Origin of the sequence: Pseudomonas sp. ef1, from assembly GCF_007293365.2 — a bacterium.
Lineage (GTDB): Bacteria > Pseudomonadota > Gammaproteobacteria > Pseudomonadales > Pseudomonadaceae > Aquipseudomonas > Aquipseudomonas siliginis.
In genome coordinates, this window is sequence record NZ_CM129815.1 from 399,662 (window position 1) to 454,863 (window position 55,202).

Consider the following 55,202-nt stretch of genomic DNA (forward strand, 5'->3'; position numbering starts at 1 on the left):
ATGAACATCCCAACGAGTTCGATCAGGCATGTGCAGCGGTCTGGTGGGACAAGGCGCTGGAAAACCAGCAGCAACGCATTGGCAAGCCGGTTTGCAGGCACTTGCTCAGGGACTGGTTCAGTCGCGGCCTGGTCAAACGGATCCTTGGTGCGCGTCACTCGAAGGTCCACCAACACCTGCTGAAAACCGCAAGCAAATAAGGCCATCGCGGCCATTGCGCCCGGGGTCTGCGCGAAACATGCATGCCAGAGCTTCTCATCAGGCGTTTCGCGTACTAACCTCAGGCCATGCCCCTTATTGCCCAACTGCTGAGCGTTATTCTTCTGACTTGCCTGAGCGTCGCCGCTCGGGGGGAGAAGTTGCGTATTGTCACCGAGCCGTGGGCGCCTTACGTCTACGAACAGGGTGGTAAAAACCTCGGTCTTGACTACGAAACCACCGCCATCGTGTTCCAGCGCCTGGGCATTGAAGTGGAATGGCAGTTCCTGCCGTGGAAGCGCTGCCTGTCGATGCTCGAGACCGGTCAAGCCGACGGTGCGCTGGACATCTTTCACAGCGCCGAACGCGACGCCACTCTGCTCTACCCCAGCGAACCGCTGTCCGACGTCGAATTCGTGATGTTCTACGCCAACGAGCGGCCGCATCCATTCAACACCCTCGAACAACTCAAAGGCCTGACCATCGGCACCTCGCCGGGTTATCTGTACAGCCCTGACTTCAGCCAGTCGGACCTGTTTACCCGTGAGCCGGCGCCAACTCATGAAGCCAATTTCGGCAAACTGGTGCGCGGACGCATCGACCTGTTGATTACCGATCGCCGCGTCGGTCAGCATTTGCTCGATGAACTGGATATTCGCGATCTGATCACGGAAAACCCGACGGTTATCAGCCGCCAGAGCCAGTTTCTAGCAGTTCGGCGCAATGCCGGCATGGATTTGCTGGTCCAGCGTTTCGGTGCCGAGCTCAAGCGTTTCAAGCGCGAACCGGCCTACGCCGAGCTCAGCGCGCGCTACGGTGCCGCGCCTGTTGATAGCGCATCACTGCGCTCGGCCACGGCCAGCGGCGAAACCGTTGAGCAGCAGGAAAGCAGCGCGCAGTGATTGCTCTGTTATACTCCGGCGTTCCCGCCAGGCTCACGCCCGGACGCCCGGAACCGTAACAGGCCTCTCGACCCGCTACAGCGCAGCTTCCAGCCCGCGCGAGCGCTCCTGACGTGCCTTCGGAACCGCCGCTGGACCGGACGGGATTGCGTCCTCTTAAACGTGATTCGCGCCAGGCAAGACTCCCATTGGGCCAAGCCCTAACTAAAACAGGATTACTCATGTCCTTTGCTTCCCTCGGTCTCTCCGAGGCTTTAGTCCGTGCCATCGAAGATGCGGGCTATACCGAGCCTACTCCGGTGCAACAGCGGGCCATTCCCGCCGTGTTGCAAGGTCGCGACCTGATGGTGGCGGCTCAGACAGGTACCGGTAAAACCGGCGGCTTCGCCCTCCCGATTCTGGAGCGGTTGTTCCCCAACGGTCACCCGGACAAATCCCAGCGTCACGGCCCGCGCCAACCTCGCGTGCTGGTCCTGACCCCGACCCGCGAACTCGCGGCCCAGGTGCACGAGAGCTTCAAGATCTACGCCCGTGACCTGAAATTCGTCAGCGCCTGCATCTTCGGCGGCGTCGGCATGAACCCGCAGGTCCAGGCCATGTCCCGTGGCGTCGACGTTCTCGTCGCCTGCCCGGGTCGCTTGCTCGACCTCGCCGGCCAGGGCAGCGTCGATCTGTCCCACGTGGAAATTCTCGTTCTCGACGAAGCCGACCGCATGCTCGACATGGGTTTTGTCCACGACGTGAAGAAAGTCCTCGCGCGTCTGCCGGCCAAGCGTCAGAACCTGCTGTTCTCGGCGACCTTCTCCAAAGACATCACCGACCTCGCCGGCAAGCTGCTGCACAACCCGGAACGCATCGAAGTGACGCCGCCGAACACCACGGTCGAGCGCATCGAACAACGCGTGTTCCGCCTGCCGGCCAGCCACAAACGTGCGCTGCTGGCGCACCTGATCACCGCCGGCGCGTGGGAACAGGTACTGGTTTTTACCCGCACCAAGCACGGCGCCAACCGTCTCGCTGAATACCTGGACAAACACGGCCTGCCGGCTGTGGCGATCCACGGTAACAAGAGCCAGAACGCGCGCACCAAAGCCCTGGCCGACTTCAAGGCCGGCGAGGTACGCATTCTGGTTGCCACCGACATCGCCGCCCGTGGCCTGGACATCGATCAGTTGCCCCATGTGGTCAACTTCGAGCTGCCGAACGTCGATGAAGACTATGTGCACCGTATCGGCCGTACCGGCCGCGCCGGCCGTTCGGGCGAGGCGATCTCGCTGGTCGCGCCGGACGAAGAAAAACTGCTGAAAAGCATCGAGCGCATGACCAAGCAGAAGATTGCCGACGGCGATCTGATGGGCTTCGACTCCAGCACCATCGAAGCCGAGAAGCCGGAAGCCCGCGAGCGTCCGGACATCCGCAACCCGCGCAATTCCCGTGGCCCGCGTGGCGACGGCCCGAATGGCGGCGGCGGTGGTGGTGGTCGCAAGGACAAAGGCAAAGACAAGGGCAAGGAAAAACCGGCCGGTGAACGTGGCGAGCGCCCTGCCCGTCAGCAGAAACCGCGCGAAGGCACCCCGAGCCGCGAACAGCGCCCGAGCCAGCCACCGCGTGCAGCGGCTGACCGTGCCCCGGACGAATTCCTCGACGACGATATCGATAACTTCGGTAACCGCGTCGACTACGTGCCGAAAGCCGCTCCTGCCGGTGGCCGTGGCCGTCGTCCGGGCGCACCGGCGCAAGGCGCGGGCGCACCCCGTGGCGGTCAGCCACAGGGTCGCCAGAACGGTCCGCGCAACAGCAACGGCTCGAGCACCGGCACTCCACCGGCCAAACGCAGCGGCCCGCGCAATGGCGCCCCGCGTGACGGTCAGGGTCGTCGCGACGAATCCGCGCCGCGCAACCGCCGCCCGGCCCGTGACGATCAGCCTCGCAGCGAACCGGCCGTGCAGAACCCGCGCAGCAACGGGCCGAAGATCATGCACAAGGAATCGAAAGCCGACCGCTTCCCGACGCCTGAGCAGCTCGATCAACTGCCAAGCCGCCCGCGTGGCGAGAAACCAGCACTGCTGACCCGCAATCGCTGAGTTTCATACCGTCATGAAAAATGCCCCGACTCGAAAGAGCCGGGGCATTTTTTTGAGCACTGCAAATCTCTTTATGTAGGGGATTGATGCTGTGGCAAAAAAAACGCCCCCGGCCTTTCGACCGGGGGCGTTTTCATGTGGCGGCGAAGTTTATTTCGCTTTCACACCTTCGAACGAAACATACAGCTCGACCGCGTCGGACTTCGGACCGAGGTCTTTCTGCTTGCCGAAATCGGAACGCTTGATGGTGGTGGTGCCTTCGAAGCCGGCACGGTAGCCGCCCCATGGATCCTTGCCTTCGCCCAGGAAGGTCGCCTTGACGACAACCGGCTTGGTTACGCCCAGCAGGGTCAGGTCGCCGGTCACGTCAGCGGTATTGGCACCGGTAGACTTGACGCTGGTGGACACGAAGGTGGCCTTGCCGAATTTGCTGGCGTTGAGGAAGTCAGCGCTGGCGATGTGCTTGTCGCGCTCGGCGTGGTTGGTGAACACGCTGGCAGTGTTGACGTTGAACTCGATCTTGCTGTCTTCAGGCTTGGCAGCGTCGAAGCTGAACTTGCCGTCGATGTCCTTGAAGGTACCGGTGATGTAGCTGTAGCCCAGGTGGCTGATCTTGAAGTCGACGAAGGCGTGCTGGCCTTCCTTGTCTACTACATAGTCAGCAGCCATTACGTTGGCGGACAGCACGGCCGAACCGATTGCCAGAGCGGCCAGAGTCTTTTTCAACATGCTTTCTTTTCCTTTGAGTCGAGGTTGAATTTCAGGCTTTGCGACCGAGCATTCGGGTGAGGGTCGCATCACGATCGATAAAGTGGTGCTTCAATGCTGCCAACGCATGGAGACCGGAAAAAATTACCAGTGCCCACGCCAGCCACAGATGAATCACCCCAGCGGTATCTGCCTGATCCGGTAGTCCGGAGAGCAGAGCAGGTACTTCAAACAGGCCAAACACCGGGATCCCGACACCGTCTGCGGTGGAAATCAGGTAACCGGCAATCATCACAGCGAACAGCGCCAGATACAGAAACCCGTGGCCGAATTTAGCGCCGATACGGGTCATGCGGCTGTAGCTTTGCAGCGTTGGCGGCGGCGGGCTGATGAAACGCCACAGCACCCGCAGCACCATCACACCAAGCAGCACCAGACCGATGCTCTTGTGCAGATCCGGCGCGTCTTTGCGCCAGGTACTGTAGTAATCCAGCCCGACCATCCACAGGCCCAGCGCAAACAGCCCGAAGACCGCCAACGCCACGCCCCAGTGCATGAAGATGCTGACCCAACCATAGCGCGAAGAAGAGTTACGTAGCTGCATTGCCCAAATCCTGTGAGAACTGCGAACCAAGACTAGCGAGTTATCTATCGAATTAAAGCGGAAAATTTTGCTTTGAAATATCGATAAATACGATCAAGAGTCTGCGAGCGAGGTGTTAAGGAAGGATTAAAGGCGATTCCTGCGTGGAGCGCTTGTACAGATGACGGGGGCTGCATTGACCATCGTCATCTATGCACACGCAGACGGCGAAACTCGACCCTGATAACTATGTACCGCTGATGCGCAATTCAAACCTGCTCGAATGATGCTTCTTTTCATTATTCAAACAGGCACGAAAACATGGCTCTGCGATATACGCCCTTTCAAGCAAGTGGTTCTTCTGTACTGCCGCCCAATCAAACGATGTCTGCGGGCCAATTCCTGCAATCCGAGAACGGTCGATTTCGTCTGATGCTGCAAAGCGACGGGAACCTCGTGCTCAAGGACGGTGAGGCGATCATCTGGATCGCCGACGCCAATCAACCTTACAGCGCAACTTTGCACCCGAAGAAGATGCGCGAGCCGCTGCAGTTTGTGATCAGCAACAGCGGCTTTCTTTATGACCCTCCAGGCGACGATTATGGATCGCGGAAAGCACGCACAGCGCCGACAAGTCGCTTTGGTACAACACATACATGACTGTGCAGGACGATGGAAACCTGGTGATTTACGACCAGCGCACGGGCAGTCTGCGCTGGGCGCGTTTCGGTTTCATTCCCGGGCGCCTGCGCAAACCCAAGCAAAAGTGGCTGAGGAAACTGCCGAACGGGACAGAATTCTTCAAGTGGGAGTTTTGACTGACCAGCCATTCATGGCCGATCAGTTATGAAGTACTGCCGGCGGTTGCAGGCATTCGGCACTGTAGGGGTCTATGTGGCACTTGTGCGCGAGTTCAGAACCATAGCCGCCGGGGAAAAATTGCCCGCTGCTACATCCGGAAAGTGCAATCAAAACCAGTATTGCGATAAGCGTTTTCATAGCATGCCTCCAATTTTTTCCAGCATAAAATTGGCGCGCTGGCAGCCGCTATCACCTGGTTCCGAGTGTTTTGTGGGAAGGCTCCGGTACGCCGGTAAGTCCCGTAACCGGATGACGAAGGACTGAAATGCGGGGCAAAAAAAACGCGACCCGAGGGTCGCGTTTTCATGTGAACAAAGCCTTACTGCGCCTTGGTCTCGGTCGTTGCAGCAGGCTTGGCCGCTGGCTTCTTCGCCGGTTCAGCCTTTTTCGCCGCCGGTTTGGCCGCCGGCTTTTTCGTTTCGGTTTTGGCCGCAGGCTTCTTCGCTGCTGGCTTGGCCGCTGCTTTCTTCGCTGGCTCGGCTTTTACCGGGGCCGCTGGCTTCGGTGCTTCCACCGGCGCAGGTGCAGGTGCCGGGGTCGGCGCAGGCGCTGGAGCAACCGGAGCAGGTGCTGGCTCTGGCGCTTTCACAGGCTCTGGCTTCTTCTCGTCATCCGAACCGCCGAACAGGTTGCTGAAGAAGTTGCCCTTCTTCGCCGCTACCGCACCCGCCGCGCCTGCAGCTGCTGCAGCCGGAACCACTTTGACCGGTTCAAACGACTTGCCTGCCGCCAGATCTTCAACCTGGCTGGCCGCGCGCTGGCCGGTGCGCAGTGCGCCTTCCAGAGTGCCCGGGTACAAGGTGTCGGTGTGTTCGCCGGCAAACGCTACGCGTTGCAGCGGACGTTCCCACAGGCGCCAGAACTTGCTGATCTGCCCCGGGCCGTAAGCCAGATAGGCGCCGCCCATCGACGGGTCGGTGCTGTAGCGACGGATTTCATAACCGGTGAACGAGCCACGGGCCTGTGGGTAAAACGCGTGCAGACGGATCAGCACCTGATCGACCATCTGCTTGTCGCCGAACGCCTGCATCACACGGGCGTTATCGCCGGACAGGTTGATCACCACGTTGGCGCCGCCCTTCAGTGCCGGTTCGATCCAGAGCATGCCCAGACCGGTATTGCTGTAGATCTCGCCGGACATGCGCGATTTGCTTTCCCACACTGGCGTCTTGAACTTCAGCATGATCTGGTCGCGCCAGCCGTAGTTGGTGCCTTTGATCGCGGCGAGGTGCTGGGCATCCAGCGCCGGGGTCAGGGCGATCTTGTTCAGCGCGCGCAGCGGTACCGCCAGCACAACGTAGTCGGCCTGATAGCCGACGCTGCCGACTTTGACGGTCACGCCGTCCTTGTCCTGGATGATGGCCGAGACCGGCGAGCTGGTCTTGATGGTCTTGATCTGTTTGACGAAGGCCTGGGCCAGGACCTGGCTGCCACCGACCAGACGCGAGGCGCGCAGGTCACGGTCAGAGACGCCACGATAAACGCGGTTCTGCTGAGCGAAATACAGCAGCGACAGACGCGAAGGTTCGTCGTAGTGGGTGCGAATGTCCTGGTTGATCAACTGACGCGCGGTGGCCGGCAGGTTCTGCTTGTCGAGCCAGCTCGATACGGTGATCTGGTCCAGTGCATGCAGGGTGGCGGTCGCCGCCGGGTTCTGCGGGTCGTCGATTGAGCGCGCCAGATCGTCGAGGGTTTTCTGGTAGCGCTTGAGCGCATCGGCGGTGGCTGGCTGTTTGGTGGCCAGATCAGCGGCGGAGAAATAATCGCCGTCGATCAGATAACCCGGCGTACGCACAAATTCCGGCGCCGGCGTGGTGCCGAGCTTGAAGGTCGAAACGTACTTGTTCAGCACCGGCTGAGTCTTGTCGTTGCCGATCCACTCGCTGGTGGCCATGCCCGAGCGCCCGCCCAGGCTCGGTTTGGCTTCCAGCAGGGTGACCTGCCAGCCTTTGTTCTGCAGTTCGTAAGCAGCGGTCAGACCCGAGAGGCCGCCGCCGATCACGATTGCGGTTTTATCCTTGGCCAGCGCCGTAACGCTGAACAGCCCCAACATCACCAGCGCACAGGCGCGCAGCCAACCGACAGACATTCAGCGAACTCCGGAAAAACATGTGGGAAAAAGCAGTTTTGCGAGTCAGACGACTCAAAGAACCGCGAAGAATACGTTAGCCATCAAAACGCCGCCAGCGACGTCTATCGGCTCAGACAAAGTAGTTCAATCGACACAATGGGTTGTTCCCGCGCGATGCATTGCATAGGCTTGCGCGATTGTTCGCCCGCGCCTGACGCGAGCCGCCTCGAGGAGACTGTAAATGGGCCTGAATAACCAGTGGATGCAACGCGATCTCGCGGTGTTGTGGCATCCCTGCACCCAGATGAAAGACCACGAACAGCTGCCGCTGATCCCGATCAAGCGCGGCGAAGGCGTCTGGCTCGAAGACTTCGAAGGCAAGCGCTACCTCGACGCAGTCAGTTCCTGGTGGGTCAACGTGTTCGGCCACGCCAACCCGCGGATCAACCAGCGCATCAAGGATCAGGTCGATCAACTCGAACACGTGATCCTTGCCGGTTTCAGCCATCAGCCGGTGATCGAGCTGTCCGAGCGCCTGGTGAAAATGACCCCGCAAGGCCTGAACCGGGTGTTCTACGCCGATAACGGCTCGTCCTGCATCGAAGTCGCGCTGAAGATGAGCTTTCACTACTGGCTCAATCGCGGCCAGCCGAACAAGAAGCGCTTCGTCACCCTGACCAACAGCTACCACGGCGAGACCATGGCGGCGATGGCGGTCGGCGATGTGCCGCTGTTCACCGAGACCTACAAAGCGCTGCTGATGGACACCATCAAAGTGCCGAGCCCGGATTGCTACGGCCGGCCCGACGGCATGAGCTGGGAAGAACACTCACGCAATATGTTCGCGGCCATGGAACAGACGCTGGCAGAGAATCATGACAGCGTCGCGGCAGTTATCGTCGAGCCGTTGATTCAGGGCGCGGGCGGCATGCGCATGTATCACCCGGTCTACCTCAAGCTGTTGCGCGAGGCCTGCGACCGTTACGGCGTGCACCTGATCCACGACGAAATCGCCGTCGGCTTCGGCCGCACCGGGACGATGTTCGCCTGCGAACAGGCCGGCATCCGCCCGGACTTCCTCTGCCTGTCCAAAGCCCTGACCGGCGGCTATCTGCCGCTGGCGGCGTGCCTGACCACCGACGAGGTCTACAGCGCCTTCTACGACGACTACCCGACCCTGCGCGCCTTCCTCCACTCGCACAGCTACACCGGCAACCCGCTGGCCTGCGCTGCGGCACTGGCGACCCTGGACATCTTCGAACAGGACAACGTCATCGAGAGCAACAAAGCCTTGGCCCAGCGCATGGCTTCGGCGACCGCGCATCTGGTCGATCACCCCAACGTCTCCGAAGTGCGCCAGACCGGCATGGTCCTGGCGATCGAGATGGTCAAGGATAAAGCCACGAAAGAGGCCTACCCTTGGCAGGAACGTCGCGGTTTGAAGGTGTTCCAGCATGCGCTGGAACGTGGCGCGTTGTTGCGCCCGCTGGGCAGCGTGGTGTATTTCCTGCCGCCGTATGTGATCACCCCGGAGCAGATCGACTTCCTGGCCGAAGTGGCCAGTGAAGGTATTGATATAGCTACGCGTGACAGCGTCAGTGTTGCGGTGCCGAAAGACTTCCATCCGGGATTCCGCGACCCGGGCTGATCTATACCAAAGGTTCGAGAAGGACCCTGTGGCGAGGGGATTTATCCCCGTTGGGTGGCGAAGCCGCCCTGAAATCTGCAATCGCGGTGAGTCAGGATTATTGCGTGTGCTGATTTCACGACTGCTGCGCAGCCGAACGGGGATAAATCCCCTCGCCACCAAAGCTCTTCACCACAGTGACTACGCGCCATTTTTTTAGAGACCCGAAATGAGACTGTCCCGCTTCTTTATCGACGCCCCGCTGAGCACTGGCGAACACGAACTGCCGGAGGCCCAGGCGCATTACATCAGCCGCGTGCTGCGCATGGCCGAGGGCGATGCGGTGCAGTTGTTCGACGGTTCCGGCCATGAATTTCGCGGGTCCTTGGTGGACGTCGGCAAGAAGCGCGTGGTCGTGCAGATCGACGAGCAGTTCGCCGGACAAATCGAATCGCCGCTGCAGATCCACCTCGGCCAGGGCCTGTCCCGAGGCGAGCGGATGGACTGGGCGATTCAGAAAGCCACTGAACTCGGCGTGACACAAATCACCCCGATCTTCAGCGAACGCTGCGAAGTGCGGCTCAAGGACGAACGCGCCGACAAGCGCTTGCTGCACTGGCGCCAAGTGGCGATCAGTGCCTGCGAACAGTGCGGGCGTTCACGGGTGCCGGTGATTCATCCACCAGTATTGCTGGCGGACTGGCTCAAGCAGACCGAAGCCGAATTGAAACTGGTGCTGCATCCGGTCGCAGAACCGCTGGTCAGCCATGCCAAACCAGCGACGCTGGCGTTTCTGATCGGACCGGAAGGTGGGTTGACGGATGGCGAAGTCGAGCAGGCCAAAGGCAACGGTTTCCACGCTGCCCGCCTCGGCCCGCGCGTGTTGCGCACCGAGACCGCGCCGGTGGTGGCGTTGGCGGTGGCCCAGCAACTGTGGGGGGACTTCTAAGGCCCCAAAAGATCGCAGCCTTCGGCAGCTCCTACAGTTGAAATGCATTCCAATGTAGGAGCTGCCGAAGGCTGCGATCTTTTGATTTTGCTTCAAAGGACGTAAAACAGAATCGCCACAAAGTGCAGCAGACTTCCGGCAATCACGAACAAATGCCAGATGCCATGGGCATGCCGCAGGCGGTGATCGAGGGCAAAGAAGATAATCCCCACCGTATACAGAACCCCGCCCGACGCCAGCCAGGCAAACCCGGCCGTGCCCAGTGCGGCAATCAGCGGTTTGACTGCGACCAGCACGATCCAGCCCATCACCGCGTAAATCACGATCGACAGAATCCGCGCTTCGGAACGCGGTTTGATCTCTTGCAGGATGCCGATCAGCGCCAGCCCCCAGACAATCCCGAACAGCGTCCAGCCCCAAGGCCCGCGTAACGTCACCAGGCAGAACGGCGTGTAGCTGCCGGCGATCAGCAGGTAGATCGAGAAATGATCGACCTTCTTCATGATCGCTTTCTTGCGCCCGCGCACGCTGTGATACACGGTCGAGGCGCTGTAGAGCACCAGCAAAGTGAAGGCGTAGATCGCCACGCTGACAATCTTCCACGGACTGCCGTCGAGGCTGGCAATCACCAGCATCCACACGCCGCCGATAAACGCGGCGATGGCCCCGACCAGATGGGTCCAGGCGTTGAGTTTTTCCCCGTGATACATGTATTGCTCACCTCACATTCGTTACCGCAGCGCGCAAGGCTCGGGCCTTGAGCGTAAAAGCGCAATGTTTCTGTTCAACCTCGCCTGCGCGGCCCGCGGGAATTGGGCACAATCGGCGCATTAAAAAAAAGAGTCCGCGCCATGCTGATCGACGAAGAATTGACCCTGAAAAAACTCGAGGTGTTCCTCGCCTTCATGCGCACCGGCAACCTCGCCCGCGCTGCCGCCGAACTGCAGACCAGCAACGTCAGCGTGCACCGCGCCATTCACTCTTTGGAAAACGCCCTGCGCTGCCCGCTGTTCAAACACGAAGGGCGCAACCTGACGCCGCTGGAAAGCGCTTATGTGCTGGAAGAACGTGCGCAGAAGCTGATCAACGACGTCGTCGACAGCGTGCGCCTGACCCGCGAAGCCGCCGGGTTCTCCGCCGAGCGTTTCAAGCTCGGCTCGCTGTATTCGCTGACGGTGAAGACCGTGCCGCAGCTGATCATGGGCCTGAAGATCCGCCGCAGCGAACTCAACATCGACCTGATCCTCGGCTCGAACATCGACCTGCTCTACAAGCTGAAAAACATGGAAGTCGACGCGATTCTGGTGTCGCTGGACGACAGCATCAACGATCCGGACTGCGAACAGATTGCGCTGTTCTCCGACGACATCTTCCTCGCCACCCCGGCCGATTCAAAATTCGCTCAGCGCAGTGAAGTCGATCTGGCGGAAGTGCGTGATGAAACCTTCATCACCCTGACCCAGGGCTTCGCCACGCATCAGGACGGTGTGCGGGTATTCAAGCAAGCGGGGTTCGAGCCGAAGGTGGCGATGCAGGTCAATGACATCTTCACCCTGCTGAGCATGGTCAGCTCAGGGGTGGGGTACGCCTTGTTGCCGGGGCGGATTGCGGCGGTGTACGAGAACCGGGTGAAGCTGATTCCGTTGCAGGAGAAGTACCGGTTGCAGCAGCACATTGGCGTGGTGTTTCTCAAGGCCAAGGAGCGCGATCCGAATTTGTTGGCGTTGCTGGCGGAGTGTCGGATGTATGCCAATCGCCAGGCCAGCTCATGATCGTTCCCACGCTCTGCGTGGGAATGCCTCAATGGACGCTCTGCGTCCGCTTTGGGACGCGGAGCGTCCCGGGCTGCATTCCCACGCAGAGCGTGGGAACGATCAATATCAGCTCGATCAGCCCATCAACCCGCGCATCGCCAGAAACAACAGCGAAGGCCCAAGCAGACACCCGAGCGCGGTGTAGAACGCCGCCGTCAGGCAACCGTACGGCACCAGCTTCGGATCGGTGGCCGCCAAGCCTCCGGCAACACCGCTGGAGGTGCCCATCAAACCGCCGAAAATTACCGCACTGCGCGGGTTGTTCAGGCCGATCATCGGTGCCACGAACGGTGTCATCACCATCACCAGAATCGCCTTGATCAGCCCCGCCGCAATCGACAGCGCCATCACCTCGGAGCTGGCACCAATCGCTGCCCCCGTTACCGGGCCGACGATGTAGGTCACGGCACCGGCGCCAATGGTGGTCAGGCTTACCGCATCGGTGTAGCCGAACGCCATCGCCACGCCGACCCCGGCGACGAACGAGGTGCCAACGCCGACAAACAGCGCCAGCACACCGACGAATCCGGCGCGTTTGAGCTCATCGACACTCACGCCAAACGCCGTCGCCACAATCGCGAAATCCCGCAGCATCGCACCGCCGAGCAGGCCGATGCCGGACAGCAGGGGAATATCCACCACGCCTTTTTGCCCACCGGTCAGTGCGCCGCCGATATACGACAGCACCAGCCCGAGCAGAATGGCGATCGCCGAACCGTGCAGACGGCCCTTGGTGAAGGTGTTGGACATCCAGTAGGACACCCACATGGTCAGGCCGACAATCAAAAAGCCGCTGATCAAACCGTAGCCGGTGATCACTTTCATCATTGATTCGTACATGGCGATTACCCCGCAGTCTTGGCTGGAGCAATCGGCGTCTCTTGCTTGTTGCCCATGCGCGTCAGCACCGGCACCAGAGCAAAGGCGATCACTACGGCGAGGGTGCCGGCGAGAATCGCCATCGGCCCGCCCTTCAGCGCACCGTAGACATTCTGCTGCGCGGCCATGGCGACCACGATGGGGATGTAGATCGCGCTCCAGAACTCCACGCCCTGCTCGGTCTTGCCCTTGAGCCAGCCACTCTTGTAGAGATAGCTGCCCAGGCCGATCAACAGCAGCATCGCAATACCGACACCGCCGACGTTGGCCGGCACGCCGATCAGCTTGCCGAGCAATTCACCGACCCAGATACCGACCAGCGTGCAAAAGGCGAGAAACGCCACACCGTAAATAATCATTGTTGTAGTCCTCAAAGTGCATCGTCGAATGTTGTTTTTGTTGTTCGAAGCTTGAGTCGCGGCGGTTTTAGAGTTGGCGGCCACCCTCCTCGCGCAACAGCGCTTGCAGGGTGTCTAGGCGGGCACTGTCGAAGGCAGTGACGGTGCCCTGCTCGAACACCCGGCGCGCCAGCCCGGTCAGCACCGCACCGGGCGGCAGTTCGATCTGTAGACGTACGCCGCGCTCGTAGGCGCTTTGCACGGTGCCGCGCCAGTCCACCACGCGGCACATGTTGAAAGCGAGGTCGTCACGCAGCGCTTCGACTTTGCTCACAGGGCGGGCGCGGCTGCCGCTGAGATAGCCGATCCGTGGCGTTTTAAGTTCGACCCTGGCGAAGGCTTCGGCAAGCGCCTGCGCCGGTTTTTCCAGCAATGGGCAATGCGACGGCACGCTCACCGCCAGCCGTTTCGCCACTCCGGCGCCGCGACTGCGCGCCAGTTCGGCCACCGCTTGCATGGCCTTGTCGCTGCCGGCAATCACCACTTGGTTATCGGCGTTGATGTTGGCCAGATACACCGGCGCATCTTCGCTGTGCACCTGGGCCAGCAGGGTTTCGACTGTGGACAACTGCAAGCCGATGATCGCGGTCATGCCGTAGCCCTGTGGATAAGCCTGCTGCATCAGCTCACCGCGCAGACTGACCAGATGCAGCGCATCGCTGAAACTCAAGGCCCCCGCCACCACCGCCGCCGGGTAGGCGCCGATGGACAGGCCGGCGACGTAATCCGCGCTCAGTTCATCCTGCAATAACTGCCGCGAAGCAGCGACACCGGCGATCAGCAGGCACAGCTGAACCGCTCGTGTCGTGCGCAATGCCTCGGCACAATCCAGCAGCAAGACATCCTCGCCGAGCACATCACTGGCCTCGACCAGCGTTTCCCTTGGCAAACGCTGGAGCATGCCCGCTTGCTGCGCGCCTTGGCCGGGAAACACCAACAGGCTGCTCACGCTGCCTGCTCCTGCGGGTTCCACGGATCCGTCACCAGACAGGCCTGATAAGCATTTTTCAGCAGCACTCGGGACGAACCGTTGGCCCATTCACGCAGCGCCACCGCGCCGAATGGCGTCTGCAATTGCATGTCGACCCGGCACACAGCCTGATCGAAAAGCTCCACGAGTTTGCATGCCTGATTGCGCGTGATCATCTGCGGCGCACGCAGAATCAGATCGAGATCACTGGCCGCATGCATCGCTGCAAAACCACTGGCCAATTCAAACCCGACACTGCCGCTGACACCCCAGACCCAACGGCAGTCATCGAGCAGCGGCCGCAGCTGTTTGAGCGCCTGCATCACCGGCAGATCTCGCTCACACTCAACATGACAAAGGGCTTCGGGACTGACCCGACAGGCAATCGAATCCAGCGCCATAAATGCCGCCAGCCGTTGTTGACGCAACACACCGCGCACGCCGACCGCGACAAAACCGTCAGCACTCACCGCCCGGCGCACCACCACCGGTTGCCCGGCCGCCAGCGCCGCGACCGCCCACTGCGGCGCATCCGCCGGCAACTGCGCCGGGGTCATGCCCCAGAGCAGATCGTGGGCCAGGGGCAGGTTCACCACTGCGCCCTCAGCAACTCGCGGACTTTGCTGGAGGCGGCACGATTGCTCGCACCAAGTCGCCCTTTCAAATCTGTGCTTGTCACATCGTTGATCGCTTGCTTGAGGCACTCAGTCACGCGCGTCAGATCTTCCGCCGTCGGTTGCTCGATCTGCTGCACCGAGAGGGTTTCCCAGAGCAGGCCGAGGCTGGCGTAGCTGTCGATGTCGTAGGCCATCGGCGGCACGCTCGAGGCCAGCGCTTCCAGTTCCTCGACACTGCGCAAGGTCACCCGCGCCGCCGAGGCTTTGCCCATCGCGTGGACCATCACGCCGGGATCGCGCAAAGCAATCAGGCGATTGGCCTGATAACCGTGGGCGAGAAACGCACCCGACATGGCCTTGCCCACCAGCAGCGCAATCACCGGATGCCCGGCCAATCGCGCACGAGCATAACTGTCCGCCGCGCCGGCCAGCGCCTGATGAATGCCGAGGGCTTCTTCGCGCCGGCCATACGCCTGGCTCGGCACATCGACGATGGCGATGATCGGGCGCTTCTGTGCGCTGTCGCGGTCGGCGCTGATCGCGTCATCCACAGCCTTGGCCAGCCCCCAGCCTTCGAGCAAACCGACTTCGCCGTTTCGGGCGCGGGGGAAACGATTGTCCGGGTCGGCGACCACGGCGATAAAACGCCCGAGCTCAGCGTCGGCCACTTTCAATGACGGCGGCAAACCTTCGATGCTTTCAGCGCCCGTGCTCAAGGCGTTGAACCAGTGCAAACCGCGCAGTGAATAACTGCTCATGAGCGCTCTCCTTGATACAGATCGCGAACCACCGAGGGATCGATTTGCTTGTCCGTGTCCAGGCTCGCCAGGCGTTGCAGAAACCACGCCGCGCGCTGACTGCGCGGCTGTGCCGGCAAGCCTTGCTGGAGCAATTCACCAACCTGCTGACGAATCTGCGCCACGTCATCGGCGACATAACGATCCACCAGACCACTGTGGAAACGCTGTTCGCCGCCGGTCAGGCTCCAGATGAAGGGCCGGTCGCGGGAGTCGTATTCCTCGATCCCGGCTTCCTGCTCGATTACCTGCGGGCCGTTCAGACCGAGGCGTGCTTCCTGAGTCACCAGCAAATAACTGCACAGCGCTGCGGCGATCGACATGCCGCCGAAGCAACCGACACTGCCGGCGACCACGCCGACCACCGGTTGGTATTGCTGCAGATCGACAATCGCCGCGTGAATATCGGCAATCGCCGCCAGCCCTAGATTGGCTTCCTGCAAGCGCACGCCACCGGTTTCCAGCAGCAATACCGCGCGGGTGGGGATGCCGTTGCGGTTGTCTTCGGCAGCCAGTTCCAGCGCACCGGCAATCTTCGCCCCGCCGACTTCGCCAAGGCTGCCGCCCTGAAACGCACCTTCAATCGCCGCGATGACCACCGGCAAACCGTCGAGGCGGCCCTTGGCGATAATCACGCCGTCGTCGGCTTGCGGCACCACACCCTGGCGCTCAAGCCACGGCGACATGACCCGTTGAAACGGATCGAGCAGTTCGCGAAAGGTCCCGGCGTCGAGCAAGGCTTGCGCCCGCTGCCGCGCGCCGAGTTCGACGAAACTGTGTTTATTCAGCAGCGCTGCGCTGTCAGTCATGGCCGATCTCCTCGAAACCCTGTTCCAGACGCAAGCGCACCACCCCCGGCGTCGCGCCGAAATCGTGGATATCGATGGCCATCGCTGGCGGCGTGGTGCCGTCGAACATCCGCGCAAACAGGTGCTGCCAGCGCAGCTGCGCGCCGTTGACCGAGGTCTGCACGTTGATCGTCAGTTTGCCGGCCAGACCCGGTTCGATCAGCACTTCCAGATCCCCCGAGCCGACACAGCCGACCAGCGCACGCCCGCGTGGCGGCTGCCCGGCGGGGAATTCAAACGATAGGTTTTCCATCAAAACGCTCCCTGAGAGATGCCGGCGCGCTCGATACGATCGAGCAGCAGCGTGGCGGCGAGCAGGTCGGCGGCGCCACCGGGCGAGGCATTCAATGCGATGAGTTGTTGATCCAGTTCGTGCAGGCGCCGGCGACCGCTGAGGCTGGCGCTGCCACCGGCATCGAGCACCGCTTGCGCGCCGGCCTGCATGGCGTGCAGGCCCGTTTCCCCGGCGCGGTAGAGCACGCAGGTGTCGGCCAGCTCGGTCATGATCGCCAGCAACGCATCGAGCCGGGCGTTCTGCTCGCCGTGGCCGTTGGCGCGGCTTTTCTGCAGTTGCGGCAGGCCGCGTTGCAGCACGGACGGGAAGCCGAGTTGCGCTTCCTCGCGAGCACCGCGTGCGCCGTAACGCTGGGCGACTTGTGCGCCGTGGCTGAGCGGCGTCGGTGCGTAGCGGTCGTCGAGCAGTGCCAGGCGGGCGGCGCACAGGGCGACGGATTTCGGTTGCAGCGCGGCGGCCGTCACCAACAGTCCCAACGCCCAGATCGCACCGCGATGGGTGTTGACGCGGTTGGTGGTCACGAGCATCGCTTGTTCGCCCTCGCGGCCGATGCGGCCGATCGCTTCGCGCAACGGCACACCGACTTCACCGATCTCCAGCGCGGCCTCGGCCATTTCCTTGAATGCTGGCCACAAGGCCAACGCCGACGCGTGCATCAGGCCCAGGTGCAGATCGGTGTGTGCGCCATTGCCGCGACGATCGACCAGCGCCGGTTTCGGCGACAGATCGGCTTCGTCGATCAACGCGTCCACCGCCAGATCGGCCAATCGATCAGCCAGGGACAGCGGTTTCGCTTGCAGGTTAAATGCGTGCATTACCAGCTCCTGAATTTGGCGGGCGGGTTGTACAGGCCGCCGGACCACTCGACCAGATCGGCGACGCTTTTCGCCGCGAGCAATTCGCGGGTGGCGTCGGTGCGGCGGATGCCAAGGTCTTCGGGCAAGGCGATCAGGCCTTCGCGGCGCATGCGTTCGGTGTCTTTCGGATTGTGCCGCAGGCCGATGGCGGTAACCCCGGCGACCGCTGCGATCATCGCCTGACGTTCTTCCAGCGAGCGCGCCTTGTACAGGTAGGCGATGCCTTCTTCGGTGAGCAGGTGGGTAACGTCGTCGCCGTAGATCATGATCGGCGCCAGCGGCATGCCGCTTTTCTTCGCCACTTCCACCGCGTCGAGGGTTTCAACGAAGGTCGGTTTGCCGCCCTCCTGGAAGGTCTCGACCATTTGCACCACGAGTTTCTTGCCGCGTTCGAGCATCGAGTTGCGGCCCGTCGGCGTGGCGCATGTCCAGCCACGCCGGGGTGCCGTGACGGCGGCCGCGCGGGTCGTGGCCCATGTTCGGCGCACCACCGAAACCGGCGAGACGGCCCCGAGTCACCGTCGAGGAATGGCCGTCGCCGTCGACTTGCAACGTCGCGCCGATAAACAGATCCACCGCGTATTGCCCGGCCAGTTGGCAGACCATACGGTTGGAGCGCAGCGAGCCGTCGCGGCCGGTGAAGAACACATCCGGCCGAGCGGCGATGTAGTTTTCCATGCCCAGTTCGGTGCCGAAGCAATGCACGCTCTCGACCCAGCCGCTTTCGATCGCCGGAATCAGCGTCGGGTGCGGGTTGAGCGTCCAGTTGCGGCAGATCTTGCCTTTCAAACCGAGGGATTCGCCGTAGGTCGGCAGGATCAATTCGATGGCGGCGGTGTTGAAACCGATGCCGTGGTTGAGCGACTGCACGTTGTGTTTTTCGTAGATCCCGCGAATCGCCATCATCGCCATCAAGACGTGCACAGGCTTGATGTGGCGTGGGTCGCGGGTGAACAGCGGTTCGATGTAGAACGGCTTGTCGGCGACCACAACGAAATCGACCCATGAAGCGGGAATGTCTACGCGGGGCAGTTCGCTGACGTCGTCGACCAATTGGTTGACCTGGACGATAACGATACCGTCGCTGAACGCCGCCGGTTCGATCAGTGCGGGGGTGTCTTCGGTACTCGGGCCGGTGTAGATGTTGCCGGCGCGGTCGGCCATGAAACCGGCCGAGAGCACAACGTTGGGGATCAGGTCCACGACGAGGCGGGCGTAGAGTTCGATGTACGTGTGAATGGCGCCGACTTCGAGCAAGCCATCTTCGAGCAATTGGCTGATGCGCAGGCTCTGGGTGCCGGCGAAGGAGAAATCGAGCTTGCGGGCAATGCCACGTTCGAACAGATCAAGGTGTTCGGAGCGGCCGACGCTGGGCATGATCATGTGCAGATCGTGGAGCTTGGCCGGGTCGGTCTTGGCCAGCGAGCGCGAAAGGAAATCCGCCTGCTTCTGGTTGTTGCCCTCTAGCACCACGCGGTCGCCGGGATGGATCAGCGCTTCGAGCGCGGCGACGATCTTGTCGCTGGGCAACACCGCGCCATCGGCGAGCCCGCGCACCTTGTCGAGCCGGCGCTGCTTCTCGTCACGCCGCCGCGTCCAGCGCGAGTCGGGGGAAATTGTTGTTGTCATGCTCACTCCACGGGTTCGCTGTCGTGGAGCCAAGTTAGGCGTGTGCGGTGAGGGCATCAATCAAGCTGGGTGGTGAATCATTACGCTGAGAGTAATGGTCACGATCGCTTTCGCGAGCAGGCTCGCTCCCACAGTTGATCGTTCCCACGCTCCGCGTGGGAATGCCGCAACGGACGCTCCGCGTTCGGCTTTGGAAGGGACGCGGAGCGTCCCGGGCTGCAGTCCCACGAGGAGCGTGGGAACGATCGAACGATCGAACGCATTCCAACTGGGGGAGCGAGCCTGCTCGCGAAGAGGTCAGTCGCCTCAGCGAATTCGCTCAGTCGGTTGGCACCATTTTGTCCAGCACCCGGTTCACCGCCATCTCCGCCACCATCACAATCTGCGCGATGCCCTGCAGGGTCTTGCGCTGCGAACCTTCCACGGAAGCGGCGTGGTTGTGCAGCATCACCGTGGCCGAACCCAGGGTTTCACAAGCGTCGGCCAGCAAGGACTCGGTGTCGGCTTCGGGGTTGGCCATGTACAGCGTATTGGGGATGTATGGCGGGGCCATGAAGTCAGCGCTGGGCGGGCCGAGGTAATGGTCGAGGGCACGCTCGGCGGCGTCGTGAAATTTCTTTGAGTCGGGGGATTGGTAGGGCGATGCCGGGTCTTTGGTCGGCGGATTGGGCGATGGTTTTTTCATCTTCAGGTTCCGGATAAAGCCGCAACCGCATCTCTGCTAAAAGAAGGGGTGGCAGCTGAACGCAGGTTAGCAGACCGGGGAACCTAAGGAAGCCGGCGCGCCGAAGCGCCCTGCGCACAGCCGCCATCAAGTGCAGGCGTGAAGCCTGACTGACGGTGCTCGTGCAACCTCAGATTTACCACGGGCTGCTAAACCCGATCACTGGGAATCAGTGACCCGATCCAAGTTACGCAGCAACCCCTGAGCGCACAAGCCGGCGGATTCTGGCGCAGGCGTAGGCAGCGGCGCAAGGATTTGTAGGCTGGCGGGGCGTAACACCGGGTGTCTTTAAACACAGGCGTGGCTTGATGTTGATCGTTCCCACGCTCTGCGTGGGAATGCCTCTACGGACGCTCCGCGTTCGGCTCTTGATGGGACGCGGAGCGTCCCGGGCTGCATTCCCACGCGGAGCGTGGGAACGATCAAGCGAAAGCCTTGGATCAGCGGGCCAATCCCGCATCCACCAGTAACTTCTCCAGCCCCAACAAATCCGGCACCTTCGCCACCTGCTCGCCGACCTGCACCGCCGCCTGCTCCAGCGCACACAACGGCACATCGACATAACTCAACTGACTGTCCAGCTTGTACGACCGAGGAATCCCCTGCACCAACAGGGCGATGAATCTCAGCTCGGGCAAGCCGCCCAGCGCATTCAGAATGACGATCCGCGCCCGTTCGCCGATGACGATTTTCTGCCCGCAGGCCGATTCGAAACTGATCAACGGAATCTGCCGCTCGCGCCACGTTACCCGGCCCAGGTACCACGGCGGAGTGTCGAGGTCGAAGGCGCTGGCCTGGTAGTCGATCAGCTCGGCGATGGCTACATTGGGCAGGATCAGGTTGCGATCGGCCAGCGGCAGCAGCAGCCCGGTGAGCTGGCTGGTGCGCGGGTTGTGCCGGTGCTCATGCATGTTTCTTGCTCCACTGGGCGATGCTCTCCAGCAACACCGATTCCTGATACGGCTTGCCGAGGTAGTCGTTGACGCCGATGGCCATGGCGCGGTCGCGGTGTTTCTGCCCGGTGCGCGAGGTGATCATGATGATCGGCAAGTGGCACAGGCGTTCGTCGGCGCGCACCTGGGTGGCGACTTCGAAGCCGTCCATGCGCGGCATTTCGATGTCGAGCAGCATCAGGTCGGGCAGGTGCTCTTCGAGCAGCAGCATCGCATCGACGCCGTCCTTGGCAGTCAGCACGTTCATGCCGTGGCGCTCGAGCAAACGGCTGGTGACTTTGCGCACCGTTACCGAGTCATCGACGACCATGATCAGCAGCGGCTTGTGCGGTTCGCTGTCGATCTCCGTGGGCGTCGGTTCCTGCGCCAGCCGCGCCTGCATCGCCCGGATCGGTGCGAGCAGATCCAGAATCAGCACCACCCGGCCGTCGCCGAGAATCGTCGCCCCCGACACGCCCTGCACCGCCGCGAACTGCGGGCCGAGACTCTTGACCACGATCTCACGGGTGCCGGCCATGGAGTCGACCAGCACCGCAACATGGCGGTCGTTGCAATGCACCAGCAGCACCGGCAACGGCAGGTTCTGCCCGAGCAGTTTCGGCCGTGGCGCAGTCTTCAACAGCTCGCCGAGATAGCACAGCTCATAACGCTGGCCGCCGTATTGATAACTCGGTGGATCGTGACGGAAATGCCCTTCCAGATCATTCGGCAACACACGCACGATGCCTTCGATGGTGTTCAGCGGGATCGCGTATTGATCCTCGCCGCACTGCACCATCAGCGCGCGGTTGACCGACACGGTGAACGGCAGGCGAATGCGGAAATGCACGCCCTGCCCCGGCACCGAATCGATACTCATGCTGCCGCCGAGCTGACGCACCTCTTCGTGGACTACGTCCATGCCGACGCCACGCCCGGAAATCTGGGTGATCTTTTCCGCCGTGGAGAAACCCGGCTGAAGGATGAACTGCAACACGTCGCGGTCGCTGATCTCGGCGTCGGGCGCCAGCAGACCGCGCTTGATCGCCTTGCGCCGCACGGCTTCCAGCGGCACACCGGCGCCGTCATCGCGGATGTCGAAAACCATGTCGCCGCCCTCGCGGGACAGATCGAGGGTGATCTGCCCTTGCGCCGGTTTACCCGCCGCCAATCGCACCTCGGCAGATTCGAGGCCATGGTCGACGGCATTGCGCAGCATATGTTCCAGCGGCGCGGCCATCCGCTCCAGCACGTTGCGATCCATCTCGCCATCAGCGTTGCCGACGACGAACGCGACATCCTTGCCCAGCTCTTCGGCGACCTGACGAACGATGCGTTTCAGACGCGGCACCATGCGTTCGAACGGCACCATGCGCGTACGCATAAGGCCTTCCTGCAGCTCGGTGTTGATCCGCCCCTGTTGTTGCAACAGGTTTTCTGCGTCGTGATTGCGGCGGTCGAGGGTTTCCTTGAGGTCGAGCAGGTCAGAAGCGGATTCGAACAGCGCCCGCGACAGTTGCTGGAGCTGCGAATGGCGGTCCATTTCCAGCGGGTCGAAGTCTTCATAACCGAGGCGTTCGCCATCGACTTGCTGGCGGCTGAGAATGCGCCCCTGGGTTTCGGTGTCGAGGCGGCGCAACTGATCGCGCATGCGCTCGATGGTGGTTTCCATCTCGTTGAGGGCAATCTGCGCATCGTTGACTTGCTGCTCGATTCGCCCACGAAAGATCGAGGTTTCCCCGGCCAGATTGACCAGCTCATCGAGCAGTTCGGACGAGACCTTGACCATGTCCGCGCCAGCATCGGCGCTCGGCGGCGTGGCCTCGGGCTTGATGACTGGAGCCGGCGCCGGCGGCGCTTCAACCTGCACCGGGTGACTGAAATTCTGGATCGCATTGATCAGCCGATCGGCCGGTGGGCACGGCTGCCCGGCGCGCACACCATCGAGCATTTGCGCCAGTCGGTCATGGCCGCGCTGCACCAGCGCGAACAGTTCGGCGGACGGTTGCAGCGCACCGCTAGAGAGACTTTCGTAGAGAAATTCCAGCTCATGGGCGAGGTCGCCGATCGGGCCGATTTCGACCATCCGCGCGCCGCCCTTGAGGGTGTGCAGATCGCGCAGCAGGGTTTCGATTTCCTGACGGTTGCCCGGCTCGGCCTGCCAGCGCAACAGCGCGGCGCCGGAGCTTTCGATGATGTCGAAACCTTCTTCGAGGAAGATTTCCAACAGTTCCGGATCATGCCCGGCGTTGTCGTGTTCGACCGCTGCGGGGGCAGATTCGCTGGCGGCCTGGCCCTGACGCAATTGACGGATCGCGTCGATCAGATCCTGCGCCGGGGTCAGCGCTTGATGCGCTTGCAGTTGCTCCAGCATCAGCGCCAAACGCTCGTGACTTTGCTGGAGCAAACCTTCGAGCGCGGCGCTGTGGTTGTAGCGTCGATCGACCAGCCCTTCGTAGAGGTTTTCCAGCTCCTGGGCAAGGTCGCCGATAACCTCGACCTCGGCCATGCGCGCGCCGCCCTTCAGCGTGTGCAAGTCGCGCTGCAATGACGACAGCGGCGCGGCGTTGTCCGGATCCTTGCGCCAGCGCTGCAAGGCTTGCCCGGCGCTGTCGAGAATGTCCACCGCCTCTTCAAGGAAGATTTCGACGATCTCGTCGTCAGGCTCAAGGGCGGCAACCGATTGCTGCAATTGCGCGGTGGCGCTGCCCAGTTCGCGAATGTCCAGGGTGCGGCTGCCGTCGCTGCGGATCAGGCCCATCGCCGCCGGGTCGAGACCTTCGTCAAGCAGATCCTGCAAGGCGCGAATCCGCTCCGGCTGCGGGGTGACTTCCTGGCCGGCAGCGAGCTCGTCGAGCATGTTGATCAGCGCTTCGTGGGCCAGTTGCGCCTCGTGGAAAAACCGCTCACTGACCGCCAGGCTGCTTTCTTCCACCGCGCCATACAGGTCGAGCAAAGCTTCGCAGAGGCCATCGACCGGAAGCAGATCGGCAAGGTGCGCGCCCTCGCCCAGAGTGGTCAGCTCATCGAGCAAGGCGCTGAGTTCCTGGCGTTCGCCGGGGTGTTGCTGCCAGCGCTGCAAAAGGTTTTCGGCGTCGAGGAGGATGTCCATGCCCTGGGCGAGGAAGTTGTTGATCAGTTGCGGATCGCGCTTGAGGCGCAGGCCGCTGTCAGCGCCATCGGAGCTGGCTTGCAGGCGCTCGGCGAGCAGCGCCTCGGTGCGTTTGATCAGCGACTGCGCACCGACAATCGGCGCCAGCGGATCGTGTTTGAGCTGACGCAGGCCGACGCGGAACAAGCCCTCGGCTTCGAGCAGTAGTTCGACCTCGTCCAGATCCAGCGGCAACTGGTGCGCCTTGAACTCGCGGGCCAGTTGATCCAGCGACGCCGCCAGTTCGGCCATCGGCAATACGCCGGCCATCGAGGCACTGCCCTTGAGCGTGTGCAGCGCCCGTTGCAGCTCGTCGCTGGCCGGTAACGGCACCTGTTCGGCGGCCTGATCGAGGAAACGGTTGAGGCTGGCGAGGTGGGTTTCGGCTTCTTTGCGGAAGATTTCCAGCAGCAGCGGATCAAGCGCGGCGACGTCGTCGGTGTCTTCGGCAGCCAGCGGTTCATCGCCTTTGGCCAACGCGTGGGCGCGGGCGGCGAGTTGGTCGACATCGTTGCGTTGGCGCTGGCGCTGGGTGGCGAATTCGTTGATCAGCTCGGGCAGCAGCAACACGGTGTCGCCGAGCAACTGGCGCAGCACTGCGCCGGGTTCGACGCTTTGTTCGAGCACGCGGTTGAGCAGGTTTTCCACCGCCCAGGCCAGTTCGCCAAGGACCAACGCGCGGACCATGCGCCCGCTGCCCTTCAAGGTATGGAAGGCCCGACGCAGTTCGGTCAGCGCGGCGCGGTCCTGGGGATTGGCGCTCCAGCGCGGCAGGTATTCGTGAAGGACCGCGAGGACTTCGTCGGTCTCTTCGAGGAACACTTCGCGCAGTTCGTCGTCGACCGGTTCTTCATCGGCCGGCGGCGGCATCAGGCTGTCGGGGCTGTTGCGCGCCGGCGGGTTGAGCGCCGACAGCGGGCTGGCCAGCACCTCGGCCAGCGACTGCACGACGTCAGGGTCGTCGAGGGTTTGCAGATCCTGCATGAGCTGCGCTTCGCTGGGGCTGAGCACCTCATCGAGCACCGGCACCTGCGCTTCGCCGGGCTGCTCGTTGGCGAAGAAGCCGAGGCTGGCGAGGCTGTTTTGCGCGACATCGAGCAGATGTTCGGCGGGTGCCTGCGGGTCGTCGCTCAGGCGTTCGAGGTAATACTCCAGGCTGCTGATCACATCGGCCAGATGATCGAGTTGTTCCCAGCCCGGTTCGTGGGCATCGAGCATCAAATGCTCGCGAATGAAACCGTTGCAGGCCTCGACCAGACTCGCTGCGCGGGCCAGCGGAATCATCGCCAGCGCGCCGCGCACCTGCGTCAGCAGTTCGGGCAGCGATTGCAGATGCTGGCGGTCCCAATCGGCGTCGATGTAGTCGACGATCATGTCCTTGGCCTGTTGCAGGCAGATGCGCGCTTCCTTGATCACGATCTGATGGATCTGCGTCAGGTCGGTGGTCGGCAGGCGCGCGTCTTCGGCACTTTGCGTCTCCACCGTGCCGACCATGCCGGCCAGCGTCGCTTCGACGTAGAGCAAGGCCCCGGCGACGTCCATGAGAATCGCGTCGTTCGGTTCGCGCTGGCCTTGGGCGAGGCTGAGCACCACTGCCAGTTGGTCGATGATGACTTTGCGCGGCTGGCCGAAACCCAGCACCGCGAGGGTGTCGGCAATCTGCCGCAGCGGTGCGAGCAGGCTGTCCAGATCCGAGGCGTGCTGGCGGTCGCTGCGCACGAACAGATCGAGGCGCTCCTTGACCCGCACCAGCTCTTCGCACAGCGCCGCCAGCACCGAGCGCATGGCATCGCGGTCGGGGCCGGCGAGGCGCGCGCGTTCTTCATCGACCATCGCGCTGTCGGGCAACGCGTCGTCCAGGGAGTAGTGATCTTTCATGGTCAGCATCTGCCCGGTGGGATGTTCGGCTTTGGCAATATAGAACAACAGGCTTTTCAGCAGCTCGGCCGGCGCCGGTTGATTGAGCCCGACGATGCCCTGCTCGAGCAGGCGCTTGAGCTCTTGGTCGGCGTCCTTGAACAGGCTGCGCAGCGCCGGACTGTTGGCGATGACGCCCTCACGCATGCCCTCGACCAGCGCCGAGGCGATCTGCCACAGCGGGCTCAACGGCGCATCGCCGCTCAGCGCTTCAAGGCGGGTAAAGACCTTGGCCAGATAACCGAGGTGCGTCTGGTCATCCTGTTCGCGCAGCAGCCCGACCAGGGCCATTTGCAGCATCTGCCGCAGTTTGCGCAGCACGTTCGGCAGATCGGGCGGTTCCAGCGCGGCGAGTGCCCCGTCGCCGAGCAGCGCCAGCTCGGGCAGTGGCGGGCTGAACAGACTGGTTTCCGCCAACAGGCTTTCACCACGGGCGCTGCGCAGATCGTTGATCAGCGGCAACACTACCAGCGGCAGGTCGCGGCGGGCGCTCTGCACGCGGTCAAGGTAAAGCGGCAGTTGCCCCAGAGCTTGCAGCAGCAGGTGCAGGGCTTCGTCGCGGTGTGGCACGCGTTGATGTTGCAGGGCTTCGACCAGATGCTCCATTTCTTCGGCAAGCAACGCTGCGCCGTAGAACTCGACCATCTGCAGGCTGCCGTGGACCTGATGAATGTACGCCAGGCACTCGTCCAGCCCGGGGAAGGCCTGCGGATCGTCGAGCACGGCTTCGATCGCCTGATGCGCCAGCCTCAGCGTTTCGGCAATTTCGCCCTTGACCCATTCCAGGGCCACGTAGTCGTGCCGATCACCCATAACCACTCCACTCACGCTTTATCTGTCGCCGCCGGCAAGGTGAATCCGGACACCGAACGACGCAGCTGACTGGCCATTTTCGCCAGGTTGCCGATGCTCTCGGCGGTGGCGGTGGACCCCGACGAGGTTTGCGAGGTGATCTGCTGGATCACGTTCATCGTCAGCGAGATCTGCCCGGCCGAAGACGTCTGCTGTTGCGCCGCGTTGGAAATGCTCTGGATCAGCGCCGCGAGGGTCTTGGATACGCCTTCGATTTCTTCCAGAGCCACACCGGCATCCTGCGCCAGTCGCGCGCCGCGCACCACTTCGGTGGTGGTCTGTTCCATGGAAATCACCGCTTCATTGGTGTCGGCCTGAATCGCCCGCACCAGCGTTTCGATCTGCCGGGTCGCGGCGGACGAACGCTCGGCCAGCCGCTGCACTTCGTCGGCAACCACGGCAAAACCGCGCCCGGCGTCGCCGGCCATCGATGCCTGGATCGCTGCGTTGAGGGCGAGAATGTTGGTCTGGTCGGCGATGTCGTCGATCAGGCTGACGATGTCGCCGATTTCCTGGGACGACTCGCCGAGGCGCTTGATGCGCTTGGCGGTGTCCTGAATCTGTTCGCGGATGTTGTCCATGCCGTGGATGGTGTTGTGCACCACCTCGTTGCCCTTGTTGGCGATTTCCACAGACCGCTCGGCCACCGCCGACGATTCGGCAGCGTTGGCCGAGACCTGATCGATGGACTCGGCCATGTCGCTGATCGCCGTCGAGGCTTCGGAAATCTGCTGGGCCTGTTGCTCCGAGGCCTGGGCCAGATGCATGGCGGTGGCCTGGGTTTCCTGCACAGCGGCGGCAACCTGGCCGGCGGTGAGGTTGATGGTGGCGACCAGATCGCGCAATTGGTCGACGGAATAGTTGATCGAGTCGGCGATGGTGCCGGTGAAGTCTTCGGTCACCGAAGCGGTCACGGTGAGGTCGCCATCGGCGAGGTCTTCGATTTCGTCGAGCAGGCGCATGATCGCGTTCTGGTTGCGCTCGTTCTTCTCGGCGGTTTCACGCAACTGGCGATTGGTTTCGCGGACCATGACCAGACCGATGAGGATGATCGAGGCCAGCGCCAGCAAGCCCAGCACATAGCCGCCAATGGTGTCGGTGTTGCGCCCGCCGGCCAGATGCTCGAACCCGGTGGCCAGATGCGAGGCTTCGTCGAGCAGGGTTTGCGACAGGGTGAAGATGTTGCTCGCCGATTCGCGCACCTTGAACAGCTCTGGCGAGGTTTCGAGGATTTCATCCACGGAGCCGGAAACGAACTGGAACAGCTCGGAAATTTCGCTCAAACGGGCGCGGGCGTCGCGGTCTTCGACCTGGCTGATTTTCAGCGCCGGGTTGCCCTGCAACATGCCGTTGAGCACCAGACCGAAACGCGCGGCATCGCGGCCAAAGGCGTCGGCGGCCTGCTGTGAATTTTCGTCACCGGCGAGCACGGTGTTGACTGCGCCAAGAATGCGTTCAGCCAGTAGCGATTGCCGTTGCGCCATTGCCACCTGCGCCGCCGGAGCGCCGCGCTGGAGCAGGATTTCCACGACTTTTTCGTATTCGATCTGCAACTGCGGCACGGTTTCGGCCAGCGTCGCGGCGACCTGATGCAGCGACAGCACGGTCTGTTCGCTGCTGAGGATCGCATCGGTGTTTTTCAACAGGCGCTCCCAGTCCATCTGCACCGCGCGCATTTCCGGGCGCACCGCGACGGGTGCCGGTGGCAGGCCGGTGTTCGGGTCACCCTTCTTCAGGTAGCCCCAGCGCTGGGCAAAATCGTTGCGCGCATCACTGAGCAGTTTGAACGCCGCAGCCTTGCCCGCCGCCGCTTCGGTGGCGTTCTTGGCAATGCGTTGCGAAAGCACGCGCAGTTCGCCGGCATGGCCGATGTACTGCTTGTCGTAGTTCGCCTGGGTGTTGAGGTACGCGAAGTTGGCGAACAGCAGCATGATGAACACGATCAGTGCGATAAACAGCACGATGATCTGTGCGCGACTGCGCGATGCTTCTGCCGACTTGCCTGTTTTTGCTTTTGTCATCGGTCCTCGCCTATGAAACCTGCCATGGCCCTTGTGGGAGCGAGCCTTGTGGCGAGGGGATTTATCCCCGTTCGGCTGCGAAGCAGTCGCAAAAATATCGCATGCGCTGACGGTGTCAGGCATTGCAGTTTTTGCGGCCGCTGCGCGACCCAACGGGGATAAATCCCCTCGCCACATGGCCCGCGTCCACATGGGTTCTGTTGTTCGTGCTATAGAGCCACACCCATGAACACCGGAGACCTGGCCAGTGCGAACAGGCTGAACACCCGCCAGTTCTGTTCACGGCGGAAATAGCCTTTGACGAATTCAGCCTTGGAGCCCTGGCGCTTGCTGATCGACAGCGGCTCGAAACTGCCCTGTTCGAAATGCTGCAAGCCGATGACTTCGTCGACCATTACCCCGGCGAACACGTCTTCATGTTCCACCACCAATACCCGCCGTTGTTTGCGCAGCGGCGACAGCTCATGGCCGAAGAAGCCGCACAGGTCCATGATCGGCAGCAGCCGCCCGCGCAGATTGGCCACACCCTTGACCCACGGCTTGACCCCGGGCAACTGGGTGAAGCGCGGTTCATGCAGGACTTCGCTGACTTCGCCCATCGGCGCCACATACCAATGCTCGCCGAGGCGAAAGCCGATGCCGCTCCAGCGATCCGGGCGCGCCGCTTGCGACGGCAGGTCGGCTGCCAGCAGGCGGCAGCGCTGGTCGATCTGCCAGAGCAGTTCGAACGCGGTCAGCGATTCGTTCATGATCGCGCGATCAGCCGTTGAGGACGTTGTTCAGGGTCTTGATCAGGGTGTCTTCGTCGACCGGTTTGGTCAGGTAATCCTTGGCGCCCTGGCGGGTGCCCCAGACCTTGTCGGTCTCCTGATCCTTGGTGGTGATGATGATCACCGGGATGTGCGCAGTGTCGGCATCCTTGGTCAACTGCCGGGTCGCCTGAAAACCGTTGAGGCCGGGCATGACGATGTCCATCAGCACCGCGTCGGGTTTTTCCTGACGGGCCAGGGCCACGCCGTCGGCGCCGTTCTCGGCCTTGAGCACTTCATGGCCGTGCTTTTCGAGCATGCCGGTGAGTTTGTACATTTCAGTCGGCGAATCATCGACGATCAGGATACGTGCCATGGTCTTCCCCATTTTTCTGGTCGACTGCCGGCCCGCTGGCCGAGCGTCACTGTGCGTGTCTTACTGCGGCAAAACGGCGGCGAAGCCCGGAACATGGGCCTGGATCGCGTTGAGCAGTTCTTCTTTGCTGAACGGCTTGGTCAGAAATTGATCAGAACCGACAATCCGCCCCTTGGCCTTGTCGAACAGACCGTCCCTGGACGACAGCATGATCACCGGCGTCGCCTTGAAGGCGCTGTTGTTCTTGATCAGGGCGCAGGTCTGATAACCATCCAGACGCGGCATCATGATGTCGACAAAGATGATCCCGGGATGGTGGTCGGCAATCTTCGCCAGCGCGTCGAAACCGTCGATGGCGGTGATCACTTCGCAACCGACATTCTTCAACAATGTTTCGGCGGTGCGGCGAATCGTTTTCGAGTCGTCGATCACCATGACCTTCAAGGCGCTGGACTGCTGTTCCATAAGAGGGTTCTACCGTCGCCTTTGCGAATCAAATTGTCCGTTTTGCTGTGAATAATGGCCTGAAACCCTTGAAACCCATGGGGCGGCGCGATCTGCCAGCCTTTTTAGCACAGTCTCCAGATGCAATCTATCGACGGGTTTTTCCTTGACCCGAAACCCGCCCGGCGCCACTCTGGCGGCACTTTTTCAATACCGATCCGGTAGCCAAATTTCGAGGAAAACCCAATGAGCGTTCGCGTCGGGATTGTCATGGACCCTATCGCCAGCATCTCCTATAAAAAGGATAGCTCGCTGGCCATGCTGCTGGCCGCGCAGAAGCGTGGCTGGGAACTGTTCTACATGGAACAGAAAGACCTGTATCAGGCCGAAGGCCAGGCGCGGGCGCGGATGAGCCCGCTGAAAGTCTTCGCCAACCCGGACAAATGGTTCGAGCTGGACGCCGAACAGGACAAGCTGCTGAGCGACCTGGACGTGATCCTGATGCGCAAGGATCCGCCGTTCGACATGGAATTCGTCTATTCCACTTATCTGCTGGAACAGGCCGAAGCCGCCGGCGTGCTGGTGGTGAACAAGCCGCAGAGCCTGCGCGACTGCAATGAAAAGCTGTTCGCCACGCTGTTTCCGCAGTGCACGCCGCCGACCATCGTCAGCCGCCGCCCGGACGTATTGCGTGAGTTCGCCGACCATCACGGTGACGTGATCCTCAAGCCGCTGGACGGCATGGGCGGTTCGTCGATCTTCCGCCACACCGCCGGCCACCCCAACCTCTCGGTAATCCTCGAAACCCTGACCCTGCACGGCAAGCAGCAGATCATGATTCAGGGTTACCTGCCGGCGATCGTCGATGGCGACAAGCGCATCCTGATGATCGATGGCGAGCCGGTGGATTACTGCCTGGCGCGGATTCCGGCGCTGGGCGAAACCCGTGGCAACCTCGCCGCCGGTGGCCGTGGCGAAGCGCGTCCGCTGACCGAGAAGGATCGCTGGATCGCCGCCCAGGTCGGCCCGACCTTGCGCGAGAAAGGCTTGCTGTTTGTCGGCCTCGACGTGATCGGCGAGCACCTGACCGAAATCAACGTCACCAGCCCGACCTGCATCCGCGAAATCGACACTGCGTTCGGCACTGATATCGGCGGGATGCTGATGGATGCGATCGAAAAGCAGCTGCAAGCTTCGAGCCGCAAGCCACAAGCTTGAAGCCGGCCCGCGCCAGCTTGAAGCTTGAAGCTTGAAGCTGCCCCTATGCAGCTTGTCGCTTGAAGCTCGTCGCTTGCAGCTAAAAACCAACATTGCGTTATCATGCCGAGCCCAAAAAAACGCGATGTTGGTTTTTCTACGATGACTCTGCCGTCCGATCTGCCCGCTGAACTCGCCCATCGTGGCGTGCGCCCGGCCGATCGCCTCGGTTTTACCCTGTTTCTCGCGGCGCTGATTCACCTGGCGCTGCTGCTCGGCGTCGGCTTCACCATGGTCGAGCCGCAGCAGATCAGCAAAACCCTGGAAATCACCCTGGCCACCTTCAAGGCCGAGAAGAAGCCGGAAAAGGCAGATTTTCTCGCTCAGGAAAACCAGGAAGGCAGCGGCACGCTCGACAAGAAGGCCCTGCCCAAGACCACCGAAGTCGCGCCGTTCCAGGACAATCAGGTCAAAAAGGTCACCCCGCCGCCCGCCGCCAAGCCAGTGGTGCAGGAAGCCGCACCGAAGGCAGCGGTGACCACCGTCGCGCCGAAACCGAAAAAGGCGCCGACCAAGAAAGAAGAAAGCAAAACCGAAGTCAAACCGACCGTCGACGCGCCGGTGTTCGACAGCTCGCAGCTGTCCAGCGACATCGCCAGCCTCGAGGCGGAGCTGGCCAAGGAACAACAGCTGTACGCCAAGCGCCCGCGCATCCACCGACTGAGCGCGGCCTCGACCATGCGCGACAAGGGCGCGTGGTACAAGGACGACTGGCGCAAGAAGGTCGAGCGCATCGGCAACCTCAACTATCCCGAAGAAGCCCGACGCAAGCAGATCTACGGCAATTTGCGCCTGATGGTCTCGATCAACCGCGACGGTTCGCTGTATGAAGTGCTGGTGCTCGAATCCTCCGGCCAGCCGCTGCTCGATCAGGCGGCGCAGCGCATCGTCCGCCTGGCCGCGCCGTTTGCACCGTTTACCGGCGATCTGTCGGATATCGACCGCCTGGAAATCATTCGCACCTGGAAATTTGCCCGGGGCGACAAGCTCTCAAGCAATTAAGAGCAAAATCAAAAGATCGCAGCCTTCGGCAGCTCCTACAGTGGGCCTGCGTACACCCTGTAGGAGCTGCCGAAGGCTGCGATCTTTTAAAGCCTCAGCTTGTCAGTTTGCCCCTTCGACGCCACACTAGCGCTCATGAAAAACGTCAGCCCCAGCTACCTCAAGCATCACTTCCTGATCGCCATGCCACACATGGCCGACCCGAACTTTGCCCACACCTTGACCTACATCGTCGAGCACACGGCCAATGGCGCGATGGGGCTGGTGGTCAACAGGCCGCAAGACTTGAACCTGGCCGACATCCTCGAACAGTTGCGCCCGGACATCGAGCCGCCGGCACGCTGCCAGGATGTGCCGATCTTCATCGGCGGGCCGGTGCAGACCGATCGCGGTTTCGTCCTGCACCCGGCGGGCCAGACCTTTCAGGCCACGGCGCAGCTGGACGGCGACCTTGCCCTGTCGACTTCGCAGGACGTGCTGTTCGCCATCGCTGACGGCGTCGGCCCCGCGCAGAGCCTGATTACCCTGGGTTACGCCGGCTGGGAAGCCGGGCAACTGGAAGCCGAACTGGCCGACAACGCCTGGCTGACCTGCCCGTTCAACGCCGACATCCTGTTCAACACCCGCAGCGAATTGCGCCTGGAAGCGGCAGCGCGGCACTTGGGCATCGATCTCAATCTGCTCACCAGCCAGGCAGGTCACGCCTGATGGCCCTGCGCCTGATTCTCGGCTTCGACTACGGCACCAAACAGATCGGCGTCGCGGTCGGCCAGGTCATCACCGGCCAGGCCCGCGAGCTGTGCACCCTGAAAGCGCAGAACGGCGTGCCGAACTGGGATCAGGTCGAAGCGCTGATAAAAGAATGGAAACCCGACGCCGTGGTGGTCGGCCTGCCGCTGAACATGGACGGCACGCCGAGCGACATGTGCGTGCGCGCCGAGAAATTCGCCCGCCGCCTCAACGGCCGCTACAACCTGCCCTTCTATACCCACGACGAACGCCTGACCACTTTCGAAGCCAAGGGCGAGCGACTGGTGCGTGGCGGGCAGAAAGGCAGTTACCGCGACAACCCGGTGGACGCCATCGCCGCTGCCCTGCTGCTGCAGGGCTGGCTCGATGAAAACACTGCATTGTTTGAATCCTGACAAGCGCTTCGGCGCTTTTCTTTTGGTTATAAACCGAGCTTCGTCCGGCAGGACGCAGCGCGGATTCACGAAGGAGCAACCATGAGCCTGCCCAATCCCGCCGATCTGATCAGCCAGATGGCGACCCGCCTCAAGGCGCACCTTGCCCAGCGTGATATTAGCGAACCGCGTTACATCGGCATCCGCACCGGCGGCATCTGGGTCGCGCAGGCGCTGCTCAAGGAACTGAACAGCGATGCGCCACTGGGCACGCTGGATGTGTCCTTCTATCGCGATGACTTCAGCCAGAATGGCCTGCACCCGCAAGTGCGCCCGTCCGCCCTGCCCTTCGAGATCGAAGGCCAGCATCTGGTGCTGATCGACGACGTGCTGATGAGCGGTCGGACTATCCGCGCCGCCATGAATGAACTGTTCGATTACGGCCGCCCGGCCAGCGTCACCCTGGTCTGCCTGCTGGACCTGGACGCCGGCGAGCTGCCGATCCGCCCGAACGTGGTCGGCGCCACCCTGGCCCTGGCCGGCAACCAGCGGGTCAAGCTGTCCGGGCCCGAGCCGCTGACGCTCGAACTGCAAGACGTCACCCTTTAATCCGCCCTATTGAGAGTCCCCCTCGCGATGACGCCTCTAGATACCAAGCGCCCGCTGCAGCTCAATGATCAGGGCCAGCTGCGCCACTTCCTCTCGCTCGACGGCCTGCGCCGCGAGTTGCTGACGGAAATCCTCGACACTGCCGACTCGTTCCTTGAAGTCGGCGCCCGGGCGGTGAAGAAGGTCCCGTTGCTGCGCGGCAAGACCGTGTGCAACGTGTTCTTCGAAAACTCCACGCGCACCCGCACCACGTTTGAACTGGCGGCCCAGCGGCTGTCGGCGGACGTGATCACCCTGAACGTGTCGACATCGTCGGCGAGCAAGGGCGAAACGCTGCTCGATACCCTGCGCAACCTTGAAGCGATGGCTGCCGACATGTTCGTCGTGCGCCACGGCGACTCGGGCGCGGCGCACTTCATCGCCGAGCATGTCTGCCCGCAGGTGGCGATCATCAACGGCGGCGACGGCCGGCATGCGCACCCGACCCAAGGCATGCTCGACATGCTCACCATCCGTCGGCACAAGGGCGGTTTCGAAAACCTTTCGGTGGCGATCGTCGGCGACATCCTGCATTCGCGCGTGGCGCGCTCGAACATGCTCGCGCTGAAAACCCTCGGCTGCCCGGATATCCGCGTGATCGCGCCGAAAACCCTGCTGCCGATCGGCATCGAGCAATACGGCGTCAAGGTTTACACCGACATGGCTGAAGGCCTGAAAGACGTCGACGTGGTGATCATGCTGCGCCTGCAGCGCGAGCGCATGACCGGCGGCCTGCTGCCCAGCGAAGGCGAATTCTATCGCCTGTTCGGCCTGACCACCGCGCGTCTGGCCGGGGCCAAACCCGATTGCATCGTCATGCACCCGGGGCCGATCAATCGTGGCGTGGAGATCGAGTCGGCGGTGGCCGACGGCCCGCACTCGGTGATCCTCAATCAAGTGACCTACGGCATCGCGATTCGTATGGCTGTGCTGTCCATGGCCATGAGCGGGCAGACTGCGCAACGTCAATTCGAGCAGGAGAACGCCCAGTGAAGCTCAGCATTCTCGGCGCACGCGTTATCGATCCCAGCAGCGGCCTGGATCAAATCACCGACATCCACGTTGAAGCCTGCAAGATCGTCGCCCTCGGCGCCGCACCGGCCGGTTTCAGCGCAGTAGAAACCATCGATGCCCAAGGTCTGGTCGCCGCACCTGGCCTGGTCGACCTCAACGTCGCCCTGCGCGAGCCGGGTTACAGCCGCAAAGGCTCGATCGTCAGCGAAACCCGCGCCGCCGCTGCCGGTGGCGTGACCAGCCTGTGCTGCCCACCGAAGACCAGACCGGTGCTCGACACCTCGGCCGTCGCCGAACTGATCCTCGACCGCGCCCGCGAGGCCGGCAACACCAAGGTATTCCCGATCGGCGCCCTGAGCAAAGGCCTCGACGGCGAGCAATTGGCCGAACTGGTCGCCCTGCGCGACGCCGGTTGCGTGGCGTTCGGCAACGGTCTGGAGAGCTTTCGCAACAGCCGCACCCTGTGCCGGGCGCTGGAATATGCGGCGACTTTCGACCTGACGGTGATCTTCAACTCGCAGGATCACGATCTGGCCGAGGGCGGTCTGGCCCACGAAGGCGCGGTCGCCAGTTTCCTTGGCCTGCCGGGGATCCCGGAGACGGCGGAAACCGTGGCGCTGGCTCGCGATCTGCTGCTGGTCGAGCAAACCGGCGTACGTGCGCATTTCAGCCAGTTGACCAGTGCGCGCGGTGTGGCGCTGATTGCCCAAGCGCAGGCCCGTGGCCTGAAAGTCACCGCCGATGTAGCGCTGTATCAGCTGATCCTGACTGACGAAGCGCTGATCGACTTCAACAGCCTCTACCACGTGCAACCGCCGCTGCGCACCCGCGCCGATCGCGATGGCCTGCGTGAAGCTGTGAAGTCCGGGGTGGTCTCGGCCATTTCCAGCCATCACCAGCCCCACGAGCGCGACGCCAAACTGGCACCGTTCGGCGCCACCGAGCCGGGCATCAGCAGTGTTGAGTTACTGCTGCCGCTGGCGATGACGCTGGTTGAGGATGGTTTGCTCGACTTGCCGACGCTATTGGCTCGGTTGAGCGCAGGCCCGGCCGAAGCGCTGCGCCTGCCGGCGGGCAAACTGGCGGTGGGCGGTGCGGCGGATATCGTGCTGTTCGATCCGAAGTCATCGACGGTGGCCGGTGAACGCTGGCTGTCGAAGGGCGAGAACTGCCCGTTCATCGGGCACAGTCTGCCGGGCGTGGTGCGCTATACGCTGGTGGATGGGCGGATTACTCACCAGGCCTAAAAAGCAAAAGATCGCAGCCTGCGGCAGCTCCTACTTTGGAATGCATTTCCCTGTAGGAGCTGCCGCAGGCTGCGATCTTTTGATCTGGCAAAAACTTACTGGAAGGCGCCGCGATTCTGCGCGTTGCGCACCGACACCTGATCGTTCAGCGTCCAGAAGTCATACAGCACGCCAATAAAGAACAACCCGCCGGTCAGCAGATACAGCAAGCCGCTGATCCATTTGCCCTGGTACATGCGGTGTACGCCGAACACACCGAGAAAGGTCAGCAGGATCCACGCGACGTTGTACTCGATCGGCCCGGCAGCAAAGCGCAGATCCGCTTCGCGATCCATCGCCGGGATCAGGAACAGGTCGATCAGCCAGCCAATCCCCAGCAAACCGAAGGTGAAGAACCAGATCGTCCCGGTCACCGGTTTGCCGTAATAAAAGCGGTGCGCGCCAGTGAATCCGAAAATCCACAGCAGGTAGCCGATGACTTTGCTGTGAGTGTCTTTTTCTTTCACGCGGGGGAGCTGATAGCTGTTCATTAAGACCTCATTGCACTCGATAGATAAATATTCTTCATTTCTTTGTGACTTTTTTACAGGTGGCCGACGTATGGCAAATGTTACCGTTGCTAGCGCGAAACCCTTGTAGAACCTGACTTCTGTCGGACAATTGCGTACTTTTTGAGCGTTTTTGGTTCCGTAGCCAGCCGAATGAATCGATGAACGGCCTCGGAACGGCAAAAAAAGCTGTTATAAAGTTGCGCGCTATCACTTATGAGCCACGCCTAATGCGACCATTTTTCAAGACATGGCTGACTATTTGCCTATTAATGCCACTGGCCGCCCACGCCACCAATCGTGAGCAACGTCTTCCCAACGTCAACGGCTTCACCCCTAAATCCCATGCTTCGGCTCCCTCGAGCAAAAGCAGCAAGAGCAAGACCACCACGCTGAGCAGCAAGAGCCGCAGCAAGCTGGTGCCACCGATGGCGAGCAAGGAAAGCAGCAATGTGCTGAGCCGTGCGGTAAACGTCCTCGGTACACCTTATCGTTGGGGCGGCAGCAGCCCAAGTAAAGGCTTCGATTGCAGCGGTCTGGTGAAATACGCGTTCAACGACGCTACTTTCGACCTGCCACGCACCTCCAACGCCATGGCCAGCGGTCACGGCGAGAAAGTCGAGCGCAAGGATCTGAAGCCGGGCGATCTGATTTTCTTCAACATCAAGAGCCGTCGGGTCAACCACGTTGCCATTTACCTGGGCAACGACCGCTTCATCCACGCCCCGCGCCGTGGCAAAGCGGTGAGCATCGACACGCTGAACAAGCCGTACTGGGAAAAGCATTACGTCGTGGCCAAGCGCGTACTGCCGAAAGACCAACAGCAGATGCGCGTAGTCCAGCGCTAAAAGATCAAAAGATCGCAGCCTTCGGCAGCTCCTACACTGGGATCAGCGTTTCCCTGTAGGAGCTGCCGAAGGCTGCGATCTTTTGCTTTTGGCGGTTAAAAATTATCCGGCGTACGCGCTTTCTCGCGCGCGTGCTCGCGGCTGATCAAGCCCTTGGTCACCAGATCTTTCAGGCACATATCGAGTGTCTGCATCCCCAGCGACCCACCGGTCTGAATCGCTGAATACATCTGCGCCACCTTGTCCTCGCGGATCAGGTTACGGATCGCCGATGTCCCGAGCATGATTTCATGAGCTGCCACCCGCCCGCCGCCGATCTTCTTGATCAACGTCTGCGACACCACCGCCAGCAACGACTCCGACAGCATCGAACGCACCATCGATTTCTCGTCGCCGGGAAACACGTCAACCACGCGATCGATGGTCTTCGCCGCCGAGGTCGTGTGCAGGGTGCCGAACACCAGATGCCCGGTCTCGGCGGCGGTCAGCGCCAGGCGAATGGTTTCCAGATCACGCATTTCGCCGACCAGAATCACGTCCGGGTCTTCACGCAGCGCCGAGCGCAGTGCGGTGGCGAAGCTGCGCGTATCGCGATGGACTTCGCGCTGATTGATCAGGCATTTGCGCGACTCATGGACGAACTCGATGGGGTCCTCAATAGTGAGGATGTGGTGATGGCGATGGGTGTTGAGGTAATCGATCATCGCCGCCAGCGTGGTGGATTTGCCGGAGCCGGTCGGCCCGGTGACCAGCACCAGCCCACGCGGCGCGTCGGTGATCTTGCGAAAAACATCGCCCATGGCGAGGTCTTCCATGCTCAGCACTTTCGACGGAATGGTGCGGAACACGGCGCCGGCGCCACGGTTCTGGTTGAATGCGTTGACCCGAAAGCGCGCCACCCCGGGTACATCGAAGGAAAAATCCGTTTCCAGATTTTTCTCGAATTCGATGCGCTGGGTGTCGTTCATGATGTCGTAGATCAGCTCGTGCACTTGCTTGTGATCCAGCGCCGGCAGATTGATCCGTCGCACGTCGCCATCGACACGGATCATCGGCGGCAGGCCGGCCGACAGGTGCAGGTCGGAAGCGCCCTGTTTGGCGCTGAAGGCCAGCAATTCAGTGATATCCATAGCGTCCCTCAATTCCAGTAGAATGCCGCGAACCTACAGACCGCCGGCGCCTCTTGATGTCCACGATAGCAGACAACATCCTTCAGGTTAGTTCGCGCATCCAGGCAGCGGCGAAAGCTGCGCACCGCGACGAAAACAGCATCCATTTGCTCGCCGTGAGCAAGACCAAACCCGCCCAGGCCCTGCATGAAGCCTATGCCGCCGGCCTGCGAGACTTCGGCGAAAACTACTTGCAGGAAGCCTTGGGCAAACAGCTGGAGCTGGCCGACCTGCCCTTGATCTGGCACTTCATCGGCCCCATTCAATCGAACAAGACTCGCGCGATTGCCGAGCATTTCGACTGGGTGCACTCCGTGGATCGTCTGAAAATTGCCCAACGCCTGTCCGAACAACGCCCGGCCGAACTGCCGCCCCTGAACATCTGCATTCAGGTCAATGTCAGCGGCGAGGCGAGCAAATCCGGTTGCACCCCGGCCGATCTGCCGGCGCTGGCCGAGGCCATCAGCGCCCTGCCCCGGCTGAAATTGCGCGGACTGATGGCGATTCCCGAGCCGACCGAAGAGCGCGCTGAACAGGACGCTGCCTTCGCCGCCGTACAGGCACTGCAGGCGAGCCTCGCTCTGCCGCTCGACACCCTGTCCATGGGCATGAGCCACGACCTCGAGTCGGCCATTGCCCAAGGCGCCACCTGGGTGCGGATCGGTACCGCGCTGTTTGGCGCCAGAGATTATTCCCAGTCTTGAACGTTTCCAGATAAGGACCACACATGAGCAACACACGTATTGCGTTTATCGGTGCGGGCAACATGGCGGCCAGTCTGATTGGCGGCTTGCGCGCCAAAGGTCTGGAAGCGGCGCAGATCCGCGCCAGCGATCCGGGCGAAGACACCCGCGCCAAAGTCAGCGCCGAACACGGCATCGAAACCTTCGCTGACAACGCCCAGGCCATCGACGGCGTCGATGTCATCGTGCTGGCGGTCAAGCCACAGGCGATGAAAGCCGTGTGCGAGGCGATTCGCCCAAGCCTGAAACCGAATCAACTGGTGGTGTCGATCGCCGCCGGCATTACCTGCGCGAGCATGACCGCGTGGCTCGGCGAACAGCCGATCGTGCGCTGCATGCCGAACACCCCGGCGCTACTGCGTCAGGGTGTCAGCGGTTTGTACGCGACCAGCGAAGTAACCGCCGAGCAGCGTCAGCAAGCCGAAGAGCTGCTGTCCGCCGTCGGCATCGCCCTGTGGCTGGAAGAAGAACAGCAACTGGACGCAGTCACCGCAGTGTCCGGCTCCGGCCCGGCGTACTTCTTCCTGTTGATCGAAGCCATGACCGCCGCCGGCGTCAAACTTGGCCTGCCAAAAGAGATCGCTGAGCAACTGACCGTGCAGACCGCTCTGGGCGCCGCGCACATGGCGGTGTCCAGCGATGTCGATGCAGCCGAATTGCGTCGCCGCGTGACCTCGCCAAACGGCACCACGGAAGCTGCGATCAAATCATTCCAGGCTGGCGGCTTCGAAGCGCTGGTTGAAACCGCACTCGGCGCCGCCGCGCACCGCTCGGCCGAAATGGCCGAACAACTGGGCAAATAAAGGAGCCTTACATGATCGGATTGAACACCGCAGCGGTTTACGTGCTGCAAACCCTCGGCAGCCTGTACCTGCTGATCGTGCTGCTGCGCTTCGTCCTGCAACTGGTGCGGGCGAACTTCTACAACCCGCTGTGCCAGTTCGTGGTCAAGGCCACCCAGCCGCTGCTCAAGCCTTTGCGCCGGATCATCCCGAGCCTGTTCGGCCTCGACATGTCGTCGCTGGTGCTGGCGATTCTGGTGCAACTGCTGCTGATGGCGCTGACCCTGCTGCTGACCTACGGCACCACTGGCAATCCGCTGCAACTGGTGATCTGGTCGCTGATCGGCGTCACTGCACTGTTCCTGAAGATCTTCTTCTTCGCTCTGATCATCAGCGTGATTCTGTCGTGGGTCGCACCGGGCAGCCACAATCCGGGCGCTGAGCTGGTCAACCAGATCTGCGAACCGGCGCTGGCACCGTTCCGCCGCTTCCTGCCGAATCTCGGTGGCCTGGATCTGTCGCCGATCTTCGCTTTCCTTGCGCTGAAATTGATCGACATGCTGGTGATCAACAATCTGGCGGCGATGACCATGATGCCGGAGATTTTGCGTTTGCTGATGTAAGCCAGTGCGTTCGGTCTGACTGACCGAGTCGCCTTTTTCGCGAGCAGGCTCGCTCCCACATTGGAATGCATTTCAACTGTGGGAGCGAGCCTGCTCGCGAATGGCTGCACCTTGGTCCGAAGCGAAAACGCCGGACCTGATCGTTGCTTGCCGCTAACCCCCCCGGTCTTTAGACTTACGCCTCATTTCAACGAGAGCAGGGTCGATGCCAACTGCCTTTCCCGCCGATTCTGTTGGTCTGGTAACGCCGCAAACCGCGCATTTCAGCGAACCGCTGACGCTGGCCTGTGGCCGTTCGCTGGCCGCTTATGACCTGATTTATGAAACCTACGGCACGCTGAACGCCCAGGCGAGCAACGCCGTGCTGATCTGCCACGCGCTGTCCGGTCATCATCACGCCGCTGGTTATCACAGCGTCGACGACCGCAAGCCCGGTTGGTGGGACAGCTGCATCGGCCCCGGCAAGCCGATCGACACCAACAAGTTCTACGTGGTCAGCCTGAACAACCTCGGCGGCTGCAACGGCTCCACCGGCCCGAGCAGTATCAACCCGGAGACCGGCAAGCCGTTCGGCGCCGATTTCCCGGTGCTCACCGTGGAAGACTGGGTGCACAGCCAGGCGCGTCTGGCTGACCTGCTCGGCATCGGCCAGTGGGCAGCGGTGATCGGCGGCAGCCTCGGCGGCATGCAGGCCCTGCAATGGACCATCACCTACCCGGATCGCGTGCGGCACTGCCTGGCGATCGCCTCGGCACCGAAACTGTCGGCGCAGAACATCGCCTTCAACGAAGTCGCCCGCCAGGCGATCCTCACCGATCCGGAATTCCACGGCGGCTCGTTCCAGGAAGCCGGCGTGATCCCCAAGCGCGGGCTGATGCTGGCGCGCATGGTCGGCCACATTACCTATCTGTCCGACGACTCCATGGGTGAGAAATTCGGCCGTGGCCTGAAGAGCGAAAAGCTCAACTACGACTTCCACAGTGTCGAGTTCCAGGTCGAAAGCTACCTGCGTTATCAGGGCGAAGAGTTCTCCGGGCGCTTCGATGCCAACACTTATCTGTTGATGACCAAAGCGCTGGACTACTTCGATCCGGCGGCGAACTTCGACGATGATCTGGCGAAAACCTTCGAAAACGCCACGGCCAAGTTCTGCGTGATGTCGTTCACCACCGACTGGCGCTTCTCCCCGGCGCGCTCGCGGGAACTGGTGGATGCGCTGATGGCCGCGCGCAAGGACGTCAGCTATCTGGAAATCGATGCGCCGCAAGGCCACGACGCCTTCCTGATTCCGATCCCGCGTTACTTGCAGGCGTTCGGCAATTACATGAACCGCATTTCGTTGTGAGAAAGCCATGAGAGCTGATCTGGAAATCATCCAGGAATGGATCCCCGCCGGCAGCCGCGTCCTCGACTTGGGTTGCGGTGACGGCGAGCTGCTGACCTGGCTGCGCGACAACAAGAACGTCACCGGTTATGGCCTGGAAAACGACGCCGACAACATCGCCGAGTGCGTGGCCAAGGGCATCAACGTCATTGAGCAGGATCTGGACAAAGGCCTGGGCAACTTCGCCAGCAACAGTTTCGACATCGTCGTCATGACCCAGGCCCTGCAAGCGGTGCATTACCCAGACAAGATCCTCGACGAAATGCTCCGGGTCGGTCGCCAGTGCATCATTACCTTCCCCAACTTCGGCCACTGGCGCTGCCGCTGGTATCTGGCGAGCAAGGGCCGCATGCCAGTCTCGGAATTCCTGCCCTACACCTGGTACAACACGCCGAACATCCACTTCTGCACCTTCGAGGACTTCGAAGAGCTGTGCCGCGAACGTGACGCCAAGGTCATTGATCGGCTTGCCGTGGATCAACAGCACCGCCACGGGTGGGCCAGTAAGCTATGGCCTAATCTGTTAGGTGAAATCGGTATCTACCGCGTCAGCAGTCCGCAGCTGGCGGACCACCGAGTCGCGGTCTGAGCCAGGGCATTTGAAGGAGCACGAACATGAGCCGTCTAGCGTTGCTGTTATTCACCGCCTGCCTGAGCGCCAGCACCATGGCGGCGGACGTCATCAAAGGTGAGCGCAAGGAAACCTTCGGCGACATTACGGTGCACTACAACACCTTCAACTCGACGTTCCTGCAACCGGACATCGCCAAGGCCGCCGAGCTGATCCGCAGCAAGAACCAGGGCGTGATCAACGTCTCGGTGGTCAAGGACGGCAAACCGGTGATCGCCAGCGTCACCGGCACGATCAAGGACCTGACCAGCAACAGCGTGCCGCTGAAATTCCGCCAGGTCACCGAACAGGGCGCGATCTACTACATCGCCCAGTACCCGGTGCCGCAGCAGGAAACCCGCACCTTTGAAATCAAGGTGCAGAACGGCGACAAGATCAACACCATCAACTTCAACCAAGAACTCTTTCCCGGCGAATGATGAACATCAAGCAGCTCGTACTGGCCAGCCATAACGCCGGCAAACTCAAAGAACTTCAGGCCATGCTCGGCGACTCGGTGCAACTGCGCTCGATTGGCGAATGGAGCAAGGTCGAGCCGGAAGAAACCGGCCTGTCGTTCGTCGAGAACGCGATCCTCAAGGCCCGCAATGCCGCGCGCATTTCAGGCCTGCCGGCACTGGCCGACGATTCCGGGCTGGCGGTAGATTTCCTTGGCGGTGCGCCGGGTATCTACTCGGCGCGTTACGCCGACGGCCAGGGCGATGCGGCGAACAACGCCAAACTGCTCGATGCGCTGAAGGACGTACCGCAAGCCGAGCGCGGCGCGCAGTTCGTCTGCGTGCTGGCACTGGTACGCCACGCCGATGATCCGCTGCCGATTCTCTGCGAAGGCCTGTGGCACGGGCGCATCCTCACCGCTGCCAGCGGCGAGCACGGCTTCGGTTATGACCCACTGTTCTGGGTGCCGGAGCGCGACTGCTCCAGCGCCGAACTGAGCCCGGCCGACAAGAACCAGATCAGCCACCGCGCCCGTGCAATGGATCTGCTGCGCCAGCGTCTGGGCTTGAAATGACCACTGATTCTTCCGCGTCGTCGCTGATCATCGGCGGCGCCGCGCCCTCGCCTCGGGCACCGCTGCCAATCCTGCCGCCCCTGGCGCTGTACATCCACATCCCGTGGTGTGTGCGCAAATGCCCGTATTGCGATTTCAACTCGCACACCGCCAGCCCGGTGCTGCCGGAGCAGGAATACGTCGACGCGCTGCTGGCCGATCTCGATCAGGATCTGCATGCGGTGTATGGCCGTGAGCTGACTTCGATTTTCTTCGGTGGCGGGACGCCGAGCCTGTTCAGCGCCGAAGCCCTCGGGCGCTTGTTGAAGGGCGTCGAACAACGCATCCCGTTCGCCGCCGACATCGAAATCACCCTGGAAGCCAACCCGGGCACCTTCGAACAGGAGAAGTTTGTCGCCTATCGCAAGCTGGGGATCAACCGGCTATCGATCGGTATCCAGAGCTTTCAGCAGGAGAAGCTTGAGGCCCTTGGCCGCATCCACAACGGTGACGAAGCCGTGCGCGCGGCAGGCATGGCGCGGCAGGCCGGGTTCGATAACTTCAACTTGGACTTGATGCATGGTTTGCCCGATCAGTCGCTGGACGATGCCCTGAGCGATCTGCGCCAGGCCATCGCGTTGAAGCCGACGCACATTTCCTGGTATCAGCTGACGCTGGAGCCCAATACGGTGTTCTGGAACCAGCCGCCAGTGCTGCCGGAAGACGACACCCTGTGGGACATTCAGGAAGCCGGTCAAGCGCTGCTGGCCGAGCACGGTTACGCGCAATACGAAGTGTCGGCGTATGCCCAGGCCGGTCGACCGGCGCGGCATAACCTCAATTACTGGAGTTTTGGCGATTTCATCGGCATCGGCGCCGGCGCCCATGGCAAGTTGAGTCACCCGGACGGGCGCATCGTGCGCACATGGAAAACCCGCCTGCCGAAGGATTATCTGAACCCGGCGAAAAGCTTTCAGGCCGGCGAGAAATCGCTGAGCAATGACGAGATGCCGTTCGAGTTCCTGATGAACGCCCTGCGACTGACTGCCGGGGTCGAATCGCGCCTGTATCCGGAGCGCACCGGCCTGTCGCTGGACACCCTCGCCGAAGGCCGGCGCGAAGCCGAACAAAGCGGCCTGTTGCAGGTCGAACCGTCACGCCTGGCGGCGACCGAACGCGGCCAACTGTTCCTCAACGATTTGCTGCAACAATTTCTGAACTGACTTCAGCTCAAAGGGAAAACGCATGGATTTGATACTCGACCTGCTGGCCACCGTCTCCCGCTGGAGCCGCAGCAATCTCTCGGAAATCGCTTTGGCGCTGGTCGGTTGCCTGCTGGTGCTGTTTGGCGCTGACTTCAAAGGCTGGGTCGAGCAACGCCTGGGCAGCATCGCCGGCGCCCTGCGCGTGCCCCTGATGGCCCTGCTCTGCCTGATCGGCAGCGGCGCCGCGCTGATCTACGCCACGCCGTGGGTGATCAAAGGCCTGAGCCAGTTCAACAACTACAGCCTGGCGCCGGTGCTGCTGGTGGTACTGGTGCTGATCGGCGTCGTCGCCGACCGCCGCTGACCCCGCAAGCACCCCGAAACGAAATGTGGGAGCGAGCCTGCTCGCGAAGGCGTCATGACATCCAACATCATCGTTGATTGTCAGACCGCTTTCGCGAGCAGGCTCGCTCCCACAGTTGATTGCAATGAAAGGGAAGTTCATGAGTAAAAAACTACTGGATGAGACGAGCAAATTTCTCAGCTTCGTGTTGCGTCACCAGCCTCAAGCGATTGGTCTTACGCTGGATTCGGATGGCTGGGCAAATATAGAAGCACTGATCAGCGGCGCGGCGCGTGATGGCAGGCATTTAAGTCGTGAGCTGATTGAAAACGTCGTGACCAGCAGTGACAAGAAGCGTTTTACGATTTCCGCTGATGGCCACTGTATACGCGCTGTTCAAGGCCACTCGACGAAAAGCGTTGATCTGCAATTCGAGCAGAAACAGCCACCGCAAACGCTCTACCACGGAACAGCGACGCGTTTTCTCGACTCGATCCACGAACAAGGCTTGATTCCAGGACAACGCCATCAGGTGCATCTGTCCGACGAGATCGCCACCGCGTCGGCCGTGGGTCAACGCTACGGAACGCCAGTCGTTCTGAAGGTTGCCGCGAAGCAGATGGAAGAACAGGGCTTCAAGTTCTATCAGGCCGAAAATGGCGTCTGGTTGACAGAGCAGGTGCCCGCTCGATTTCTTGCCCCCCTGTAATCTCCTCATACACAAAACAATTGTGGGAGCGAGCCTGCTCGCGAAGGCGTCTTGACATCCAACATCATCGTTGAACGTCAGACCGCTTTCGCGAGCAGGCTCGCTCCCACAGTTTTTTTTGCGTGATGCTTAAGCGATCTTCTCGAACTTCAGATCCCACACGCCATGGCCAAGTCGTTCGCCACGGCGTTCGAACTTGGTGATCGGGCGCTCGGCCGGGCGCGGGACGCATTTGCCGTCTTCGGCAAGGTTGCGGTAGCCGGGGGCGACGTTCATCACTTCCAGCATGTACTCGGCGTACGGCTCCCAGTCGGTGGCCATGTGCAGAATGCCGCCAACCTTCAACTTGCTGCGCACCAGTTCGGCGAACGAGGCCTGGACGATGCGGCGCTTGTGGTGGCGGCTCTTGTGCCACGGATCCGGGAAAAAGAGCATCAGGCGATCGAGGCTGTTGTCGGCGATGCAGCGATTGAGCACTTCGATCGCGTCACAATCGTAGACCCGCAGGTTGGTCAGCCCTTGGGTCAGCACGCCATTGAGCAGCGCGCCGACACCCGGACGGTGTACTTCAACACCGATGAAATCCTGCTCTGGAGCGGCCGCGGCCATTTCCAGCAGCGAATGGCCCATGCCAAAACCGATTTCCAGCGAGCGCGGCGCCGAGCGGCCGAACACCTGGTCGTAATCGACCGGCGCATCGGCCAGCGGCAGCACGTACAGCGGCGCGCCCTGGTCCAGGCCGCGCTGCTGGCCTTCAGTCATGCGCCCGGCGCGCATCACGAAACTCTTGATGCGGCGGTGTTGGCGCTCGTCGCCTTCGTCCGGCTGGACAGGCGTGTCGTTCGATTCAGTCATCAATGGCTCTTACTTGATCAGACCATCCAGCGGCGAAGAGGCGCTGGCATAGAGTTTTTTCGGCATGCGACCGGCGAGGTACGCCAGGCGACCGGCAACGATGGCGTGCTGCATGGCTTGCGCCATCATGACCGGTTGCTGGGCGTGGGCGATGGCCGAGTTCATCAGTACGGCGTCGCAACCCAGTTCCATGGCGATGGTCGCGTCGGAAGCGGTACCGACACCGGCATCCACCAGCACCGGGATCCTGGCTTCTTCGAGGATGATCTGCAGGTTGTACGGATTGCAGATGCCCAGACCGGAGCCGATCAGACCGGCCAGCGGCATCACGGCGATGCAGCCGATTTCCGCCAACTGGCGAGCGATAATCGGGTCATCGCTGGTGTAGACCATCACGTCGAAGCCTTCCTTGACCAGGGTTTCGGCGGCCTTGAGGGTTTCGATCACGTTGGGGAACAGGGTTTTCTGGTCGGCCAGCACTTCCAGCTTCACCAGATTGTGGCCATCGAGCAGCTCACGCGCCAAGCGGCAGGTGCGCACGGCTTCGATAGCGTCGTAGCAACCGGCGGTGTTCGGCAGGAAGGTGTAGCGATCTGGCGACAGCACTTCGAGCAGGTTCGGCTCGCCTTCGATCTGGCCCAGGTTGGTGCGGCGCACGGCGAAGGTGACGATTTCGGCACCCGAGGCTTCGATGGCCTGGCGGGTTTCTTCCATGTCACGGTACTTGCCGGTACCGACCAGCAAACGCGACTGGTAAGTACGACCGGCCAGCACAAAAGGCTTGTCGCTACGAACGATGCTCATGGGGAATCCTCTTTAAGGGTGAGGGTCTTGCAGAATTCTGTGCCCTTGCGGGCCGGGACAATCAGCCGCCGCCGATGGCGTGGACCACTTCGACGTTGTCGCCGTCGTTCAACGTGGTGTCGGCATGCTGGCTGCGCGGGACGATGTCCAGATTGAGCTCGACCGCCACCCGACGTCCGGTCAGATCCAGACGGGTGATCAGGTCCGCAACGGTTTCACCGTCGGGCAGTTCAAAGGACTCACCGTTCAACTGAATGCGCATGCACAACGCCGCCATCATTTTTAGGGGCTGGCATTCTAGCCCGATCATGACCTAAAGGTCAGTACCAAGCGTCAAGCGGTTAGCTGCAAGCGCCAGGCGGCGAGGCCGAGGCAAACCCAACCGATGAGAAACGCGAGGCCACCAAAAGGGGTAATGATGCCGAGCTTGCTGATGCCGGTGGTGGTCAGCAGATACAGACTGCCGGAGAACAACACAATGCCGACGGTGAAGGACACGCCGGCCCAAGTGACCAGCCGCCCTGGAATCTGCGTGGCCAGCAGCGCAACGCCGAACAGTGCGAGTGTGTGCACCAATTGGTAGGTGACGCCAGTGTGGAAGACCGCCAGGTATTCCGGGGTCAGGCGGTTTTTCAGGCCGTGGGCGGCAAACGCGCCCAGCGCAACACCGGTGAAACCGAAAAAAGCGGCCAGCATCAAAAAGCCACGCAGCATGGGGAACTCCAGTCAGACGCGATCGGCAGGGTCTGTATAATGGCCCGCTCCACGGGTTCGGCCAAGCCATCTCTATGCTGCGTTCAATTTTCCGTCGTCTCACGAAGGCCCTGCTCTGGTTCGCCGGCGGCAGTGTCTTGCTGGTGCTGGTGTTTCGCTTCGTGCCACCGCCGGGCACGGCGTTGATGGTCGAGCGCAAGGTCGAATCCTGGGTCGACGGCGAGCCGATTGACCTGCAGCGCACCTGGAAACCGTGGAACGATATCTCCGATGACCTGAAAGTGGCGGTAATTGCCGGCGAAGACCAGAAATTCCCCGAGCACTGGGGCTTCGATCTGCGCGCGATTCAGGCTGCTCTGGCCCACAACGAACTGGGCGGTTCGATTCGCGGTGCCAGCACCTTGAGCCAACAGGTGTCGAAAAACCTCTTTCTCTGGTCGGGCCGCAGTTATCTGCGCAAAGGCCTGGAAGCGTGGTTTACCGCGCTGATCGAGGTGTTCTGGCCCAAGCAGCGAATTCTCGAGGTGTACCTGAACAGCGTCGAGTGGGATGACGGCGTATTTGGCGCTGAAGCGGCGGCCCGCCACCACTTTGGTGTGAGCGCGAAGTCGTTGTCGCGCCAGCAGGCGAGTTATCTGGCTGCCGTACTGCCCAATCCACGGGTGTGGAGCGCCAGCCATCCGACCGGTTATGTATCGCGCCGGGCTGGGTGGATTCGGCAGCAGATGAGTCAGTTGGGCGGGGACAGTTACTTGCTCGGGCTGAACGATTCGCGGCGGGCGCCTTGGGCTGAATAACACCGAAACTCCAATGTGGGAGCGAGCCTGCTCGCGAAAGCGGTGTGTCAGCTTGCATTGATGGCACTGATAAACCGCTTTCGCGAGCAGGCTCGCTCCCACAGGGATTTGTGTTGAAACAGAAATGAAAACGCCCCGATCATCGCTGATCGGGGCGTTTTTTATTGCGGATTCGCCAGTTAAGCGGCGATCGACAACTTGAGCTTGTTCATCGCGCTCTTTTCGAGCTGACGGATTCGCTCGGCCGACACGTTGTACTTCTGCGCCAGATCGTGCAGCGTGGCTTTCTCTTCCGCCAGCCAGCGCTGGTAGAGGATGTCACGGCTGCGTTCGTCCAGCACTTCCAGTGCTTCGTGCAGGTTGGTGTTCGAGTTGTCGCTCCAGTCGGCATCTTCCAGTTGACGCGCCGGGTCGTACCGGTGGTCTTCCAGGTAGTTGGCCGGAGACTGGAAAGCACTGTCGTCGTCGGCTTCGGCAGCCGGGTCGAAGGCCATGTCGTGACCGGTCAGACGACTTTCCATCTCGCGCACTTCACGTGGTTCGACGCCAAGGCTTTCCGCCACACGGTGGACTTCCTCGTTATTCAGCCACGCCAGGCGCTTCTTCTGGCTGCGCAGGTTGAAGAACAGCTTGCGCTGGGCCTTGGTGGTCGCGACTTTCACAATGCGCCAGTTGCGCAGGATGAACTCGTGAATTTCCGCCTTGATCCAGTGCACGGCGAACGACACCAGACGCACACCCATTTCCGGGTTGAAACGCTTGACGGCCTTCATCAGGCCAACGTTACCTTCCTGGATCAGGTCAGCCTGAGCCAGACCGTAGCCGGAATAGCTACGGGCAATGTGTACGACAAAACGCAGGTGGGCGAGCACCATCTGCCGAGCCGCCCCCAAATCCTGCTCATAGTAGAGACTCTCGGCCAGTTCACGCTCCTGCTCCGGCGTCAGCAATGGAATGCTGTTGACGGTGTGCACGTAGGCTTCCAGGTTCGCACCCGGAACCAACGCATACGCAGGTTGCAAAGAATTGGTCATACGAAAAAACCTCCCACTCACATACTCGTGCCTCTCGGCACTGCGAAAAATTGACCGGGAACTCAGTTACAAGTTCCCATAAAAACCGCAAGGTCAATCACGCGCAAAAAAGATTCTACTTCGGCGCCAGCTCCCTGAGATGACGTGCGACTGCAATCCATGCACCGATATAACCCAACAGCACCGCGCCAAGCAAGAGCGACAGACCGTCGGCCACTGGCACACCGGCCAGGGCGAAATCACTGCCGTACAAGCCGGCCAGTCCGACCACCGCATCGTTCAGCCAGTTGAGGCCGAACGCCAATACGCCCCAGGACAACAGCCCTGCACCGAAGCCATACAACGCGCCCATATAAAGGAAAGGGCGGCGCACATAACTGTCAGTGCCGCCGACGAGTTTAATCACTTCTATCTCGGTGCGGCGGTTTTCAATATGAAGACGAATGGTATTGCCTATCACCAAAAGTAATGCAGACACCAACAACACCGTCAGACCGAAGACAAAGCGGTCGCCAAGCTTGAGGATGGCGGCCAGACGCTCGACCCAGACTAGATCAAGTTGCGCCTGTTGTACCTTCGGCAGCTCGGAAAGTTTTTGTCTTAATGCTTCGAGTGTCGGCTTGTCGACTTCGTTCGGTGTCACCAGCACCACACCCGGCAACGGGTTGTCAGGCAGCTCACGCAGGGCTTCGCCCAGGCCGGATTGCTGCTGGAACTCTTCCAGCGCCTGATCGCGGCCGACATATTCGGCATCGGCCACGCCGGGCATGCCTTTGATCTGCTCACGCAGCGCTTCACCCTGCTCCGGGCTGGCGTCGAGTTGCAGGTACAGGGAAATCTGCGCCGCGCGCTGCCAGGAACCGCCAAGACGCTCAACATTGTTGAGCAACAGCGACAGCCCCATCGGCAGACTCAACGCCACGGCCATCACCATGCAGGTGAAGAAGCTGCCGATCGGCTGTTTGCCGAGACGGCGCAGACTGTCGAGCAGGCTGGCGCGATGGCTTTCGATCCAGGCGCGAAACAGCGTGGCGAAGTCCGGGCCGTCGTCATCGTCGTGCTTTTTCTTTTTCTGCGGTTGCGGATCGGCGGCCTTCGGGGCCACGCGCTCGGAAACCTTCGGACTGCGTGTCGCACTCATACCCCGGCCTCCCCGTCGCCGATCAGGCGGCCGCGTTGCAGGGTCAGCATGCGATGACGCATGCGCGCGATCAGTGCCAGGTCGTGACTGGCGATCAGTACGCTGGTGCCCAAACGGTTGATGTCTTCGAACACGCCCATGATTTCGGCGGCCAGACGCGGGTCGAGGTTACCGGTCGGTTCGTCCGCCAGCAGCAAGGCCGGGCGATGGACGATGGCGCGGGCAATGCCGACGCGCTGTTGCTGACCGGTGGACAGATCGCCCGGGTACAGATCGGATTTGTCCGACAGCGCCACGCGTTCCAGCGCCGAATCGACGCGCTTGGCGATCTCGACCTTGGACAGGCCGAGAATCTGCAGCGGCAAGGCGACGTTGTTGAACACCGTGCGATCGAACAGCAACTGGTGATTCTGGAACACCACGCCGATCTGTCGGCGAAGGAACGGAATCTGCGCGTTGCTGATGGTGCTCAGGTCTTGCCCGGCAAGCAGCAGCTTGCCGCTGGTCGGCCGTTCCATTGCAAGTAGAAGGCGCAACAGCGTGGATTTACCGGCACCGGAGTGGCCGGTGACAAACAAGAACTCGCCACGACGGACTCGAAAGCTCAGCTCATGCAGGCCGACGTGACCGTTCGGGTAGCGTTTACCGACCTGTTCGAAACGAATCATGAACGCTCCCGCTCGGCAAACAGTGCCTGGACAAAGGGTTCGGCTTCAAAGGTACGCAAATCGTCGATGCCCTCACCGACGCCGATGTAGCGGATCGGCAGGCCGAACTGCTTGGCCAGGGCGAAAATCACCCCGCCCTTGGCGGTGCCGTCGAGCTTGGTCAGCGCCAGGCCGGTCAGTTCGACGGTCTGGTTGAACTGCTTGGCCTGGTTGATCGCGTTCTGGCCAGTGCCGGCGTCGAGCACCAACAGCACTTCATGCGGCGCGTCGGCATCGAGCTTGCCGATCACCCGGCGAACCTTTTTCAGCTCTTCCATCAGGTTGTCTTTGGTGTGCAGGCGACCGGCGGTGTCAGCGATCAGCACATCGATGCCACGGGCCTTGGCCGCTTGCACGGCGTCGAAGATCACCGAAGCGGAATCGGCGCCGGTGTGCTGAGCGATCACCGGAATCTTGTTGCGCTCGCCCCAGACCTGCAATTGCTCTACCGCCGCAGCACGGAAGGTGTCACCAGCGGCGAGCATGACTTTCTTGCCTTCCAGTTGCAGCTTCTTCGCCAGTTTGCCGATGGTGGTGGTTTTGCCGGCGCCGTTGACGCCGACCACCAGAATCACGAACGGCTTGTTCTGCGAGGCGATTTTCAGCGGTTGTTCGACCGGTTTGAGCATTGCGGCCAGTTCGGCCTGCAGGGATTTGTACAGGGCGTCGGCGTCTGCCAGTTCCTTGCGTGCAACCTTCTGGGTCAGGCGCTGGATGATCTGCGTGGTGGCTTCAACGCCGACGTCGGCGGTGAGCAGACGGGTTTCGAGGTCGTCGAGCAGGTCATCGTCGATGGTCTTGCGCCCGAGGAACAGGCTGGCCATGCCCTCGCCGATGCTGGCGCTGGTCTTCGACAGGCCTTGCTTGAGGCGGGCGAAGAAACCGGCTTTGGTTTCTTCGGTGCGCGGGGTTTCGACTGGCGCTTCTACAGGGACTTCGACCGGCACGACCGGAGCGACCGGAGCGACAACCGGCGCAGCGGCAATCGGCGCAGGCTCCGACGGCGGGACAACCGGGGCGGCGGGTTCAGAAATGACCGGCGCAGGCTCGACAACCGGTTCAGGCACAGGCTGCGCAGGCACCTCGGCAACCGGCGCAGGAATCACTGGCGTCACATGTGGCGCCGCTTCTTCAACCAGGGCCACCGGCTCTTCTGCCACCGGCAAGGTCAGCCAAGGCTCGGCGGCGGGCGTCAGCGGCAGTTCGGGAGCGGCGGGCGCTTCCGGCTCGGCTTCAGCCTCCGGTTGCAGCACCGGCTCGGCGATCGGCAGCACAATCGGCGCCGGCTCTTCTTCTATTACAGGTGCAGGCGCGGGGGCCGGCTCAGGAATCGCGGGCGGCTGTTCGACGACGGGTTCCTGCGGTTTCTTCCGCAGCCATCCGAACAGGCTTTTCTTCTCGCCAGCCGCAGCTGGGCTCTTCTTGTCGTCGTTGGAACCAAACATGGAGGACGGCTATCTCACGGTAGCGACGCGCCAACAGGGCGCCCCGGCAAATAAATATTCGATGCAGAACAGACTGTGTTTCACCCAGCTTGTTCACGCGCAACATTTTGTCGAGGCACCGAAGGCACCTCAAGGATCGTATTAACGTTGATCTAAACCGGCAAAGATCGGCGAAAACGCGGAGTTTAGTGGGGAAAACACAGCTTTTCGCCGCAAACCTATACAGCCTTATCAAACCCTGAAGCCTGATAGGCGTGGCCGCCAGTAAAACGGATCAGTATCCTAGGGCGTGTCATTGATCATTACCAGTACCGCGTGGCCGCCTGAAAACGGGCCAGACAAGGCGCAGGCCGCAGGGAATGTGCTTTCCTTGCCAAGGACTGCAACGCAGTATGGCCCGTTTTCAGGCGCCACCCGGAGGGCCGGGCCTGATAGTGTGCAGGGCTGCGTTGCTCGGAGTTTATTTGGAACAACCAAACCACACTCCTCGCGCCTTGCCCTGCACACTATCAGGCGCCGGCGCGGTACTGGTAATGATCAATGACACGCCCTACCTCTCGCCCGCCGACGCTAAGACCAAGCGGGCAGCCCAACAGGTTGAAAAACGAATGAATGCTCTAGCCCGCCGCGCTGCTGGCCTGCTGCTCAGCGCAGTCTGCCTGCCCCTTTCGGCCCTGGCGGCCGACCCGCAACCGACCCATGAATTCACCCTCGACAACGGCCTCAAGGTCGTCGTGCGCGAAGACCATCGTGCGCCGGTGGTCGTTTCGCAGATCTGGTACAAGGTCGGCTCCAGCTACGAAACTCCGGGGCAGACCGGTCTGTCCCACGCGCTTGAGCACATGATGTTCAAGGGCAGCGAAAAAGTCGGCCCCGGCGAAGCCTCGCTGATCCTGCGCGACCTCGGCGCCGAAGAGAACGCGTTCACCAGCGACGACTTCACCGCTTACTATCAGGTGCTGGCCCGCGATCGTCTCGGCGTGGCGTTTGAGCTGGAAGCAGACCGCATGGCCAATCTGCGCCTGCCGGCCGACGAGTTCGCCAAGGAAATCGAAGTCATCAAGGAAGAGCGTCGCCTGCGCACCGATGACAAGCCGATGTCCAAGGCGTATGAGCGCTACAAGGCCATGGCCTACCCGGCCAGCGGTTACCACACGCCGACCATCGGCTGGATGGCTGACCTG

Annotated in this window: 57 protein-coding genes and 1 pseudogene (2 of these 58 running past the window's edge); 28 read left to right on the forward strand and 30 right to left on the reverse strand. The window is 61.7% G+C overall.

The window, feature by feature from the left end; translation table 11 throughout:
• The 3 genes from FEE99_RS01935 to FEE99_RS01945 form a co-directional block, all read left to right on the forward strand.
• Window positions 1-200 carry the end of a hypothetical protein gene (locus FEE99_RS01935; protein ID WP_041476790.1) on the forward strand. The gene continues 883 nt to the left of window position 1, outside the view, so the window shows 200 of its 1,083 coding nt (coding positions 884-1,083); its start codon lies off the left edge, out of view; its stop codon occupies window positions 198-200.
• A gap of 87 nt (window positions 201-287) precedes the next feature.
• On the forward strand, window positions 288-1,100 hold the full coding sequence (locus FEE99_RS01940; RefSeq protein ID WP_041476791.1) for a substrate-binding periplasmic protein: 813 nt from the start codon (window positions 288-290) through the stop codon (window positions 1,098-1,100).
• 221 nt (window positions 1,101-1,321) lie between these two features.
• The gene (locus tag FEE99_RS01945; RefSeq protein ID WP_016772767.1) at window positions 1,322-3,184 is read left to right on the forward strand and encodes a DEAD/DEAH box helicase; all 1,863 of its coding nucleotides are present in this window, start codon (window positions 1,322-1,324) and stop codon (window positions 3,182-3,184) included.
• A 150-nt stretch (window positions 3,185-3,334) separates the two neighbouring features.
• Here FEE99_RS01945 and FEE99_RS01950 read toward each other — a convergent pair whose 3' ends face one another.
• Together FEE99_RS01950 and FEE99_RS01955 are read right to left on the reverse strand one after the other, a co-directional pair.
• Complete coding sequence (locus FEE99_RS01950; protein ID WP_039757580.1) at window positions 3,335-3,913, reverse strand: YceI family protein; 579 nt, start codon at window positions 3,911-3,913, stop codon at window positions 3,335-3,337.
• A 31-nt stretch (window positions 3,914-3,944) separates the two neighbouring features.
• Window positions 3,945-4,496 (reverse strand): cytochrome b, encoded by a 552-nt coding sequence (locus FEE99_RS01955; RefSeq protein WP_041476792.1) that lies wholly within the window; start codon window positions 4,494-4,496, stop codon window positions 3,945-3,947.
• 300 nt (window positions 4,497-4,796) lie between these two features.
• Between FEE99_RS01955 and FEE99_RS01960 the strand changes: the two genes are divergently transcribed.
• Together FEE99_RS01960 and FEE99_RS01965 are read left to right on the forward strand one after the other, a co-directional pair.
• Entirely contained in the window at window positions 4,797-5,135 is a 339-nt protein-coding gene (locus FEE99_RS01960) for a hypothetical protein (RefSeq protein WP_237143801.1), read from the forward strand.
• Window positions 5,132-5,293, forward strand: coding sequence for a hypothetical protein (locus tag FEE99_RS01965; RefSeq protein ID WP_237143800.1), 162 nt, complete (start codon window positions 5,132-5,134; stop codon window positions 5,291-5,293). Before FEE99_RS01960 ends, FEE99_RS01965 begins: the two co-directional genes overlap by 4 nt.
• 362 nt (window positions 5,294-5,655) lie before the next feature.
• Here the strand turns inward: FEE99_RS01965 and FEE99_RS01970 are convergent, their stop codons facing one another.
• Window positions 5,656-7,425 (reverse strand): flavin monoamine oxidase family protein, encoded by a 1,770-nt coding sequence (locus FEE99_RS01970; RefSeq protein ID WP_041476793.1) that lies wholly within the window; start codon window positions 7,423-7,425, stop codon window positions 5,656-5,658.
• A gap of 223 nt (window positions 7,426-7,648) precedes the next feature.
• Between FEE99_RS01970 and FEE99_RS01975 the strand changes: the two genes are divergently transcribed.
• Together FEE99_RS01975 and FEE99_RS01980 are read left to right on the forward strand one after the other, a co-directional pair.
• The gene (locus tag FEE99_RS01975) at window positions 7,649-9,055 is read left to right on the forward strand and encodes an adenosylmethionine--8-amino-7-oxononanoate transaminase (RefSeq protein WP_041476794.1); all 1,407 of its coding nucleotides are present in this window, start codon (window positions 7,649-7,651) and stop codon (window positions 9,053-9,055) included.
• Window positions 9,056-9,263: 208 nt separating this feature from the next.
• Window positions 9,264-9,983 carry a 16S rRNA (uracil(1498)-N(3))-methyltransferase gene (locus FEE99_RS01980; RefSeq protein ID WP_041476795.1) on the forward strand — a complete coding sequence of 240 codons (720 nt, stop codon included), beginning with the start codon at window positions 9,264-9,266 and terminating at the stop codon, window positions 9,981-9,983.
• Window positions 9,984-10,075: 92 nt separating this feature from the next.
• On the opposite strand, the gene trhA is transcribed toward FEE99_RS01980, so the two are convergent.
• On the reverse strand, window positions 10,076-10,693 hold the full coding sequence (gene trhA, locus FEE99_RS01985) for a PAQR family membrane homeostasis protein TrhA (protein ID WP_039757573.1): 618 nt from the start codon (window positions 10,691-10,693) through the stop codon (window positions 10,076-10,078).
• Between the two features lie 141 nt (window positions 10,694-10,834).
• On the opposite strand from trhA, the gene FEE99_RS01990 reads away from it, so the two are divergent.
• A complete protein-coding gene (locus FEE99_RS01990; protein WP_024014641.1) occupies window positions 10,835-11,755 on the forward strand; it encodes a LysR family transcriptional regulator in 921 nt (306 codons plus the stop codon).
• A 117-nt stretch (window positions 11,756-11,872) separates the two neighbouring features.
• Here FEE99_RS01990 and madM read toward each other — a convergent pair whose 3' ends face one another.
• The 16 genes and pseudogenes from madM to pilG all read right to left on the reverse strand — a co-directional run bounded on the left by madM (window position 11,873) and on the right by pilG (window position 30,274).
• On the reverse strand, window positions 11,873-12,637 hold the full coding sequence (madM, locus tag FEE99_RS01995; RefSeq protein WP_041476796.1) for a malonate transporter subunit MadM: 765 nt from the start codon (window positions 12,635-12,637) through the stop codon (window positions 11,873-11,875).
• A gap of 5 nt (window positions 12,638-12,642) precedes the next feature.
• Window positions 12,643-13,035 carry a malonate transporter subunit MadL gene (gene madL, locus FEE99_RS02000; protein WP_016772756.1) on the reverse strand — a complete coding sequence of 131 codons (393 nt, stop codon included), beginning with the start codon at window positions 13,033-13,035 and terminating at the stop codon, window positions 12,643-12,645.
• Between the two features lie 67 nt (window positions 13,036-13,102).
• Window positions 13,103-14,023, reverse strand: a complete 921-nt coding sequence (mdcH, locus tag FEE99_RS02005; protein WP_041476797.1) for a malonate decarboxylase subunit epsilon — start codon at window positions 14,021-14,023, stop codon at window positions 13,103-13,105.
• On the reverse strand, window positions 14,020-14,640 hold the full coding sequence (locus tag FEE99_RS02010; RefSeq protein ID WP_041476798.1) for a malonate decarboxylase holo-ACP synthase: 621 nt from the start codon (window positions 14,638-14,640) through the stop codon (window positions 14,020-14,022). The genes mdcH and FEE99_RS02010 overlap by 4 nt, the downstream gene beginning before the upstream one ends.
• Entirely contained in the window at window positions 14,634-15,419 is a 786-nt protein-coding gene (gene mdcE / locus FEE99_RS02015) for a biotin-independent malonate decarboxylase subunit gamma (protein WP_041476799.1), read from the reverse strand. The genes FEE99_RS02010 and mdcE overlap by 7 nt, the downstream gene beginning before the upstream one ends.
• Window positions 15,416-16,267 carry a biotin-independent malonate decarboxylase subunit beta gene (locus FEE99_RS02020; protein WP_041476800.1) on the reverse strand — a complete coding sequence of 284 codons (852 nt, stop codon included), beginning with the start codon at window positions 16,265-16,267 and terminating at the stop codon, window positions 15,416-15,418. Before FEE99_RS02020 ends, mdcE begins: the two co-directional genes overlap by 4 nt.
• Window positions 16,260-16,559: a malonate decarboxylase subunit delta gene (locus tag FEE99_RS02025; RefSeq protein WP_041476801.1), complete on the reverse strand. Its 300-nt coding sequence runs from the start codon at window positions 16,557-16,559 to the stop codon at window positions 16,260-16,262. The genes FEE99_RS02020 and FEE99_RS02025 overlap by 8 nt, the downstream gene beginning before the upstream one ends.
• Window positions 16,559-17,416, reverse strand: coding sequence for a triphosphoribosyl-dephospho-CoA synthase (locus FEE99_RS02030; protein WP_041476802.1), 858 nt, complete (start codon window positions 17,414-17,416; stop codon window positions 16,559-16,561). Before FEE99_RS02030 ends, FEE99_RS02025 begins: the two co-directional genes overlap by 1 nt.
• Window positions 17,416-19,087 (reverse strand): annotated as a pseudogene (gene mdcA / locus FEE99_RS02035) (malonate decarboxylase subunit alpha). The gene FEE99_RS02030 and the pseudogene mdcA overlap by 1 nt, the downstream one beginning before the upstream one ends.
• 319 nt (window positions 19,088-19,406) lie before the next feature.
• Window positions 19,407-19,772: a DUF6124 family protein gene (locus FEE99_RS02040; RefSeq protein WP_041476804.1), complete on the reverse strand. Its 366-nt coding sequence runs from the start codon at window positions 19,770-19,772 to the stop codon at window positions 19,407-19,409.
• Window positions 19,773-20,251: 479 nt separating this feature from the next.
• The gene (locus FEE99_RS02045) at window positions 20,252-20,722 is read right to left on the reverse strand and encodes a chemotaxis protein CheW (protein WP_041476805.1); all 471 of its coding nucleotides are present in this window, start codon (window positions 20,720-20,722) and stop codon (window positions 20,252-20,254) included.
• Window positions 20,715-26,624 (reverse strand): Hpt domain-containing protein, encoded by a 5,910-nt coding sequence (locus tag FEE99_RS02050; RefSeq protein ID WP_064361033.1) that lies wholly within the window; start codon window positions 26,622-26,624, stop codon window positions 20,715-20,717. The genes FEE99_RS02045 and FEE99_RS02050 overlap by 8 nt, the downstream gene beginning before the upstream one ends.
• A gap of 11 nt (window positions 26,625-26,635) precedes the next feature.
• Window positions 26,636-28,684, reverse strand: a complete 2,049-nt coding sequence (locus tag FEE99_RS02055) for a methyl-accepting chemotaxis protein (protein ID WP_041476807.1) — start codon at window positions 28,682-28,684, stop codon at window positions 26,636-26,638.
• A gap of 209 nt (window positions 28,685-28,893) precedes the next feature.
• On the reverse strand, window positions 28,894-29,433 hold the full coding sequence (locus FEE99_RS02060; RefSeq protein ID WP_016772745.1) for a chemotaxis protein CheW: 540 nt from the start codon (window positions 29,431-29,433) through the stop codon (window positions 28,894-28,896).
• A gap of 10 nt (window positions 29,434-29,443) precedes the next feature.
• Window positions 29,444-29,809, reverse strand: a complete 366-nt coding sequence (gene pilH, locus FEE99_RS02065; protein ID WP_016772744.1) for a twitching motility response regulator PilH — start codon at window positions 29,807-29,809, stop codon at window positions 29,444-29,446.
• Window positions 29,810-29,869: 60 nt separating this feature from the next.
• Complete coding sequence (gene pilG, locus FEE99_RS02070; RefSeq protein WP_016772743.1) at window positions 29,870-30,274, reverse strand: twitching motility response regulator PilG; 405 nt, start codon at window positions 30,272-30,274, stop codon at window positions 29,870-29,872.
• Window positions 30,275-30,499: 225 nt separating this feature from the next.
• Here pilG and gshB point away from each other — a divergent pair, with 225 nt between their 5' ends.
• The 7 genes from gshB (at window position 30,500) to FEE99_RS02105 (ending at window position 36,545) form a co-directional block, all read left to right on the forward strand.
• Complete coding sequence (gene gshB, locus FEE99_RS02075; protein ID WP_041476808.1) at window positions 30,500-31,471, forward strand: glutathione synthase; 972 nt, start codon at window positions 30,500-30,502, stop codon at window positions 31,469-31,471.
• A gap of 141 nt (window positions 31,472-31,612) precedes the next feature.
• Entirely contained in the window at window positions 31,613-32,512 is a 900-nt protein-coding gene (locus FEE99_RS02080) for an energy transducer TonB (RefSeq protein ID WP_039757551.1), read from the forward strand.
• A gap of 135 nt (window positions 32,513-32,647) precedes the next feature.
• Complete coding sequence (locus FEE99_RS02085; protein WP_016772739.1) at window positions 32,648-33,220, forward strand: YqgE/AlgH family protein; 573 nt, start codon at window positions 32,648-32,650, stop codon at window positions 33,218-33,220.
• The gene (gene ruvX / locus FEE99_RS02090) at window positions 33,220-33,657 is read left to right on the forward strand and encodes a Holliday junction resolvase RuvX (RefSeq protein WP_041476809.1); all 438 of its coding nucleotides are present in this window, start codon (window positions 33,220-33,222) and stop codon (window positions 33,655-33,657) included. Before FEE99_RS02085 ends, ruvX begins: the two co-directional genes overlap by 1 nt.
• A gap of 81 nt (window positions 33,658-33,738) precedes the next feature.
• Window positions 33,739-34,245, forward strand: a complete 507-nt coding sequence (gene pyrR, locus FEE99_RS02095; protein ID WP_041476810.1) for a bifunctional pyr operon transcriptional regulator/uracil phosphoribosyltransferase PyrR — start codon at window positions 33,739-33,741, stop codon at window positions 34,243-34,245.
• Between the two features lie 27 nt (window positions 34,246-34,272).
• On the forward strand, window positions 34,273-35,277 hold the full coding sequence (locus FEE99_RS02100; RefSeq protein WP_016772736.1) for an aspartate carbamoyltransferase catalytic subunit: 1,005 nt from the start codon (window positions 34,273-34,275) through the stop codon (window positions 35,275-35,277).
• A complete protein-coding gene (locus tag FEE99_RS02105; RefSeq protein WP_041476811.1) occupies window positions 35,274-36,545 on the forward strand; it encodes a dihydroorotase in 1,272 nt (423 codons plus the stop codon). Before FEE99_RS02100 ends, FEE99_RS02105 begins: the two co-directional genes overlap by 4 nt.
• Before the next feature lie 95 nt (window positions 36,546-36,640).
• Here FEE99_RS02105 and FEE99_RS02110 read toward each other — a convergent pair whose 3' ends face one another.
• Window positions 36,641-37,075: an NINE protein gene (locus tag FEE99_RS02110; RefSeq protein ID WP_016772734.1), complete on the reverse strand. Its 435-nt coding sequence runs from the start codon at window positions 37,073-37,075 to the stop codon at window positions 36,641-36,643.
• A 248-nt stretch (window positions 37,076-37,323) separates the two neighbouring features.
• Between FEE99_RS02110 and FEE99_RS02115 the strand changes: the two genes are divergently transcribed.
• A complete protein-coding gene (locus FEE99_RS02115) occupies window positions 37,324-37,941 on the forward strand; it encodes a C40 family peptidase (protein WP_041476812.1) in 618 nt (205 codons plus the stop codon).
• A 95-nt stretch (window positions 37,942-38,036) separates the two neighbouring features.
• Here FEE99_RS02115 and FEE99_RS02120 read toward each other — a convergent pair whose 3' ends face one another.
• The gene (locus FEE99_RS02120) at window positions 38,037-39,071 is read right to left on the reverse strand and encodes a type IV pilus twitching motility protein PilT (RefSeq protein WP_041476813.1); all 1,035 of its coding nucleotides are present in this window, start codon (window positions 39,069-39,071) and stop codon (window positions 38,037-38,039) included.
• A 56-nt stretch (window positions 39,072-39,127) separates the two neighbouring features.
• Here FEE99_RS02120 and FEE99_RS02125 point away from each other — a divergent pair, with 56 nt between their 5' ends.
• The 10 genes from FEE99_RS02125 (at window position 39,128) to FEE99_RS02170 (ending at window position 46,521) form a co-directional block, all read left to right on the forward strand.
• Complete coding sequence (locus FEE99_RS02125; protein ID WP_041476814.1) at window positions 39,128-39,814, forward strand: YggS family pyridoxal phosphate-dependent enzyme; 687 nt, start codon at window positions 39,128-39,130, stop codon at window positions 39,812-39,814.
• 23 nt (window positions 39,815-39,837) lie between these two features.
• On the forward strand, window positions 39,838-40,656 hold the full coding sequence (proC, locus tag FEE99_RS02130) for a pyrroline-5-carboxylate reductase (protein ID WP_041476815.1): 819 nt from the start codon (window positions 39,838-39,840) through the stop codon (window positions 40,654-40,656).
• An 11-nt stretch (window positions 40,657-40,667) separates the two neighbouring features.
• Window positions 40,668-41,258 (forward strand): YggT family protein, encoded by a 591-nt coding sequence (locus tag FEE99_RS02135; RefSeq protein WP_016772729.1) that lies wholly within the window; start codon window positions 40,668-40,670, stop codon window positions 41,256-41,258.
• Window positions 41,259-41,463: 205 nt separating this feature from the next.
• Complete coding sequence (gene metX, locus FEE99_RS02140) at window positions 41,464-42,603, forward strand: homoserine O-succinyltransferase MetX (protein WP_041476816.1); 1,140 nt, start codon at window positions 41,464-41,466, stop codon at window positions 42,601-42,603.
• A gap of 7 nt (window positions 42,604-42,610) precedes the next feature.
• Complete coding sequence (metW, locus tag FEE99_RS02145) at window positions 42,611-43,231, forward strand: methionine biosynthesis protein MetW (RefSeq protein WP_024014659.1); 621 nt, start codon at window positions 42,611-42,613, stop codon at window positions 43,229-43,231.
• 26 nt (window positions 43,232-43,257) lie between these two features.
• The gene (locus FEE99_RS02150; RefSeq protein ID WP_041476817.1) at window positions 43,258-43,692 is read left to right on the forward strand and encodes a DUF4426 domain-containing protein; all 435 of its coding nucleotides are present in this window, start codon (window positions 43,258-43,260) and stop codon (window positions 43,690-43,692) included.
• A complete protein-coding gene (gene rdgB, locus FEE99_RS02155; protein WP_024014661.1) occupies window positions 43,689-44,285 on the forward strand; it encodes an RdgB/HAM1 family non-canonical purine NTP pyrophosphatase in 597 nt (198 codons plus the stop codon). Before FEE99_RS02150 ends, rdgB begins: the two co-directional genes overlap by 4 nt.
• Window positions 44,282-45,487, forward strand: coding sequence for a radical SAM family heme chaperone HemW (gene hemW / locus FEE99_RS02160; protein ID WP_041476818.1), 1,206 nt, complete (start codon window positions 44,282-44,284; stop codon window positions 45,485-45,487). The genes rdgB and hemW overlap by 4 nt, the downstream gene beginning before the upstream one ends.
• Before the next feature lie 22 nt (window positions 45,488-45,509).
• Window positions 45,510-45,833, forward strand: coding sequence for a DUF3392 domain-containing protein (locus FEE99_RS02165; protein ID WP_008083808.1), 324 nt, complete (start codon window positions 45,510-45,512; stop codon window positions 45,831-45,833).
• A 139-nt stretch (window positions 45,834-45,972) separates the two neighbouring features.
• A complete protein-coding gene (locus FEE99_RS02170; RefSeq protein WP_041476819.1) occupies window positions 45,973-46,521 on the forward strand; it encodes an RNA 2'-phosphotransferase in 549 nt (182 codons plus the stop codon).
• A gap of 129 nt (window positions 46,522-46,650) precedes the next feature.
• On the opposite strand, the gene trmB is transcribed toward FEE99_RS02170, so the two are convergent.
• The 4 genes from trmB to FEE99_RS02190 all read right to left on the reverse strand — a co-directional run bounded on the left by trmB (window position 46,651) and on the right by FEE99_RS02190 (window position 48,894).
• Window positions 46,651-47,376 (reverse strand): tRNA (guanosine(46)-N7)-methyltransferase TrmB, encoded by a 726-nt coding sequence (gene trmB, locus FEE99_RS02175; protein WP_024014663.1) that lies wholly within the window; start codon window positions 47,374-47,376, stop codon window positions 46,651-46,653.
• A 9-nt stretch (window positions 47,377-47,385) separates the two neighbouring features.
• Window positions 47,386-48,180 carry a thiazole synthase gene (locus FEE99_RS02180; protein WP_041476820.1) on the reverse strand — a complete coding sequence of 265 codons (795 nt, stop codon included), beginning with the start codon at window positions 48,178-48,180 and terminating at the stop codon, window positions 47,386-47,388.
• Between the two features lie 61 nt (window positions 48,181-48,241).
• Window positions 48,242-48,442 (reverse strand): sulfur carrier protein ThiS, encoded by a 201-nt coding sequence (gene thiS, locus FEE99_RS02185; RefSeq protein WP_052392133.1) that lies wholly within the window; start codon window positions 48,440-48,442, stop codon window positions 48,242-48,244.
• Between the two features lie 71 nt (window positions 48,443-48,513).
• Window positions 48,514-48,894, reverse strand: coding sequence for a DUF423 domain-containing protein (locus FEE99_RS02190; protein WP_041476821.1), 381 nt, complete (start codon window positions 48,892-48,894; stop codon window positions 48,514-48,516).
• 74 nt (window positions 48,895-48,968) lie between these two features.
• Between FEE99_RS02190 and mtgA the strand changes: the two genes are divergently transcribed.
• Window positions 48,969-49,691: a monofunctional biosynthetic peptidoglycan transglycosylase gene (gene mtgA / locus FEE99_RS02195; protein WP_041476822.1), complete on the forward strand. Its 723-nt coding sequence runs from the start codon at window positions 48,969-48,971 to the stop codon at window positions 49,689-49,691.
• A gap of 179 nt (window positions 49,692-49,870) precedes the next feature.
• On the opposite strand, the gene rpoH is transcribed toward mtgA, so the two are convergent.
• The 4 genes from rpoH to ftsY form a co-directional block, all read right to left on the reverse strand.
• Window positions 49,871-50,725, reverse strand: a complete 855-nt coding sequence (gene rpoH / locus FEE99_RS02200) for an RNA polymerase sigma factor RpoH (protein ID WP_016772717.1) — start codon at window positions 50,723-50,725, stop codon at window positions 49,871-49,873.
• A gap of 115 nt (window positions 50,726-50,840) precedes the next feature.
• Window positions 50,841-51,866 carry a permease-like cell division protein FtsX gene (gene ftsX, locus FEE99_RS02205; protein ID WP_016772716.1) on the reverse strand — a complete coding sequence of 342 codons (1,026 nt, stop codon included), beginning with the start codon at window positions 51,864-51,866 and terminating at the stop codon, window positions 50,841-50,843.
• On the reverse strand, window positions 51,863-52,534 hold the full coding sequence (gene ftsE, locus FEE99_RS02210; RefSeq protein WP_016772715.1) for a cell division ATP-binding protein FtsE: 672 nt from the start codon (window positions 52,532-52,534) through the stop codon (window positions 51,863-51,865). The genes ftsX and ftsE overlap by 4 nt, the downstream gene beginning before the upstream one ends.
• Window positions 52,531-54,018: a signal recognition particle-docking protein FtsY gene (gene ftsY / locus FEE99_RS02215; RefSeq protein WP_041476823.1), complete on the reverse strand. Its 1,488-nt coding sequence runs from the start codon at window positions 54,016-54,018 to the stop codon at window positions 52,531-52,533. The genes ftsE and ftsY overlap by 4 nt, the downstream gene beginning before the upstream one ends.
• Window positions 54,019-54,626: 608 nt before the next feature.
• Here ftsY and FEE99_RS02220 point away from each other — a divergent pair.
• Window positions 54,627-55,202, forward strand: the 5' end (the start) of a protein-coding gene (locus tag FEE99_RS02220; RefSeq protein ID WP_041476824.1) for a M16 family metallopeptidase. The gene runs 780 nt beyond the window's last position; the window shows 576 of its 1,356 coding nt (coding positions 1-576); its start codon is at window positions 54,627-54,629; the stop codon falls past the right edge of the window.

Bases quoted from the DNA above. Each gene is read 5' to 3' on its own strand.
- FEE99_RS01940 (WP_041476791.1), top strand. From the start codon at position 288: ATGCCCCTTATTGCCCAACTGCTGAGCGTTATTCTTCTGACTTGCCTG.
- FEE99_RS01945 (WP_016772767.1), top strand. From the start codon at position 1,322: ATGTCCTTTGCTTCCCTCGGTCTCTCCGAGGCTTTAGTCCGTGCCATC.
- FEE99_RS01950 (WP_039757580.1), bottom strand. From the start codon at position 3,913: ATGTTGAAAAAGACTCTGGCCGCTCTGGCAATCGGTTCGGCCGTGCTG.
- FEE99_RS01955 (WP_041476792.1), bottom strand. From the start codon at position 4,496: ATGCAGCTACGTAACTCTTCTTCGCGCTATGGTTGGGTCAGCATCTTC.
- FEE99_RS01960 (WP_237143801.1), top strand. From the start codon at position 4,797: ATGGCTCTGCGATATACGCCCTTTCAAGCAAGTGGTTCTTCTGTACTG.
- FEE99_RS01965 (WP_237143800.1), top strand. From the start codon at position 5,132: ATGACTGTGCAGGACGATGGAAACCTGGTGATTTACGACCAGCGCACG.
- FEE99_RS01970 (WP_041476793.1), bottom strand. From the start codon at position 7,425: ATGTCTGTCGGTTGGCTGCGCGCCTGTGCGCTGGTGATGTTGGGGCTG.
- FEE99_RS01975 (WP_041476794.1), top strand. From the start codon at position 7,649: ATGGGCCTGAATAACCAGTGGATGCAACGCGATCTCGCGGTGTTGTGG.
- FEE99_RS01980 (WP_041476795.1), top strand. From the start codon at position 9,264: ATGAGACTGTCCCGCTTCTTTATCGACGCCCCGCTGAGCACTGGCGAA.
- trhA (WP_039757573.1), bottom strand. From the start codon at position 10,693: ATGTATCACGGGGAAAAACTCAACGCCTGGACCCATCTGGTCGGGGCC.
- FEE99_RS01990 (WP_024014641.1), top strand. From the start codon at position 10,835: ATGCTGATCGACGAAGAATTGACCCTGAAAAAACTCGAGGTGTTCCTC.
- madM (WP_041476796.1), bottom strand. From the start codon at position 12,637: ATGTACGAATCAATGATGAAAGTGATCACCGGCTACGGTTTGATCAGC.
- madL (WP_016772756.1), bottom strand. From the start codon at position 13,035: ATGATTATTTACGGTGTGGCGTTTCTCGCCTTTTGCACGCTGGTCGGT.
- mdcE (WP_041476799.1), bottom strand. From the start codon at position 15,419: ATGAGCAGTTATTCACTGCGCGGTTTGCACTGGTTCAACGCCTTGAGC.
- FEE99_RS02020 (WP_041476800.1), bottom strand. From the start codon at position 16,267: ATGACTGACAGCGCAGCGCTGCTGAATAAACACAGTTTCGTCGAACTC.
- FEE99_RS02025 (WP_041476801.1), bottom strand. From the start codon at position 16,559: ATGGAAAACCTATCGTTTGAATTCCCCGCCGGGCAGCCGCCACGCGGG.
- FEE99_RS02030 (WP_041476802.1), bottom strand. From the start codon at position 17,416: ATGCACGCATTTAACCTGCAAGCGAAACCGCTGTCCCTGGCTGATCGA.
- FEE99_RS02040 (WP_041476804.1), bottom strand. From the start codon at position 19,772: ATGAAAAAACCATCGCCCAATCCGCCGACCAAAGACCCGGCATCGCCC.
- FEE99_RS02045 (WP_041476805.1), bottom strand. From the start codon at position 20,722: ATGCATGAGCACCGGCACAACCCGCGCACCAGCCAGCTCACCGGGCTG.
- FEE99_RS02050 (WP_064361033.1), bottom strand. From the start codon at position 26,624: ATGGGTGATCGGCACGACTACGTGGCCCTGGAATGGGTCAAGGGCGAA.
- FEE99_RS02055 (WP_041476807.1), bottom strand. From the start codon at position 28,684: ATGACAAAAGCAAAAACAGGCAAGTCGGCAGAAGCATCGCGCAGTCGC.
- FEE99_RS02060 (WP_016772745.1), bottom strand. From the start codon at position 29,433: ATGAACGAATCGCTGACCGCGTTCGAACTGCTCTGGCAGATCGACCAG.
- pilH (WP_016772744.1), bottom strand. From the start codon at position 29,809: ATGGCACGTATCCTGATCGTCGATGATTCGCCGACTGAAATGTACAAA.
- pilG (WP_016772743.1), bottom strand. From the start codon at position 30,274: ATGGAACAGCAGTCCAGCGCCTTGAAGGTCATGGTGATCGACGACTCG.
- gshB (WP_041476808.1), top strand. From the start codon at position 30,500: ATGAGCGTTCGCGTCGGGATTGTCATGGACCCTATCGCCAGCATCTCC.
- FEE99_RS02080 (WP_039757551.1), top strand. From the start codon at position 31,613: ATGACTCTGCCGTCCGATCTGCCCGCTGAACTCGCCCATCGTGGCGTG.
- FEE99_RS02085 (WP_016772739.1), top strand. From the start codon at position 32,648: ATGAAAAACGTCAGCCCCAGCTACCTCAAGCATCACTTCCTGATCGCC.
- ruvX (WP_041476809.1), top strand. From the start codon at position 33,220: ATGGCCCTGCGCCTGATTCTCGGCTTCGACTACGGCACCAAACAGATC.
- pyrR (WP_041476810.1), top strand. From the start codon at position 33,739: ATGAGCCTGCCCAATCCCGCCGATCTGATCAGCCAGATGGCGACCCGC.
- FEE99_RS02100 (WP_016772736.1), top strand. From the start codon at position 34,273: ATGACGCCTCTAGATACCAAGCGCCCGCTGCAGCTCAATGATCAGGGC.
- FEE99_RS02110 (WP_016772734.1), bottom strand. From the start codon at position 37,075: ATGAACAGCTATCAGCTCCCCCGCGTGAAAGAAAAAGACACTCACAGC.
- FEE99_RS02115 (WP_041476812.1), top strand. From the start codon at position 37,324: ATGCGACCATTTTTCAAGACATGGCTGACTATTTGCCTATTAATGCCA.
- FEE99_RS02120 (WP_041476813.1), bottom strand. From the start codon at position 39,071: ATGGATATCACTGAATTGCTGGCCTTCAGCGCCAAACAGGGCGCTTCC.
- FEE99_RS02125 (WP_041476814.1), top strand. From the start codon at position 39,128: ATGTCCACGATAGCAGACAACATCCTTCAGGTTAGTTCGCGCATCCAG.
- proC (WP_041476815.1), top strand. From the start codon at position 39,838: ATGAGCAACACACGTATTGCGTTTATCGGTGCGGGCAACATGGCGGCC.
- FEE99_RS02135 (WP_016772729.1), top strand. From the start codon at position 40,668: ATGATCGGATTGAACACCGCAGCGGTTTACGTGCTGCAAACCCTCGGC.
- metX (WP_041476816.1), top strand. From the start codon at position 41,464: ATGCCAACTGCCTTTCCCGCCGATTCTGTTGGTCTGGTAACGCCGCAA.
- metW (WP_024014659.1), top strand. From the start codon at position 42,611: ATGAGAGCTGATCTGGAAATCATCCAGGAATGGATCCCCGCCGGCAGC.
- FEE99_RS02150 (WP_041476817.1), top strand. From the start codon at position 43,258: ATGAGCCGTCTAGCGTTGCTGTTATTCACCGCCTGCCTGAGCGCCAGC.
- rdgB (WP_024014661.1), top strand. From the start codon at position 43,689: ATGATGAACATCAAGCAGCTCGTACTGGCCAGCCATAACGCCGGCAAA.
- hemW (WP_041476818.1), top strand. From the start codon at position 44,282: ATGACCACTGATTCTTCCGCGTCGTCGCTGATCATCGGCGGCGCCGCG.
- FEE99_RS02165 (WP_008083808.1), top strand. From the start codon at position 45,510: ATGGATTTGATACTCGACCTGCTGGCCACCGTCTCCCGCTGGAGCCGC.
- FEE99_RS02170 (WP_041476819.1), top strand. From the start codon at position 45,973: ATGAGTAAAAAACTACTGGATGAGACGAGCAAATTTCTCAGCTTCGTG.
- trmB (WP_024014663.1), bottom strand. From the start codon at position 47,376: ATGACTGAATCGAACGACACGCCTGTCCAGCCGGACGAAGGCGACGAG.
- FEE99_RS02180 (WP_041476820.1), bottom strand. From the start codon at position 48,180: ATGAGCATCGTTCGTAGCGACAAGCCTTTTGTGCTGGCCGGTCGTACT.
- thiS (WP_052392133.1), bottom strand. From the start codon at position 48,442: ATGCGCATTCAGTTGAACGGTGAGTCCTTTGAACTGCCCGACGGTGAA.
- FEE99_RS02190 (WP_041476821.1), bottom strand. From the start codon at position 48,894: ATGCTGCGTGGCTTTTTGATGCTGGCCGCTTTTTTCGGTTTCACCGGT.
- mtgA (WP_041476822.1), top strand. From the start codon at position 48,969: ATGCTGCGTTCAATTTTCCGTCGTCTCACGAAGGCCCTGCTCTGGTTC.
- rpoH (WP_016772717.1), bottom strand. From the start codon at position 50,725: ATGACCAATTCTTTGCAACCTGCGTATGCGTTGGTTCCGGGTGCGAAC.
- ftsX (WP_016772716.1), bottom strand. From the start codon at position 51,866: ATGAGTGCGACACGCAGTCCGAAGGTTTCCGAGCGCGTGGCCCCGAAG.
- ftsE (WP_016772715.1), bottom strand. From the start codon at position 52,534: ATGATTCGTTTCGAACAGGTCGGTAAACGCTACCCGAACGGTCACGTC.
- ftsY (WP_041476823.1), bottom strand. From the start codon at position 54,018: ATGTTTGGTTCCAACGACGACAAGAAGAGCCCAGCTGCGGCTGGCGAG.